This is a genomic window from Gordonia sp. NPDC003424, assembly GCF_053588655.1.
In genome coordinates, this window is sequence record NZ_JBSFQJ010000015.1 from 57,193 (window position 1) to 113,362 (window position 56,170).

Genomic DNA, 56,170 nt, shown 5'->3' on the forward strand with positions numbered 1-56,170 from the left:
GTCCCCGGTGACCAACAGGGTGCGCATCCCCAGTCGCCTCAGCTCGGCGATGGTCGATGCGGCGCTGTCCTTGACCGTGTCGGCCACCGCGATCGCCCCGCACACCTCGTCGTCGACGGCCACGTAGACCACCGTCTGGCCGCGCTCCTCGGCGTCGCGACGGGCCCGCGCCAGATCGGCGGGCACGGCCAGCGACCTGGCGACCCACCGCGGTGACCCGACCCGCACCCGACTTCCGTCGACGATGCCGCGCACGCCGCGCCCGGGTTCAGCGACGAAGTCCTCGACGACGCGGTCACCGATCTCGGCGGCGGCCGCGATGGCCGCGGCGACCGCGTGTTCCGACGCGTGCTCGACCGCGGCGGCGGCGGTCACCACGTCGTCGCGCCGGTGTCCGGCGGTGACGACGACGTCGGTCACCGTCAGCGCCCCGTTGGTGAGGGTGCCGGTCTTGTCGAAGACCACGGTGTCGACATCGCGGGAGGCGTCCAGGGTCTGATAGCCCTTCAGGAAGATGCCGAGTTGCGCGCCCCGGCCGGATGCGACCATCAACGCGGTCGGCGTGGCGAGACCCAGCGCGCACGGGCAGGCGATGACCAGGACCGCCAGACCGGCGGCGATCGCCTTGTCCACGTCGGCACCCGCGAGCAACCAGCCCGCGACGGTCGCCACGGCGATGACGATGACCACCGGCACGAACACCCCGGCAATCCGGTCGGCGAGGCGCTGGACGTTGGCGTTGCCGGTCTGTGCCTCCTCGACGAGCCGCACCATCGCCGCGAACTGGGTGTCGTCGCCGACCTGGGCTGCCTCGACGATCAGTCGCCCGTCGAGACTGACGGTCCCGCCGACCACGCTGTCCCCGGTCTCGACGTCGTTCGGCCGGGACTCGCCGGTCATCGCGCTCATGTCGATGGCGGCCGATCCGCTGACGACCAGTCCGTCGGCGGCGATGGTCTCGCCGGGACGGACGACGAACTGCTGTCCCTCCTTGAGTTCGCCGACCGGGATGCGCATCTCGGCGCCGGATGGGAGCAGGACCGTCACGTCCTTGGCGCCGAGCGCGGCCAGCGCCCGCAGCGCGCCGCCGGCCTCCGACCGGGCACGTGCCTCGAAGTAGCGTCCGGCCAGCACGAACACCGTCACGCCCGCGGCGACCTCGAGGTAGATCGAGTCACTGCCGAGGATCGCCTGCCACACGCCTTCGTCGACCGGCGCCTGCCCCTGAGTGAACATCGAGTAGAGCGACCACACCGTGGCCGATGCCACGCCGAGGCTGATCAGCGTCTCCATCGACAGCGCGCCGACCCGCAGATTGCGGATCGCCACCCGGTAGAACGGCCACGCGCACCACGTCAGGATCGGGGTGGCCCACCCGATCAGCACCCACTGCCAGCCCGGGAAACGAACCTGCGGAATGGTCGCGGTCATGATCGACAGATCGGCGAGCGGGATGAACAGCACCAACGCCACGACGAGCCGCCGGAAGATGCCGGCGGCGTAGCGGCGGTCGGGATCGTCGTCGGGATCGATCGGACCCGAACCCCGCTGTTGCGCCGAGTAGCCCGCCTGATCGACGACGACGCAGAGGTCGTCGGCCATCATCTCCGGTGGCGCGTCGATCGTCGCGATCCGCGTCGCGTAGTTGACCGAGGCGTGCACGCCGTCGACCTTGTTCAGCTTGCGTTCCACCCGCGCGGCGCATGCCCCGCACGTCATGCCCGACACCTCGAGCTCGACGCGTCGGACGGCGTCGGCGTCGGGTAAGGCCGACGTCTTGTCCTGCGGCGTGACGGTGGTCACTACGCCTCCCAGTGCTTGGCTGCCGGTCGGCTGCTCCGGCATATGTCTCCTTGATACAGGTCGTTCCACCGGTGCGAGAAGTTCCCGTGGCGTCCGTTACGGTTGCCGCATGACGGCGCGCCGGGGGGACGACGAGGTGACCGACCTGGCCATCGCCGCCGCCCGTGGTGACGACCGCGCCCTCGAGCAGTTCATCCGGCACACCCGCGACGACGTCTGGCGGCTGGTCGGCTATCTGGGCGACCGGCGCAACGCCGACGACCTCACGCAGGAGACCTACCTGCGGGCGATCCGTGCGCTGCCGCGATTCTCGGGCCGTGCACCCGCCCGGGTCTGGCTGATCTCCATCGCCCGGCGCGTGGTGGTCGATCAGGTGCGGCACGAGATGTCGCGCCCGCGGATGGACCTCTACGAGACGGCGGACACCATTGCCACCATCGCGCCCCGGACCGAACGCCACGACGGGCGCGTCGAGGTGCAGATGCTCATCGACGCGCTGGATCCGGACCGCCGCGAAGCGCTGGTGCTGACCCAGATCCTCGGCGTCAGCTACGCCGACGCGGCAGCCGTCTGCGGCTGTCCGGTCGGCACCATCCGATCGCGGGTGGCACGTGCCCGCGACGATCTCCAGGCCGCGATGCGGGCCGACGGGCGTCGGTCGGGCTGACCTCGGCGCGTTCTCAGGCGTCGACGGCAGGGCCGATGCCCGCCAATGCCGTCGGACAGCACGGTGGAACAGCTCAAGTCGTTCACCACGGAGAACGTCGGGTCCGCGACTCGTCGGAGCGGTTCCGGCAGCAGCGCCGACAGGCCCGGCAGGGCGACGGTGAGGCGCTCGCTACCGTTGAACTCATGCGCGTCGCGACGTGGAACGTCAACTCGGTCAAACAACGCATCCCCCGGCTGCTGCCATGGCTCGACCAGCGTCAGCCCGACGTGGTGTGCCTGCAGGAGACCAAACTCTCCGACGATGCCTTCGAGGCCGAACTCGGTGCGGAACTCACCGAGCGCGGCTACGCGATCGCCCATGTCGGACAAGGACAATGGAACGGCGTCGCCATCCTGTCGAAGGTCGGACTCGACGACGTTCGTCGCGGATTCGACGACGTCCCGGGGTACCCCGAACCCGATTCCCCGGCCGAGGCGCGGGCGGTCTCCGCACTGTGCGGCGGTGTCCGGATCTATTCGCTCTACGTGCCCAACGGCCGCGAACCGGACTCCGACCACTACCGCTACAAGCTGGATTGGCTTGCGCGACTGCGGGACACGGTGGCCGGCGGCAGCGGGCAGGACAGCGCGTCGAACACCATGCTGTGCGGCGACATGAACATCGCGCCCACCGATGCCGATGTCTTCGACCCGGCCGCCTACGTCGGGCACACCCATGTCACCGAACCCGAGCGTGCGGCATTGGGCGCCTTCGAGGTGCTGGGCCTGCACGACGTGGTCCGCGACCGCTGGCCGGACCAGCGTGTGTTCAGCTATTGGGACTACCGTGCCGGAATGTTCCACAAGGACCTCGGCATGCGCATCGACCTGATCCTGGCCGGCGCCGACGTGGCGGGCCGCAGCGCGGCCGCGTGGGTGGACCGCCAGGCGCGCAAGGGGACCAAACCGAGCGACCACGCACCGGTCATCGTCGACCTCGACGACGCGCCGGACGGCGACATCGGACCCGTGGTGCCCCCGCCGTCGAATCCCGCGAAGCGTGGGGCCAAGACGGTGAAGTTGCCGCAGTCGGCGGAGTGAGTGGGCGCGTTCTATCGCGATATCGCGATATCGGAGAGGGGTGCCGGTGGCTGACATAGTGGTCCGTGGTCTGACGGCCACGCGGAGAAACCGGGGCTCACAATCCTCGCGGTCGACAAGGACTTCTCCCTGATCGCCGGCGTGACGGGGCGTTTAGAGCAGTCGACCGTCGGCACCGGACGGTCCGGGTGCTGACCTTCCCCGGTCGGGACGACGACCCTTTCGACGACCTGAATGACGGCTTTGTCGGAGTGCGACGATAGTCTCCCTCCGTCTCATGGCGATGTGCCATGAGGCGTCAGTTTCTACGAGGTTGGGGTCAATGACACATATTCGACGTGTTCTCTTGGCGATCGCGGGGCTCACCGCGTTCGCCCTCGTCCTTCCGTTCGCGAACGCGCAGGCGGCGCCGGGCGCGACGGCCACGCCGTTCGTGACCGCCGGGTTCTCCGGCGATCATCAGAGCGTCGTCGCAAAGCTGCGCGACGGACTGTTCGTGGCCAATGCTGCCGGCACCGAACTGCAGGTTGTCAACAAGAACGGCGCCGTGGTCGACGCGATGCCGTTGGTTGGCACGATGGACGGATTCCGCGTGCCGTTGCGGTTCTCGGTCAGCGCGGATCGCTCGACCGCCACGTTCACGCCCATCGTCAGCCCCGAGTACCGGGCGGTGCTCGACCGGGCGGCGACCGACGCGGCCAAGAAGCAGCAGGCGAAGCCTGCGCCGAAGCGCATCACCAAGGCGCAGCGCTACGACATGATGTGGAACGAACTCAACAAGGGGTGGACCGGAAACACTCCGGTGTCGACACTGATCGGTGGCCTGATCGGGTTCATCGTGTACGGCTGGATCGGTGCCGGAATCGGTGCCGCCATCGGCGCTTACCTCGGCTACCAGACCTCCAACCCGAAGGCTTGGCCGTCGGTCGTCGCCTGGTGGAACACGCCGTAGTCGAACCCCGCAGTCGATAAATGGTTCTTCCCCCGGACATCCGTTGTTCCCACCCTTGCAGGAGGGGAACGAACGAACTTCCGGGGGAAGAACTGTTCCGGGGCCGGTTCACCACCCGTTCATCCTTCGTCGACCTGGCGAATCCGTTTTTTGACCTGTGCAAACTCGGTCGGTAGAGTGGTTCGGCGGTGCCCGGCACAAGTCGGGCCAGTCTGCATGCCCTCGACGAGATTTCACCGGGGTTCTCGCGGACTGACAGGCGATACCGCAGTCGAGTGTATGACACGCCCGACCTCGGGGTAGCAATAAATGTACTGACCAGCGCAAATGCGCTGGTGGGGCGAGTTGCGGAAGCACTGGCAGGCGTCGCGAGACCCTGGGGTGATTGCCCGGAGCACCAACCGCAACGACAACCGAAGACAGTCGTCAGCGTCGAACAGGCGCCGACGACGCTGCCAACAGAAGGAAGTAGCACCTAGTGCCAACCATCAATCAGCTGGTCCGCAAGGGCCGCCAGGACAAGCCCGCGAAGAAGAAGACCGCGGCGCTCAAGGGGAGCCCGCAGCGTCGTGGCGTGTGCACCCGCGTCTACACCACCACCCCCAAGAAGCCGAACTCCGCGCTGCGTAAGGTCGCCCGTGTGCGCCTGACCAGCACCGTCGAGGTCACCGCCTACATCCCCGGTGAAGGTCACAACCTTCAGGAGCACTCGATGGTGCTCGTCCGCGGTGGTCGTGTGAAGGACCTCCCGGGTGTTCGCTACCGCATCGTGCGCGGCTCGCTCGACACCCAGGGTGTCAAGGACCGCAAGCAGGCCCGCAGCCGCTACGGCGCCAAGAAGGGGAACTGATAAGTCATGCCACGTAAAGGACCCGCTCCCAAGCGCCCGCTGATCAACGACCCGGTCTACGGATCGCCGCTCGTGACCCAGCTCGTCAACAAGATCCTGCTCGACGGCAAGAAGTCGACCGCCGAGCGCATCGTCTACGGCGCGCTCGAACAGGCTCGTGAGAAGACCGGCACCGATCCGGTCATCACCCTCAAACGCGCACTCGACAACGTCAAGCCGACCCTCGAGGTGAAGAGCCGCCGCGTCGGTGGCGCCACCTACCAGGTGCCGGTCGAGGTCAAGCCGGGCCGCGCCAACACCCTCGCGCTGCGCTGGCTGGTGACCTTCAGCCGTCAGCGTCGTGAGAAGACCATGGTCGAGCGCCTGGCCAACGAGCTGCTCGACGCCTCCAACGGCCTCGGTGCGTCGGTGAAGCGCCGCGAGGACACCCACAAGATGGCCGAGGCCAACCGGGCGTTCGCGCACTACCGCTGGTGACCCGTCGCCTCGTGCGATCCCTCGTTCGGATCGCACGAGGCAGACAACCCTAAGTCAATAGCTATTCCCGAAGGGAACCCACGTGGCACAGGAAGTGCTCAGCGACCTGAACAAGGTCCGCAACATCGGCATCATGGCCCACATCGATGCCGGTAAGACCACCGCGACCGAGCGAATCCTCTACTACACCGGTGTCAACTACAAGATCGGTGAAACCCACGACGGTGCTTCGACCACCGACTGGATGGAGCAGGAGAAGGAGCGGGGTATCACCATCACCTCCGCTGCGGTCACCTGTTTCTGGAACAAGAACCAGATCAACATCATCGACACTCCGGGCCACGTCGACTTCACCGTCGAGGTGGAGCGCAGCCTGCGCGTGCTCGATGGTGCGGTCGCCGTGTTCGACGGCAAGGAAGGTGTCGAGCCGCAGTCCGAGCAGGTCTGGCGGCAGGCCGAGAAGTACGACGTCCCGCGTATCTGCTTCGTCAACAAGATGGACAAGCTCGGTGCGGACTTCTTCTTCACCGTGCGCACCATCGAGGAGCGCCTCGGCGCCAAGCCGCTGGTGCTGCAGCTGCCGATCGGTGCCGAGGACAACTTCGACGGCGTCGTCGACCTGATCGGCCAGAAGGCCATCACCTGGCGCGGCACCGTCGAGATCGGCGCCGAGCCGACCGTCGAGGAGATCCCCGCCGACCTGGCCGACCAGGCTGCGGAGTACCGCGAGAAGCTGCTCGAGACGGTCGCCGAGACCGACGAGGCGCTGCTCGAGAAGTACTTCGGCGGCGAGGAGCTCACCGAGGACGAGATCAAGGGCGCCATCCGCAAGCTCACGATCGCTCGCGAGTACTACCCGGTGATCTGTGGCTCGGCGTTCAAGAACAAGGGTGTCCAGCCGATGCTGGACGCGGTCATCGACTACCTGCCGTCCCCGCTGGACGTGCCGAGCGTCGAGGGCCACGCGGTCGGCAACGAGGAGGAGATCCTCTCCCGTAAGCCGAGCGCCGACGAGCCGTTCTCGGCTCTCGCGTTCAAGATCGCGGCGCACCCGTTCTTCGGCAAGCTGACCTTCGTGCGCGTGTACTCGGGCCACATCGGTTCGGGCACCCAGGTGCTCAACGCCACCAAGGGCAAGAAGGAACGCATCGGCAAGCTCTTCCAGATGCATGCCAACAAGGAGAACCCCGTCGACGAGGCCTGGGCCGGCCACATCTACGCGATGATCGGCCTGAAGGACACCACCACCGGTGACACCCTGTGCGATCCGAGCGCGCCCATCGTGCTGGAGTCGATGAGCTTCCCGGACCCGGTCATCAACGTCTCGATCGAGCCGAAGACCAAGTCCGACCAGGAGAAGCTCGGCACCGCGATCCAGAAGCTCGCCGAAGAGGATCCGACCTTCTCGGTGAAGCTCGACGAGGAGACCGGCCAGACCGTCATCGGCGGCATGGGCGAGCTGCACCTCGACATCCTGGTCGACCGGATGAAGCGGGAATTCAAGGTCGAGGCCAACGTGGGCAAGCCCCAGGTGGCCTACCGCGAGACCATCCGCCGCCCGGTCGAGAAGCACGAGTACACCCACAAGAAGCAGACCGGTGGCTCCGGCCAGTTCGCGAAGGTCATCATCAAACTCGAGCCCCTGGTGGACGCCGAGGACGGTGCGACCTACGAGTTCGAGAACGCCGTGACCGGTGGTCGTGTCCCGCGTGAGTACATCCCGTCGGTGGATGCCGGTGCGCAGGACGCGATGCAGTACGGTGTGCTCGCCGGTTATCCGCTGGTCAACTTGAAGGTCACCCTGCTCGACGGTCAGTACCACGACGTCGACTCGTCGGAAATGGCCTTCAAGATCGCCGGTTCGCAGGCTCTCAAAGAGGCTGCGAAGATGGCGTCCCCGGTGATCCTGGAGCCGATCATGGCCGTCGAGGTCACGACTCCGGAGGATTACATGGGTGATGTGATCGGCGACCTGAACTCCCGCCGTGGCCAGATCCAGGCCATGGAGGAGCGCAGTGGTGCCCGTGTCGTCAAGGCGCAGGTTCCGCTGTCGGAGATGTTCGGCTACATCGGAGACCTTCGGTCGAAGACCCAGGGCCGGGCAAACTACTCCATGGTGTTCGACTCGTACGCGGAAGTTCCGTCGAACGTGTCGAAGGAGATCATCGCGAAGGCCACCGGCGAGTAGTTCGCTACTCCGCCAAGGGCTTTGGCGACGCGCCGGCCACCCAAGCGGGCGCAACAACGTAAGTAGTTTCAACAAACCCCTGCCGGGATCCACCCGGCAGAGCAACAGTCCAGGAGGACAATCAAGTGGCGAAGGCGAAGTTCGAGCGGACCAAGCCGCACGTGAACATCGGCACCATCGGTCACGTCGACCACGGCAAGACCACGCTGACCGCGGCCATCACCAAGGTGCTGCACGACAAGTACCCGGATCTCAACAAGAGCTTCGCGTTCGATCAGATCGACAAGGCTCCTGAAGAGAAGGCTCGTGGTATCACGATCAACATCTCGCACGTGGAGTACGAGACCGAGAAGCGTCACTACGCACACGTTGACGCCCCCGGTCACGCCGACTACATCAAGAACATGATCACCGGTGCGGCCCAGATGGACGGCGCGATCCTCGTGGTCGCCGCCACCGACGGCCCGATGCCGCAGACCCGCGAGCACGTGCTGCTGGCCCGCCAGGTCGGTGTGCCCTACATCCTGGTCGCCCTGAACAAGGCCGACATGGTCGACGACGAAGAGATCATCGAACTCGTCGAGATGGAGGTCCGCGAACTGCTGGCCGCCCAGGAGTTCGACGAGGAAGCCCCGGTCGTCAAGGTCTCGGCGCTCAAGGCACTCGAGGGTGACCCGGAGTGGACCAAGTCGATCGAGGAGCTCATGGCTGCCGTCGACGAGTCGATCCCGGACCCGGTCCGCGAGACCGACAAGCCGTTCCTGATGCCCGTCGAGGATGTCTTCACCATCACCGGCCGCGGCACCGTGGTCACCGGTCGTGTGGAGCGCGGCGAGGTCAACGTGAACGAGGAAGTCGAGATCGTCGGCATCCGCGAGAAGTCGCAGAAGACCACCGTCACCGGTATCGAGATGTTCCACAAGCTCCTCGATTCGGCGCAGGCGGGCGACAACGCCGGTCTGCTGCTCCGCGGCCTCAAGCGTGAGGACGTCGAGCGCGGTCAGGTCATCGTGAAGCCGGGCACCACCACTCCGCACACGGAGTTCGAGGGCCAGGCCTACATCCTGAGCAAGGACGAGGGCGGGCGTCACACCCCGTTCTTCAACAACTACCGTCCGCAGTTCTACTTCCGTACCACCGACGTGACCGGCGTCGTGACCCTCCCCGAGGGCACCGAGATGGTCATGCCGGGCGACAACACCGAGATGAGCGTCAAGCTCATCCAGCCGGTCGCCATGGACGAGGGCCTGCGCTTCGCCATCCGCGAGGGTGGCCGCACCGTCGGTGCGGGTCGAGTCACCAAGATCGTCAAGTGATTTCACTGACCTTCTGACTCAGGAGAGTTCAGCCGAAGACGCCCAACCACGAAAGTGGTTGGGCGTCTTTGTCATTTCCGTCCCCAGCGCCGCCGCCCCGGTTTCGGGGTGTCGCCGTTGCGCTGGTCGGCGCGCTTGTGGCGCAACACCTTCGCGGCGGCCGCGAGTGCGGCCTCGTCGAAGCCTGGTGGGGGTTCGCCGCCGTCGACGAGCGCGCGGACGAGCTCGGCCTGCCGTCGTGCGAGGTCGTCGCTCATGTCACCCACCACCGGCTGCCCGAGGTGATCCGGTCCATGCATGCCGCGTCGGCGATCGCGTCGAGCTCGACGAGCAGCTCACGGGCGGGGGGATAGTTGCCGTCGCGCTCGAGCATGAAGGCCTGTGCCGCACCGGTTTCGGCGATCTGCGCGACGAGATCGAGGACCTCGGGCGGGACGGGGTCGGTGTGCGTGTCGTGATACCTGCCGCCGATGGTGCGGCCGCCGGCGACGTGGCAGTACGCAATGCGCTCGGTCGGCAGCCGCGCGAGGTCCCGTGCCGGGTCGGTGCCCCTGTTCTGTGCGCAGGCATAGACATTGGCGACGTCGACGAGCAGACGCACGTCGGTCCGCTCGACCAGTTCCGCAAGGAATTCGCCCTCGGTGTAATCGTTGTCGGGCCACTCGAACAGGGCGGCGATATTCTCCACCGCCAGCGGCACCGGCAGGCCGTCCTGCGTGCGACGGATGTTGGCGGTGACGACGTCGAGCGCCTCGCGTGACCTCGGTATCGGCAGCAGGTGCCCGGCCTCGACGCCGCCGGCCCGGACGAAGGCGATGTGCTCGCTCACCAACGGCGCGCCGAGTTGCTCGGCGCAGTAGGCGAGCAACGAGATGCGTTCGGGCGCCACGGGTTCGGCACCGCCCAGCGACAGCCCGATCCCGTGGGGGATGACGGGGACACCCAACGCCTGCAGACGCTCGACCGGATAACCGGGTACCGACTCGGCGATCACCTCGCAGAACCCGAGCCCGGGCAGGTCGGCGACGACCCCGGCGATCTCCGGCCGCCAGCCGATGCCGATCCCGGCCGGCCAGGTGTGTTCGGGAGGGATCGGGTGGTGCGCAGCCGTCGACGCGAACATCAATGACCACCCCCGCAGCCGCCGCCCCCGCAGCCGTGGCCGCAGCCGTGGCCGCCGGAAGAACCGGTCGCGGAACCATAGCCGCCGCCACCCGAGCCGCCGCTGCCCAGATGACCCGTCGCCGCAAAGCCGTTCGCCAGCCCGGGATCGAATTGATGGAGCAGCGCCAACCCGAAGAGGGCGGTACCGACGGCGGCCGCCTGGTTGCCGTAGGTGCGCATCGAGGGGTGCAGCGATGGGTTGAGGTGGCCGTACTCGGTGCGGGCCTGTCGGACCGCACGATCGCCCCGCAGTGTCCGCCGCGGCTGGAAGATGCAGACTCCGGCGAGAACGGTGACCTGCACGACGAGCAGCGTGATCAGCAGACCGATGGGTTCGGCGATCACCGTTCCGGCGTCGGTGCATGCGAAGGTCAGCAGGATGACCAGGCCCATCGGCCAGATCAAGCGCCGGCGTAACGGTGGCAGCAGAAGGCCGCGATCGGTCAGGTTCCGGCGCAGCTTCGCGATGGCACCGCCGTCGTTGTAGATCAGGAGTCGGGGTGCCACCCCCGAGTTCCTCAGCCGGTAGAAAAGCGCGCGGGACAGCGGATCGAGTTCGGCGATCGCGGGAGCGTCGGTCGGGCGATTGCGTGCCCGCCCGCGCGCCGTGATCAGCTCCGCGTTGCGGAGATTCACCATGACGGCCAGCAGCGCGTGACGATCGGAGTGCAGCAGCCCGAGCTCGATGGGCGACAGCTCGTCGAGGGGATCGTCGTTGCGCAGGCGGCGTGCCCGGCGCATCACCAATGCCGTCCAGGCCAGCGCGGCCAACGTCAGACAGCCGAGGGCGACGGGAAGGACCAGTCCGGCAGCAGCCCACAGGTGCGTAGAGTCGTCGTCCACCAAGCCACCCCCATCCTTCGATGCGGTGATCGGGAACCCGCCCCGCGGGTTGCCGGGTGAGATAAGTATCTGCCCAGATCAGCACGTGTCAACCGCTTTGCACGGGTGCGGGCGTTCGTTGTCGGCGACGTCATCTCGCCGACCTATGTTCATGTCGGAAATGTCTGATCTAGTCTCGGTCCATGACGCCTGACGACGTACCCGATCTCTCCTGGATGCCCTGGGTGACGGCCGGGATCGCGGTCGTCTTCGTGGTGATCGCCCTTGTCATCACCGTGGTCGTGCTGCGGTTTGTGCGGTCGAGCATGCGGTCGACGGTGAATCCGTTGGTGAACTCGGCGATGAGTTCGATGGCGGGCACGGCTTTCCCGGGGCAGCAGCCCTCCGGACTGCGGTCCACCGGGCGGATGGCGCTGGCCGACATCCTGTCACTGACCCAAACCGGGACCATGGTCAATTACCACCCGATGATGGTCATCGGTCTGCACGTCCACGGTGCCGGGATGACGCCCTTCGACGTCGAACACAGGACAGCGGTGCCGGTGTCGCGGCAACCACTCCTGCATCATCGGCGGGTGGCGGTCGTCGCCGATCCCGGCTCGCATGAGGTGGACATCGACTGGCAGGCGACCGCCGCGATCGTCGGGTCGGTCCCGATGCGGATCTCGTCGCAGACCGGCGAGACCTACGACCTCACCGGACAGGCCGAGCCCATCCTGGAGATCTTCGAGATCCTGCGGCGCAACGGCATATCCACGCAGGGTGCCATCGACCTCCGGTCCGAACCCCGGGTGCGGGACGAGGTGGCGGCGGTTGCGCGGAGGTTCGCACAACAGCAGTAACGTGAGACACTCTGATCACTTCTGTCCCATTGGTAACAGCGCGGTCTCAAGCTCGGTGAGGTGTGGTCACATCTGTAGCACCGCGCATCGGAGTCGAATTACCGTTCGACAGTGCAGCTGTCCGTGAAGTGGCGCCCGTCGGTGATGCGCCGTCGTCGTCGTGTGCTCGCCCTGTTCCTTGCCGTCGTCGCGGTCGCCTGTCTGGGCACGGTCAGCTCGGGGACCGCGAACGCGGCCAGTTTCGGACGCTTCTACGTCGGCGGTTGCGGCATGCCGGCGACGCCGGTGGACATGTGGACGCGTTGGGGCAATTACAAGACGGTGATCGCGCTCGACGGCCTGCGCGCGACGAGCGACATGAGCGGGTGGCGCCATGAGACGCGCATTCAGGCGCTCGCCAACCGCGGCATCAACATCGTCGAGCCGGCCGGGGGACTGGCCAGCTTCTACACCGACTGGAACGCGGCGAGTCCGGGCAACAAGATCAAGTACCGGTATCGCTGGACCTGCCGGCTCACCAGCATCATCCGGGCGCTCGACGCACGCGGCCTCGCCGTCGGGCGGACCGGCAAGTACGCGTTGATGGGGGTGTCGATGAGCGGCAGCTCCGCCCTCATCTACGGCGCCTACCACCGCAAACGCATCTCGCACGTCTTCTCCATGTCCGGGTTCCTCACCCTGTCGGCGCCCGGGATGCGCGAGGCCGTCCGAGTGGCGCTGCTCGACGCCGGACTCGAGGCCGGCGTAGGGCCGTTCAATGCCGATGCGATGTGGGGGCCACCGTGGGACGTCCGGTGGATCAACAACGATCCGGTGCTGCAGATCCCGCGGATGCGGGGGATGCACATCCGGGTCGCGGCGGCGTCGGGGTTGTGGGGCAGGTACAACACCGACGCGGTCGGATCGGCCAAGGGCTCGCCACTCGAGGTGACGACGCTCGCCCAGACCAGGGCATTCGAACTGGCCGCCGACCTCCAGGGCGTGCGCATCTCGACCGACTACCCGCCGCTCGGCACCCACCAGTGGGGCTACTGGCAGGACATGGTCTGGCGTGCCACCACCTCCGGGTGGTTCCGGGACCGGTGACCGGTCGCGACTACCGTGGTGCCCATGCGTGTGCTGCAGCGACCGACCGAATCCGGTGACCTGCGTCTGGCCGTCCGGATCTCCGGCGAGGTCGGCGACGGTGTGCGGGTCGTGCCGGTCGTGCTTGTCCACGGGATGGCTGGCGACCACAGCACGTGGCGGTCCTTCGCCGGTGAACTCCGGCGCACGGGTCGCCCGGTGATCTCCGTCGACCTGCGGGGGCACGGCCGGAGCGCGCACGCACCGAGTTACCTGCTCGACGAGTTCCGCGACGACCTGCGGTTCGTCCTCGACCACCTCGAGGTGGCCCGCGCCGACGTCGTCGCGCATTCGCTCGGCGCGCAGTCGGCGCTGCGACTGGCGATGGCCCATCCGGACCGTGTGCGCCGCCTCGTCCTCGAGGAGATCCCGCCGATGCCGCGCGACCAGGCCGATGTCGACGAGGGCATCGCGGTCGGCGCGACGCTGGGGGAGCGCCTGCGGGGTCTGGGATCGGTGCTGGTCAATCCGGCGCCGGTGCTGCGGTTCGACCGCGCCGTCGCGACGCAGGTGAGTCCTCAGTTCGCGGTGGCCGAACCACGGTGGTGGACCGACCTCGGCGCGGTCGCCGCACCGACCCTCGTCATCTCCGGCGGACCTCGCAGTTTCCTTCCGCCGCATCACCTTCAGACGCTCAGCGAGACGCTTGCCGACGGCCGGTTCTCGGTGATCGACGCCGGGCACAGCGTGCACCGGGATCGTCGCGGGGAGTTCAACCGTGTGGCGGGTGGATTCGTCGGCTCCGCATGACCGAGAACCGACGATCTCCTCGGCGGATCGTCGATCAGGCCGGTTTGTTGTGCAGCGGACGGGGGTCGATGCCGATCTCGCGCCAGGCGTCGTAGGCCCACGGGACGTAGAGCCAGCGCAGCGGCAGTCGGTTGAACACCGGGTTCAGCGCCCGCATGGTCTTTGCGAACCGTTGGAAGCGCTTCTCGCGCTTGGCATCCCATTCCAGATCGCAGACCTCACGCATCTGCTGCGGCAGCGTTCCGACGATGACGGTGCGGATGAAGGCGTTCAGCGGCGCGGACACCGCCGCCCACACCGGCGCCGGAACCCGTTGCGGGCGAGGCAATCCCTGGCGGATGTAGCCGGTCGCGTAGACGATCGTCTTGTGCGGCACGAACCGGTCGAGCATGTCGTCCCAGTAGGCGACGAACTCCTCGTAGGTCTGCGGCTGTCGGCGGTCGCTGACCCCGTAGAGGCTGTACCAGATCTTGCTCTCCTCGAAGATCTGCACCTTCTCCGCATGGCTGAGGCGCCGGATGAACGTGTCGGTGATGTAGAGGACCTGATCCACGAATGTGGCATGCGCCCAATAGAAGAGCTCGGGATTGAGCGCGTGGTAACGCGAGCCGTCGCTGATCGTGCCCTTGATGTCACGGTGGAAATCGCGGACCGTGCGGCCCCATTTCTGCGGCTCGGTGCTGTACACGGTCTTCATCACCGGCGGTCCGGTGCGCCGGGCGCGGCCGAGGAAGTCGTCGAAGATGATCGAGTGGTCGAGCACGGCCTGGCCGAGCTGCTCGATGCAGTTCTCGGTGCCGGCGAGCCGCTGAAAACCCAGGACGCCGCGGGAGTCGCCGTAGAACTTCCAGATCAGCGAGTCGGCGCCGAGCCGTGGCGACGCCCCCGACACATCGTCGACGATCATCGGTTCGGCCTCGCGGATGCTCGCCTCGAAGTCCTGGTTGACTGACATACGACGCAGCGTAACCGACATTGGAACGGATGTGAAGGTTTGTTCCAACGCGCCGCGAGGAAGAGGGTGATCAGATGGCGCCACCGTCCGCGGCGGACCTGCTGGCCGAGTGCCGCATCGTGCGTCTGCCGATGCGCACCCGATTCCGCGGGATCACCGCCCGCGAGACGATGATCTTCCGGGGCCCGGCCGGGTGGGGCGAGTTCGGGCCCTTCGTGGAATACGGCGACGCCGAGGCGTCCGCGTGGCTGGCCGCCGGGATCGAGGCGGCCTACCTGGGACCTCCGGCACCGCAACGGGATTCGATAGAGGTCAATGCCACCGTGCCCGCCGTCCCGGCCGCCGAGGTGGCCGGCATTCTCGCCCGCTACCCGGGTGTCACGACCGCCAAGGTGAAGGTCGCCGAACCCGGTCAGACCCTCGACGACGACGTCGCGCGGGTGGCCGCCGTGCGCGAGGCCGTCGAGAAGGTGCGCATCGACGCGAACACCAATTGGTCGGTGCCCGAGGCGATCACCGCGATCCGGGCGATCGGCGACGTCGAGTACGCCGAACAGCCATGTGCGACAGTCGACGAACTCGCCGAGGTGCGTCGTGCCGTGGACGTGCCGATCGCCGCCGACGAATCCATCCGCAAGGCGTCCGATCCGATTCGGGTGGTCGCCGCCGATGCGGCCGACATCGCGATCGTCAAGGTTGCGCCGCTCGGTGGCATGCGCACCCTGCTGGCGCTGTCCGAGGAGATCGGCCTGCCGGTGGTGGTGTCGTCGGCGTTGGACTCGGCGGTCGGGATGGCGGCCGGCGTCGCGGCCGCCGCGGCGCTTCCCCGCCTGGAGCACGCATGCGGGCTGGGGACCGGCTCGCTGTTCGTCGACGATGTCGCCGAACCATTCGTGCCCGACAGGGGACGGGTCGCCGCCCGTTGGTTCGGTCCGGATGCGGCGGTCGACCCGCCGCCGCACGTCGTGGTCGACGGTCCCCGCGCCGACTGGTGGCGCGAGCGGCTGCGCCGATGTCACGACATGCTGACCTCACCCGAACCCGGTACTAGAAACATTCTGTGGAATCTGTTCCAATAGATTCCGGCAGCGACGTCGGTCACACCGTCGCCCGCCGGGAGAACCGATGGTTGTGGTGAGGAGTAGTCCATGAGTTCCGTGCTCGCCGAGGCCCCTGCCGGCAGCGGACTGATCGCAGTGCCCTGCGTCGAACGCAACGGCATCCTCGAGATGATGGCGATGCGCCGCGACCCCTACCTGTACGGGGAGGAACGTCGGAACCGCTACGGCGATGTCTCGTCGATGAACGCCTTCGGCACACAGTTCGTCACCTTCGCGGGGGCCGCGGCCGCCGACGAGATCCTGATGAACCGCGACAAGGCCTTCGCCAACGGACCCGCCTGGAGCTACCTGATCGGACCGTTCTTCAACCGCGGCATCATGCTCCTCGACTTCGACGAGCACCGTCATCACCGGCACATCATGCAGCAGGCGTTCACGCCGTCGGCGCTCAAGGGCTACATGCAGGAGATGCAGCCGATCATCGCCGAGCGCATGCAGCACTTTCCCACGGGCCACGTCAAGCTCTTCGAGGAGTTCAAGGCGCTCACCCTCGACGTGGCCCTCGAGGTGTTCCTCGGCGTCGAACTCCCGCACGACGAGGCGGACAAGCTCAACGAGGCGTTCATCGAGACCGTGCGCGCCGGTGTCGCCTACGTGCGCAAACCCGTGCCCGGTGGCCGGTGGTGGAAAGGCCTGCGCTCCCGGAAGGTGCTCGAGGAGTTCTTCTACGCCAACATCGCCGCCAAGCGGGCGGCCGAAACCCCGGACCTCTTTTCGGTGCTCTGTCATGCCGAGAGCGACGAGGGCCACCGATTCACCGACGCCGACGTCGTCAACCACATGATCTTCGTGCTGATGGCCGCCCACGACACGTCGACCATCACGATGACCCAGATGGCCTACCGGATGGCGAAATCGCCGGAGTGGCAACAGAAGGCCCGCGACGAGGCGATGGAACTCAACGCCGAACTCGGCTACGACGACCTCGCGAGATGCACCGTTCTCGACCTCGTGATGAAGGAGTCGCTGCGGATGTGCCCGCCGGTGCCGGGGCAGCCGCGGGTCGCCGTCAAGGACACCTCGGTGCAGGGGTACTACGTGCCCGAGGGCACGTTCGTGACGATTCCGCAGCTCACCAACCATCGCGACCCGAAGTACTGGACCAACCCCGACATCTTCGATCCGGAACGGTTCTCGCCGGAACGGGCGGAGGACAAGGGACATCGACTGGCCTGGATGCCGTTCGGCGGCGGGGTGCACAAGTGCATCGGGTTGTACTTTGGCCAGATGGAGATCAAGACGATCATGCATCACCTCCTGCGAGGTTACGAGTGGTCGGTGCCCGCGGGCTACGAGATCCCGATGGACTACAGCGCGTTGCCGGTACCCAAGGACAAACTGCCCGTCACGGTGACCCGGCGATGACACCCGCATCGTCGACCAGGCCACGCCGCAAGACCCGCAACACCGCGAGCCCCGAGGACCAGGAACAGGCGATCCTCGCCGCGGCTGCAGCCGAGTTCACCGCCGTCGGGGTGCGCCGCGCGAACGTCGACGAGGTGGCCGCCCGCGCGGGGGTCAGTCGCAGCACGCTCTACCGTCGCTTCCCCAACAAGGAGGCGCTGCTCCTCGCCGTCGCCAACGACCTGTACGAAAAGGGCATGCGTCGGCTGGAAGAGGCGGTGGTCGGGCTCGGGCCGCGCGAGGCCGTCATCGAGGCGTTCGCCGCCGGTGCCACCATGATCACCGACGACCCGTTGATGCATCGACTCGTGCTCACCGACGCGGAGATGAAGGACATCACGTCGGCGGTGACCTCGTTGTTCATCGACATGGTCACCGACCGGGTGGCGGCCACCCTGCGCGCGGCCGGCGCCGAGATGCCCGACGTCGAACTGACCCATGCGGTGGAACTGCATGTGCGGCTGGTCATCTCGTTCCTCGAGTTCCCGGCGTCGGAGCCCGAACGGCAAACCGCCGAGGCCGTCCGCGATCTGGCCGCCACCTACCTGGCCCCGATGATCTGGTGACGACCCGTATCCCACCGTCCGAATCGATCACCCGTCTCACCCTGTCGTACAAGGAGTTTCGTCATGTCCATGCTGAGCCGTCCGAGCCGTCCGAGCCGTCCGAGCCGTCTGAGTCGCCGACCCGATCGTGACGAGGTCCGCGCCGCCCTGGCAGGCAAGGTCGTCGCCATCACCGGCGGTGCCCGCGGCATCGGATTCCAGACGGCGACAGATCTTTTCGATGCCGGCGCACAGGTAGCGCTCGGCGACGTCGACGGTGAGGCGGTGGGCAAGGCGGCCGCCGACCTCGGAGTGGACGGCTTCACCGTCGACGTCACCGACCGCCGGTCCTTCGAGGAGTTCCTCGACGCGGTGGAGGCCACCGTCGGACCGATCGACGTGCTCATCAACAACGCCGGCATCATGCCGGTCGGTGACTTCCTCGACTTCGATCCCGGAATGATCCGCCGCACCCTCGACATCGACCTCTACGGCGTGATGATCGGCAGCCAGCTCGCCGCCCGCCGCATGGTGACGCGCGGGGCCGGCCAGATCGTCAACATCGCATCGATCGCGGGCCGACTGCCCACCCCCGGGATGGCGGTCTACAACGGCGCCAAGGCGGGGGTCATCGAGTTCTCCGAGGCGCTCGACGCGGAGCTGTACGGCAGCGGCGTGCGCGTGAGCACCGTCCTGCCCACCTTCACCCGCACCGCGCTCATCGACGGTCTGAAGACCAACTCGCTGGTGCGGGCGATCGGACCCGACGAGGTGTCGGCCGAGGTGCTGGGGATCATCGCCCGCCCGCGCGTCCGGGTCACCGCGCCCCGGTCGATGGGGTGGGTGCACGCCAACGCGCTGTTCGGTCAGCGGATGAAGCGGGCGTCGCGGCGAATGACGAAGCTGGACACCATGTTCCTCGACGTCGACACCGACCGTCGCGCGGCGTACAGCAAACGCATCGGCAGCTGAGCCTCAGCGGGGCAGCACGACCACCGGTACCGCGGAGTGCCGGATGATCTTCGCCGCGCGCGAGCCGATGAACACCTGCGCGAGACGGCCCTCGCGGGCGCTGCCGATGAACAGCACCTCACCGTCGAGCCAGTCGACGGCGTCCACGGCCTGTCGCCAGCCGCGCCCCGCCGCCACCACGCATTCGGTCCCGGCGGCCAGCACACCCGATTCGATCAGATGCCGCTGCGCCTCGGCGGCCTGGTCGCACCACTGATCGAGCACCTGGTCCTCGGTGCGCAGCCCGACGAGTGGTGGGTACATGGCACCGCCGCGCACCGCGAAGGTGACCGCCCGGATCGGTGCGTCCATCCGGTCGGCCAGCGCGCGGGCGCGCGCGATCACCGCCCGGTCCACCTCGTCGTCGCCGGCGCTGGCCACGCTGATGCGGGTGAGCTGGCCGTGCTTGGGCGACCGGTAGCCGCGTGGGCTGAGTGCCACCGGCACGGTCGACCGATGGAGCAGCGAGTTGCCGGTCGAACCGAGCACGATCTGGCCGACCTGGCCGTCACCGGTGGAGCTGATCACCAGCCCTTCGGCGTCGATCTCGCCGGCGTACTCGAGCAATGCCGACGACGCGGTGCGGTGGTCGAGACGGTGGAAGCGCCATTTCAGTTCCGGCGGGTAGATGTTCATGTACTCGGCGACCTCGGCCTGCGCCGTCTCGACCACCTGATCGGTCCAGGCCGCGAATTCGGCGTCGACCTTGCCCATCGAGGGGGTCGTCCAGGGCTTCGGGACGACCGTGGCGACGACGAGATCGGTGTGCAGGGATTCGGCGAACATGGCGCCGAGTTGGACGCCCCCGGTTCCGCCTTCCCCCTGGACGTAACCGACGAGGACGGTCACTGCGCGCCGCCGGCCGGCGTCCGGGGTGATTCGGTCATGCTCTGGTTGAGCTTGCTGTGCCGTCGGCCCCAGAGGAGGTAGAACACGAGGGCGACCGCCACCCACAGTCCGAAGAACAGGAAGGTGATCGGGGCGAGTCCGCTCAGAATCCACACGCAGGCGGCCACCGACAACACGGGGGTCACCGGATAGCCCGGCACCTTGAAGGGCCGCGGCAGCCCGGGCATGGTCCGGCGCAGGATGATCACGCCGATGGACACCACGATGAAGGCGGCCAGCGTGCCCACGGAGACCAGGTCCCACAGCTTGTCGATGGGGACGAAACCACCGAGGAGCGCGATCACGGCGCACACCACGACGGTGTTGTTCACCGGCACCATCGTCTTCTGACTGACCTTGGAGAAGGCCGAGGGCAGAAGTCCGTCCCGTCCCATTGCGAACAGGATGCGGGTCTGGCCGTAGATGACCACCAGGGTCACCGAGAAGATGGAGATCACCGCGCCGAGCGCGATGATGTTGCCCACCCATGTCGATCCGGTGACGCTGTTGGCGAGCTTCGACAGACTCGCCTCGTCGTCGGGATTGAACTCGGTCCACGCCTGCGCGCCGATGGAGGCGACCGCGGTGATCAGGTAGATGCTGGTCACGACGATCAGCGCACCGATGATCGCGCGCGGCATGGCGCGCTGCGGATTCTTGACCTCGTCGCCGGCGGTGGACACCGCGTCGAGGCCGATGAAGGTGAAGAAGATGACCGCGGCGGCCGACGTGACCCCGGACATGCCCTCGGGCATGAACGGGGAGAAGTGGCTCGACGTGAACGCGGTGAGGCAGACGGCCGCGAACAGCAGCAGCACCCCGAGCTTGATCAGCACCATGACGGTGTTGACCAGCGCCGATTCGCTGGCACCACGGACGAGGAGCAGCCCGCACAGGATGACCAGGATGACAGACGGCAGGTTGATGATGCCGGGATCCTCGACTCCCCAGGGCGCCGCGGTGAGTGCATGCGGGATCGTCCAGCCGAACACGTTGTTGAGCAGCTCGTTGAGGTACTGGCCCCAGCCGATCGAGGTGGCGGCGGCCGAGACCCCGTACTCGAGCATGAGGCAGGCGCCGATGCCCACCGCGACGATCTCACCCAGCGTCGCGTACGCGTACGAATAGCTCGACCCGGACACGGGGACCGCGGACGCCATCTCCGCGTAGCAGATCGCCGCCAGACCGGCCGCCACGCCGGCGATGACGAACGAGAGCAGCACGGCCGGCCCGGCCTTGCTGATCGCCTCGGGAACGACGATGAAGATACCGGTACCGACCGTGGCGCCGACCCCGAACAGCGTCAGCTGGAAGGTGCCGATGCTGCGTTTCAGGTGAGGCTCGCCGGCCACCTCGCGCTGCTCGATCGGTTTGCGCCGCAAAAGCGTGCCGGCCAGGGACGATTGCTGCGTCATGGGCGCCTCCTCATCGCGTGTAAAGATTGTGCGCCGTCGATGATCGATGCGCAGGACAACTGCGCATCTCGGACATCGGGACGAGGCGCCGGGTCGGCTCGTGAGCGGCGCCACACGAGTCCGTAGGGTGGAGATCCGGGTGGGGGAGTGAATCCGGAGGGGCGATGGGCGCTGATCGTCGGTTGGACGACGAGCGGGCCGCGCGTGCCGCAGTGGTCTCGGCGCGCGACGACCTGGAGGCTGCGGAGATCGACGCCGGTCTGCGCGCGGCGCCACGTGCCTGGCTGCCGATGACCGTGCCGGCGATCGTCGCGGTGGCAGCCGCGGTCACGACGACCGTCCTCTGGGCGCGGGCCGAGCCCCAATACACCGACGCCGACTATCAGCGGGCCGCGTCGCAGCGGGTGACATTGCTGCTCAGCCCGGACTTCCGGCGACCCGATCAGGCCCGTCGCATCCTCGACGGGGCGACCGGCGAGTTCGCCGACCAGTTCGCGCAGTCGGCCGACAGCTACACCGGCTACGTCACGAAGCAGGGCGCGATCGCCCGGGGGGTGGTGGACGGCACCGGCGTGTCGGCACGGTCGGGTGACGACGCCGTCGTGCTGGTGGCCGCGACCGCCGAGTTCGCCACGCCGCCGGCGGTCCGGCGGTTCCGGCTGCGGGTGCTGGTCAGCCCCGACGACGGGACCCTCAAACTCTCGGCGGTGCAGTACCTTCCATGAGATCTCGCATTCTGTCGGTGCGGTCGGGCACCCTTCTGGTGTGCTCCGGGCTTGTCGCGGTGGTGCTGCTGGCGGGCGCGCTCGTCTGGTTGCTGCGCGCGAATGCCGCCGCCGCCGACGATGCGCGGGCCCGCCACGAGCTGCGGGAGTCGGCCGGCACTGTTGTCGCCCACGTGTTCTCGGTCGGCCAGGACACCTGGCAGGCCGACCGCGCCCGCGCCCGGGGGCTGGTCGGCGGGCGGTTCGCCGAGAACCATGCGACCGAACTGACCCGGCCGCCGGCGGACGGGGTGCGCAGGGTGCTCTGGCGGCCCGATGTCGTCGGGGTGATCGACGCCGACGCCGCTCACGGTGACGTCGTCATCCGGGCCACCGTCACCACGACCCCGGCGTCCGGGCCGGACGTCGTCGAAAAGCGTTCGGTCACTGCGCAATTCGAGCGTGTCGGGGAGCGCTGGGTACTCGGTGACCTGGAGGTGCTGCAGTGAGCGGCGTCGAGTCCACCGACGCCGCGGAGCGGGTGGAGCGGGCACGGGATCGGGTGGACGATGCCACGCGGCGCCTGCGCACCGCCCGGATCGCGGCCGCCGAACCGCTGCGTGCCCGGGCGCGGCGGCGCTCGACGATCGTCCGTGTGGTGTCGGCTGTGCTGGCAGGCGTCGCGGTGGTGCTGACGGGGTTCGTCGTCGTCGCCGCACTGCGCCACCACACGGCCGGCGTCCGGGCCGACGCCCGCGCCGACGTGCTGGCCGCTGCCGACACGGCGGTGACCACACTGCTGACCGCCGATCCGCACAATCCGGAGAACTATGTGCGCCGCGCGATGGCGGTCACCACCGGCGCACAGCAGCATCGGCTGTCGGCGTCGTGGTTGCCGATCGCCGACGCCATCCGGGAACAGGAAACACCATCGACGGGACAGGTGCTGGCCGCCGGGCTCGTCACCGACCCGCCGTCCGACGACGTCGGCGCGATCTCGAAGGTCCTGCTGGTCGCCGATGCCACCAACCCGGAGTTGCTCGGCGGCGGCGCCGACGCCGGCCGGATCACCGTCGAGGTCACGATGACCCGCACGGACCAGGGATGGCGCATGTCGCAGGCGGGACTCGCATGACCGGCAACCCGGCTCGGCGCCGGTCGCGAACCCTCACCCCCCGGACACGTCGTCGGTGGACGGCCGCGGCGGCCGCGGTCACGCTGGTGGCGGTGCTCGTCACGGTGGTGGCGGTGCTGGGTATCCGCCGGGCCCAACCGATTCCCGACGATGCCGAGCGCCGTGCGGTGCTGACCGCGACGAGTGACGCGGTGACCGCGCTGATGACCTTCTCGCCCGGCGACGACGCCGCAGCGCGCACGGCGGTGGCCGCGCATCTCACCGGTCCGCTACTGCTGCGGTACCGCACCGAGGGCCCCGATGTCGTCCTGCCGGCCGCTGTCGAGACCGGTGCGAGCATGACGGTGCAGATGCAGGGCGTCGGGGTCCACGCCTTCGGCGGCGATCGGGCCGAGGTGCTGGTTTTCGCCGATCAGAACATCAGCATCCCGGGGGTGGCGGGGACCGGTTCCGGTGGAGCCAACCGCACACCTATCGCGCGATGGGCACGCATGCGTAATGTCGATGGGAATTGGCGTCTGGCCGCACTCGGTGCCGTCGGCGACGTCACGCGATAGGGGACGAGCGAAGGAGTGGGGATGGGTGGATCAGGCGCGGGCGTGGTCATCGTGGGTGCCGGCCTCGGTGGCATCCGGGTGGCCGAGTCGTTGCGAGCCAACGACTTCACCGGACCGATCACGCTGATCGGCGCGGAAACGCATCCGCCGTACGACCGTCCACCGCTGTCGAAGTCGGTGCTGCTCGGGGAGAACGACCGGGTCGACCTCAAACCGGCCGACTACTTCACCGAGGCGTCCGTCGAACTGCGCACCGGTGAACGGGTCAGTGCCGTATCCCCCGACGATCACACGGTCACCATCGAACGGATCGACGATCCGGCGCACAGCGAAACCCTGCGCTACGACACCCTCATCCTGGCCACCGGCCTGCTCCCGCGTTCACTGCCGGAGACCGACGGCATTGCCGGGGTGCACGTGCTGCGCACCGTCGACGACGCTCTCGCGCTGCGTGCCGACGCGGAGAGGGCGTCGAGCGCCGTGGTCGTCGGGGCCGGGTTCATCGGCTGTGAGGTGGCCGCATCGCTGACCACCCGCGGTCTGGCGGTGACCATCGTCGAGCCCGCACCGACGCCGCTCGCGGTGGCGCTCGGCGAGCAGATCGGCGCGCTGGTCGCCCGGATGCACAAGGAGCGGGGCGTCGACGTCCGCACCGGCGTCGGCGTCGACGAGGTGCTCACCGAGGGTTCGCGGGTCCGCGGCGTGCGGCTGTCCGACGGCAACGAGGTCGCCGCCGACCTCGTGGTGGTCGGCATCGGCTCGATCCCGGTGACCGACTACCTCGACGGCTCCGGAATCGAGTTCGCCCCACGCGAATCCGGCGGCGGCATCGCCTGCGACGAGCGGGGCGCGACCTCGGCCCCCGACGTCTACGCGCTCGGCGACGTGTCCAACTGGCGCAACGAAGACGGCTCGTACCGCCGCGTCGAGCACTGGACCCACACCGTCGAGCAGGCGACCGTGCTCGGCCACCGCATCGCCGGCAGCGACAACATGATCCCGGCCACCGCACCGTACGTCTGGAGCGACCAGTACGGCCTCAAGATCCAGGTGCTCGGGAGTCCGCGGGGAAGCGACGATGTCCATCTCGTCGACGACGACGGCACCAAGTTCCTCGCCTACTTCAGCCGCGACGGCATCCTCACCGGCGTCGTCGGCGCCGGCAAGGTGGGCGCCGTGATGAAGACCCGCGCCAAACTGCTCACGCCCACACCGATTTCCGAGGTTCTGGGCTGATCGGTGGGCACGACGGCGGCCGAGGAGATCGTCGCGGCACTCGCCGAGGTGGCCGACCCCGACCGTGCTGTGGGCTCGGCCCGGTTCTTCAAGACCGGCCCCGGTGAGTACGGCGAAGGTGACGAGTTCATCGGGGTGACGGTGCCCGCGCAACGGAAGGTGGCCAAGCGGTTTCGCGGGGTCGACGCGGAGACGATCGACTCCTTGCTCGCCTCGCCCGTGCACGAGCACCGGCCCACCGCGTTGTTGCTGTTACGCGGGGAGTTCGAGCGGGCCGGACCGGCGCGGCGAGCGGACTGGGTCGAACGGTATCTGGCCGCCGTCCGCGCCGGGCGGGTCAACAACTGGGATCTGGTGGACACCTCGGCCGGTGCGATTCTGGGCGAATGGCTCTGGGGCGGTGGCGATCACGGGATGCTGCTGGAGTTGGCCCGGGAGCCCGACCTCTGGCGGCGCCGGGTGGGCATCATCGGCACGTTCGCCTTCCTCGGTCACGGCGATGCGGACCCGACGCTTGAAGTGGTGCCGCTGGTTCTCGACGACCGCCGCGACCTCATACAGAAGGCGAGCGGCTGGATGTTGCGGGAGATGGGCAAGCGGGTGGATCGGGAGCTGCTGCTGGGGTTTCTCGAGGAACACGCGGCCGAGATGGGGCGCACGGCGCTGTCGTACGCCGTCGAGCACCTCGATGCCGAGCAGCGCGCGCACTTTCGGGCGTTGCGGTGAGGGTCGAGAGTTCTTCCCCCCGAAATGTGTTCCTCCCCCACAAGCACGTGGGGGAGGAACAGAGTTCGGGGGGAAGAACGCACCGGACGGTCGTTGGGTGGCCGGTTGCCGGTCAGGGCTGTGCGCGGGCCACTTTCAGGGCCGCCCAGATCATCGGGAACTGGAACGGCAGGCGGCCTATCGCGACGACGCGGGCGGCGGTGCCCTTGCCCCACCACAGCCGCACCATGTTGATGTTCGCCGGATAGACCGCGACGAACAGCGCCGCGGCGAGAGCCCCCGACGCGCGACGCGTCCTCGGCGCGAGCAGACCGGCACCGATCGCGAGTTCGGCCGCCCCGGACGCATAGGTCAGCGTGCGAGGATCGGCCGGGATCTCCTCCGGGATGATCTCGTCGAACGGCTTGGGTGCGACGAAATGCAGTGTGCCGATGGACAACAGCATCACCGCGAGGCCGCGGGCGAGTTTCTGGGGTGCGAATCGGTCTGAACTCATGGTTCTCCTTGTCGACGGTTCCCGGCGCTGCGCCCGATCGCTCAGAACTCGATCTTGAGCACATCCGACGTCGGATGCGCCTGGCAGCCGAGGATGTAGCCGTCGGCGATGTCCTCGGGATCGAGCGCGCCGGTGTTATCCATCTCGACCGTACCCTCGGTGAGGGTGCATGCGCAGGAACCGCATTCGCCTTCCTGGCACGAATAGGGGGCGTCGAGGCCGGCCGCGAGCATCACGTCGATCAACGACCGCGAACGCGGCCACCGCAGCGTGTGGGTCTCGCCGTCGAGATCCACGTCGACGCTGGCGGCGCCGGCGTCCTCCTCGGCGCTGACCTCGGCGAGCGCCACATCGGCGAACGGATCGCCGGACAGCGAGTTGTACACCTCGGTGTGCACCTTGTGATGCGGGAAGTTCGCTCCCGCAAGACCTTTGTGGACGGCATCCATGAACGGTCCGGGACCGCACAGGTAGGCGGTGTGATCGGCGAACGCCCGGAACGTGGTGGCCAGCACCTGGTCGTTCGGCAATCCCTGCAAGGACTCCAGCCAGTGGATCAGGGTGAGCCGATCGGCGTGCGCCGCTTGGAGTTCGGCGAGCTCGGCGGCGAAGATCACGTCGTCGACGTCGCGGTTGGCGTAGAAGAAGGTGATCGGTGCGCTCCCGGTGTGCAGGGCCGCCTTGAGGATCGACATCACCGGCGTGACACCCGAACCGGCCGCGATCAGCAGCAGCGGGGTGTCGAGGTCTTTGGGCGTGAACACCCCGGACGGCGGCAGCACCTCGATCTGCGCGCCCGCGACGAGGTTGTCGCACACCCAGTTCGATCCGTATCCGTCGACGGTGCGCTTCACGGTGACCTTGGGCTGCGCGTCGGTGCGCGCCGACGACGCAAGCGAATAGCAGCGAGCCACCGATCCGGTGCGGTCGCTGGGGATGCGCAGGGTGAGGAACTGGCCGGGCTTGTAGTCGGTAAAGTGTTCGCGCTGGGTGTCGGGAATCTCGAACACCACCGACCGCGCGTCGCGGGTCTCGTCGATGACCTCCGCGACCGTCAGGATCACACTGCGCGAGCCGTGCGGCGTCAACTCGGCCATCTGCCCACCTCTCCCGTCAGGAAAACTAGAACACGTTCTAGTCGAGGGTATCGCATCGGCGCGCGATCACGACAGCGCGTCGACTCCGTGGGCCAGGGTACGGCTCCCGGCGTCGATGAGGGCCTCGAGGTCGGCGGACGGATCGGCCAGCCACTGCTCGTAGGCTGCCAGCGCGGTGCCCAGGCACAGCCAGGCGATGGTCTGTGGGATGTGGTCATGCCTGCCGAGGCCGAGACGGTGCGCGCAGAACTCGGCGATGACCTCGCGCCAGTCGGCGTACATCAGCATCGAGTGTGCTTGCAGCGCAGGGACTCCCAGCAGCAACGACATCCGTCTGCGGTGACCGGCCAACTCGTCGGAGGGCACGTCGTTGAACGACACCAGGGCTTGGCGCAGCGCCTCCGACATCGGCAGGTCGTCGGGGATGCCGGCGAGCAGGGCCCGCATGTCGTCGAGGTGCTCGTCGAAGTCGCCCCACGCGATCGCGTTCTTCGACGGGTAGTAGCGGAACAGTGTGCGCCGCGCGATCCCGACCGCGTCGGCCACGTCGTCGACGCTGGTCTCGTCGAAGCCGCGCGAGGTGAACAGATCGATCGCGACGGTGCTGATCCGGGCGCGCGACGTGAGCGGGCGGCGACCCGGCTGTGCGGCGCGGCCACGCTGCCGAGCCTGTTCCGACGACCTCATCTCACCTGTCCGTCCGGCTAGTTTTGGTTCTGGGGTGTTTTTCTGCACCGGGTGCCATTATAGTATTCGGTGATCCACATCACTACAGAAATTGGAGGTTGGATCATGGCCGATCAGACTGCCGCGTCCATGCAGGAGAACGAGCTCGTGGGCGAGTCTCTTGTCGAAGAGGTGTCGATCGACGGGATGTGCGGGGTCTACTGATGTCGACCCCGACGTCGAGTCCGGTGTCCGGCGGCCGCGTGGACGCGGCCGCCGGACCCCGGCGATCAACCGGATCTGATGCGACCGCCGCCTTTGACACCAGCGCCGCATGGACACTGAATCCCAAAGTGGCGCTGCGCCCGGAGCCGTTCGGAGCGCTGCTGTACCACTTCGGCACGCGGAAGCTGTCGTTCCTCAAGAACTTGACCGTCGTCGGGATCGTGCAGTCGCTGGGCGATCACGACACCGCCGACGACGCGTTGTCCGCGGTCGGGATCGGGACCGCGGATCGTCCGCTCTATCTGCAGGCGCTTGCCGCACTTGCCGATTCGGGAATGATCATCCGCCGCGACGCCGCCTGAGCCGGCGGCGCACCTTCTTTCCGCCCGCATGCCTCTTTCCCGACTCGACCAGCCCCGAGGAGTCATAGATGACCACGCTTGAAAAGCCCCCCGCCGCACCGATTCTGGCCACCAGTGCGCCCGCAGCGGCGGCGCCGCCGAAGGTGGGTCGGCTGGTCGACCAGTTCGAGAAGGGTCTCGACGCCCCGATCTGCCTGACCTGGGAGCTGACCTACGCCTGCAATCTGGCGTGTGTGCACTGTCTTTCGTCGTCGGGCAAGCGCGACCCGCGTGAGCTGTCCACCGAGCAGTGCAAGGCGATCATCGACGAACTGCAGCGCATGCAGGTGTTCTACGTGAACATCGGTGGCGGCGAACCCACGGTCCGGCCCGACTTCTGGGAGCTGGTCGACTACGCGACGAGTCATCAGGTGGGAGTCAAGTTCTCCACCAACGGATTACGGATCGACAAGAAGGTCGCCGCGCGGTTGGCCGCCTCCGACTACGTCGACGTGCAGATCTCCCTCGACGGCGCGACCGCGGAGGTGAACGACGCGGTGCGCGGTCCCGGTTCGTTCGACATGGCCGTACGCGCACTGGAGAACCTGCACGAGGCGGGCTTCTCCGATGCCAAGATCAGCGTGGTGATGACCCGGCAGAACGTCGCGCAGCTCGACGAGTTCAAGGCTCTCGCCGACCGCTACAACGCCACCCTGCGGATCACCCGCCTCCGTCCGTCGGGCCGCGGCGCCGACGTCTGGGACGACCTGCATCCGCTGCCCGAGCAACAGCGCGACCTGTACAACTGGCTTGTCGCACACGGTGATCGGGTGCTGACCGGCGACTCGTTCTTCCACCTGTCGGCCTTCGGGGGCTCCGGTGGCGCCGGCGCCCTGCCCGGACTGAACCTGTGCGGCGCCGGGCGCGTGGTCTGCCTGATCGACCCGGTGGGCGACGTCTACGCCTGTCCGTTCGCCATCCACGAGAACTTCCTCGCCGGAAACATCCTCTCCGACGGTGGCTTTCAGCAGATCTGGCAGCGCTCGGACCTGTTCACCGAGCTGCGCGAGCCGCAGAACGCCGGGGCCTGCACCCGCTGTGCCCACTTCGACGCGTGCCGTGGCGGCTGCATGGCCGCGAAGTTCTTCACCGGTCTGCCGCTGGCCGGACCCGACCCGGAGTGCGTACAGGGCTATGGCGAACAACTGCTCGCCGGTGAACGGACCAAACCGACTGCGAACAAGGATCATTCGCGTGGCACCCCGCTGACCCTGATGACCCGACGCCCCGATGGCGACGACCTCCTGCCCGTGGGAGCGCCACCGTCCAAGAGCTGCGACGAGAACCCGCTCGCCGGGTTCACGCCGTGAACCGATAACCCGCGAGGAAATGCTCGGCCCGGGCACGCGTTCGGCCACCGAAGGTGGCCGGACGGGCCCGTGCTGTGCAATGCCTGAAATGAAATAGATAGGTGAAGAACAATGGAGAACCCCTGGGCCCGTAACCCCTGGTTCGAGACCGTCGCCGAGGCGCAGCGCCGCGCCAAGAAGCGGTTGCCGAAATCGGTGTACTCGTCGCTGGTCGCCGGTACGCAGGGCGGAATCACCGTGCACGACAACACCGATGCGTTCGGCGAGATCGGCTGGACACCCCATGTGGTCGGTGCGCAGGCCGAACGCGAACTCGCCACCACGGTCATGGGGCAGGACATCTCGTTCCCGGTGATGATCTCGCCGACCGGTGTGCAGGCGGTCGACCCCGACGGTGAGGTCGCCGTCGCGCGGGCCGCCGCCGCCCGCGGGACGGCGATGGGGCTCTCGAGCTTCGCCTCGCACCCGATCGAAGAGGTCACCGAGGTCAACGACAAGATCTTCTTCCAGATCTATTGGCTCGGCAGTCGCGACGACATCGCCGCCCGCGTCGAGCGCGCGCGTGCGGCCGGTGCCAAGGGCCTCATCGTCACCACCGACTGGGTGTTCAACATCGGGCGCGACTGGGGCAGCCCGGAGATCCCGGAGAAGGTGAACTTCAAGGCGCTGCTGCGACTCGCGCCCGAGATCGCGGTGAAACCGCGGTACGCGATGGACTGGGTCAAGGGCGGCAAGGTCGTCATCCCCGACCTCACCGCGCCGAACCTGCCGGCGGACAAGAACCAGGAGGGGCCGACGTTCTTCGGCGCCTACTACGAGTGGATGAACACCCCGCCGCCCACGTGGGACGACCTCAAGTGGCTGCGTGAGCTGTGGGGCGGACCGTTCATGGTCAAGGGCATCACCCGCCTCGACGACGCCAAGCGTGCCGTCGACATCGGTGCCACCGCGCTGTCGGTGTCCAACCACGGCGGCAACAACCTCGACGGCACGCCCGCCACCATCCGCCTCCTGCCGGGCATCGCCGACGCCGTCGGCGACCAGATCGAGGTGCTGCTCGACGGCGGAATCCGCCGCGGCAGCGACGTCGCCAAGGCGGTCGCGCTCGGTGCCCGCGCCGTGATGATCGGCCGCGCCTACCTGTGGGGCCTGGCCGCCAATGGGCAGACCGGCGTCGAGAACGTCCTCGACCTGCTGCGCATGGGTCTCGACGGTGTCGTGATGGGCCTGGGCCACAAGAGTGTTCACGAACTCTCGCGCGACGACCTGATCATCCCGGAAGGTTTCGAGCGCTCCTTCGGCGCGATCTGAACCGCAACGCCATCACTACGAACGTCGAGTGGGCGTCGGTTTTCGTTGAGTGGGCGCGTGCCTGACGCACGTGTGCCCACCCAACGTAAACCGGCGCCCACTCAACGCAAACCGGCGCCCACTCGACACGAAACGCCCCCGTCACGGGACGGGCGCGCCATGACGCTTGGGCGGGTGGCGTTTGGGGGACCTTTGCGGAAGTAGAACGTGTTACAGTTTCGGCATGGGAACGTTCGACGGCTCGGTCGTCTACATCACGGGGCTCGCGCGTGGGCAGGGGCGCAACCATGCGCTGCGATTCGCGGGCGAGGGTGCATCGATCATCGGCCTCGACATCGCCGGGCCGGTGGCCGAGCACACCACCTATCCGGCCGCGACCGCCGACGACCTCGCCGAGACGGTGCGGCTCGTCGAGGAGGCGGGTGGCAAGATCCTTGCCCGCCAAGGTGATACGCGAGACCTGGCGTTCCAGGAGCAGTTGGTCGCCGACGGTGTCGAGCAGTTCGGTGGGCTCGACCACGTCGTCGCCAATGCCGGCATCCTCACCTGGGGCACCACCTGGGAGCTCACCGAGGAGCAGTTCACCGACGTCATCGACACCAATCTCGTCGGCACCTGGAAGACGTTGCGCGCCACCATCCCGACGATGATCGAGGCCGGCAACGGCGGCTCGATCACCGTAATCAGCTCCGTCGCCGGGCTGAAGGCGATGCCGCTGCAGGCGTCGTACTCGGCGTCGAAGTTCGGGTTGCGCGGGCTGACCCAGACCGCGGCAAAAGAGCTGGGGCACTATCGGATTCGGGTCAACAGCGTGCATCCGTACGCGGTCGACACCCCGATGGGTGTCGCCGACACCGAGGCACACCGCATCTTCGATATGCCCTGGGTGAGACCGCATCTCACGTCGATCCTCAACTATCACCCGGTGGCCGGGCTCGACGAGATCTCCGACGTCGTCCTCTATCTGGCCTCCGACGGCGCGAAGGCCGTCACCGCCGCCGAGTTCCCGATCGACATGGGCAATTCCAAGGTCTGACCGATCGCCCGGCCGGCGAGGCTCAGTCCTGCCAGACCTCGGCGGCGGGGGTTGCGGTGCGCGTCGGGCCGGTGGGCGTTTCGGGGTTGGTCCGTGAAAACCGTGGCGCCACTTGGGCCTGCGTCACGCCGTCGATCTCGACGAGGTTGGCGCGGGCAGCCATGTGCGGATCCGACGGCGCCTCGGCGAAGGTGAGCACCGGGGAGGTGCACGCGTCGGTGCCGTCGAAGATCTTGGTCCATTCGTCGCGGGTGCGCGACGCGAAGGTCTCGGTGAAGATCTGCTTCAGTTTCGGCCAGTTCGCGAAGTCGTTCTGCGCCGGCAGATCCGCGTCGGCCAGCCCGAGCCCGGTCAGGAGCTCGGCGTAGAACTGCGGTTCGATGGCACCCACGGCCATGTACTTGCCGTCGGAGGTCTCGTACACCTCGTAGTACGGGGCGCCGGTGTCGAGCATGTTGACGCCGCGTTCGTCGCTCCACAGCCCGGTGCCCCGGAACGCCCACATCATCTGTCCGAGAACCGAAGCGCCGTCCACCATGGCCGCGTCGACGACCTGTCCGCGGCCGGACGTCTGCCGTTCCAGCAGTGCGGCGAGCACACCCATCACCAGGAACATCGACCCGCCGCCGAAATCACCGGCCAGGTTCAGCGGTGGTACCGGGCGATCGTCCTTGCGGCCGATCGCATGCAGCATGCCGGTCAGGGAGATGTAGTTGATGTCGTGGCCGGCGCGGTCGGCGCGCGGCCCCTCCTGCCCCCACCCGGTCATCCGCCCGTAGACCAGCCCGGCGTTCACGGCGGCGAGGTCGTCGGGACCGAGGCCCAGACGCTCCATCACGCCCGGCCGGAATCCCTCGAGGACGACGTCGGCCTTGCCGACCAGCCGCAGGATCTCCTCGCGGTCCGCCGGGTCTTTCAGGTTGGCCTCGACGACGCGCCGGCCGCGCAACAGGGCGTCGGCGTTGCGTCCCTCCGCCGGTAGGGATCCGGCGCGCTGGACCCGGATGACGTCCGCACCGAGATCGGCGAGCATCATCGCGGCATGCGGCCCGGGTCCGATCCCGGCGAACTCGATCACGCGGATTGCACTGAGCGGACCGTTCTTTCCGCTGCTCTGACTCGTCATGGAGATCCTCCCGATGCGTCGCCGCCCGTGTGTCGGGCATCACGTGTGTGCGACCAGCATTACACAACCGATCGATCGCTCGGACAGGCGGGCGGCGCGTCGGTCGGTCGAGGGTCCGATCCGGTCGACGAAAACCTCGTGAGCGGTTAACAGGCATCGGATGCATCGCTAGAGTTGACCGAATGACACGTCGGGCGGTGCTGGGACAACTGTGTTGGCCGGAAGTGTCGGATCTTTCGGTCACCCTCCTCGTCCCGCTGGGCGCCACCGAGCAGCACGGCCCCCATCTACCCCTCGACACCGACAGTCGGATCGCGACGATCGTGGCAACGCGCGCCGCGCAACTCTGGGCCGATGACGTGGGGGGGTCGGCGCCACGAGGTGCCGCCGCCGACGACGTCGCCGTGCTGAGCGCGCCGGGCCTGAACTACGGCGCCAGTGGTGAACACGAGGGATTCGCCGGCACGATCTCCCTCGGTCATGACGCCTTGCACCTGATGCTGCTGGAGTACGGGCGCAGCGCCTGCCGCTGGGCCGACCGCCTGGTGTTTGTCAACGGTCACGGCGGCAACGGCTCCACGCTGGTCTCCGCGGTGCGGCGACTCCGCTACGAAGGGCGTGAAGCCGCCTGGTTCCCGTGCGCCGTGCCGGGTGCCGACGCCCACGCCGGCACTACCGAAACATCTGTCCTGCTGCACTTTTCGCCCGACGATGTGCGGCACACGGAGGTCGAGGTGGGCAATGTCGCGCCGATCGCCACGCTGTTGGGCCAGATGCGCGACGGCGGAGTGGCCGCGGTGAGCGCCAACGGTGTGCTCGGCGACCCCACGGCGGCCACCGCGGATCACGGTGCCGCCGTCGTCGACGATCTGGTGACGGGTCTGCGCGACGCCGTGTCGGCGTGGGCCGTCGACGAGACGGGCCGGCTGCGATGACCGCCCTCGACGCGGAGCCCGACGAGACCGCAGAGGTCGACACCCACCTGCCGGATGGTTTCCAGGTGCAGATCGACCTGCGCTGCGCGCGGCACCGCGACCTCCGCTACCTTGTCGGCGGCTCGCCCACCCGAATGCTGCGACTCTCCGACGCGGCACTCGGCATGACCTCCAGCGACGGTCGAATCGAGGTGTGCGACACCGCGACCCGGGCCTTGGCCCGTCGGCTGCTGGATTCGGGTATCGCCCACCCGCGACCCATGTTCGGCCCCAGACCCGACGAGGTGACCATCGTGGTACCGGTCCGCGGCAACCAGGCAGGCGTCGACCGGCTGCTCGCCGCCGTCGCCGGCACCTCCCCGGTCATCGTCGTCGACGACGCGTCGGTGCAACCGATCACCGCCGCCGGCGACGGGGTTCGGGTGATCCGGTTCGACGAGAACCGCGGGCCGTCGGCGGCACGCAACGCCGGTGCGGCGGCCGCGACCACCGAGTTCGTCGCGTTCCTCGACTCCGACGTCGTCCCGCCCGCCGACTGGCTCACCATGCTCCTCGCCCACTTCTCGGACCCGTCGGTGGCGATCGTCGCGCCACGGATCGTCGGGCGCAGCCGAGGCGGTCGCGGTGTCGGGATGGCCGAGCGGTACGAGAACGGATACTCCTCGCTGGACATGGGACCCACCGAGTGTGCGGTGGTGCCCGGCACCCCGACCCCGTACGTGCCGAGCGCGGCGATGGTGGTGCGGCGCAGTTCGTTCAGCGGGTTCGACGAGTCGCTGCGGGTCGCCGAGGATGTGGACCTGTGCTGGCGCACCCACAATGCGGGGTGGCGGATCCGCTACGACCCGGTCGCCGAGGTCGCCCACGATCACCGCACGGATCTGTGGTCCGTGCTCGATCGGCGCCGCTACTACGGCACCGGCGCCGCCTATCTGGCCGATCGGCACGGTGGATTCGCCGCTCCCGTCGTGATGTCGATCCCGATGGCGGCTGCGGTGATCGCGTTGCTCACCCGCACCCGGATCGGGCTGGCGATCGCGATGATCATCGTGCTGCAGATCTCGCTGCGGTTGCGCGGACGACTCGGCGAACTGCCGGGGGCGCCGATGGTGGCGACGGCGATGTCGACCCGCGCGGTCGGGTTCGGGATGCTGCAGGCGGCAGGGGCCATCTGCCGACACTACTGGCCGGTCGCGGTCATCCTCGCCGTCGTGTCCGGCCGATTCCGAAATCTCGCGATCCAGGTGGCGGTGGCCGAGGGCGTCGTCGCGTGGGTGCGTCACGTGCTGGCCGAACCGTCGGTCGCCCCCGCGCTCGGGCCGTTCGCCTTCACCCTGTTCCGACGACTCGACGACCTCGCCTACGGCGCCGGCCTCTGGCAGGGCGCGATCGAGCATCGCGACTTCGGCGCCCTGCGCCCGGTGCTGACCAGGTAGCCATGACGCGCCGTGCGGTACCGGCGTCGGCCGACGTGGTGATCGTCGGGGCGGGCAGTGCGGGGTGCGTGCTCGCCGAACGCCTGTCCCGCGATCCCGACCGCTCGGTGCTGCTGTGCGAACCCGGGCCGGCGGAGTGGCCGTCGGACCGCGTTCGGGACCTGCGCCGCCTGCCGATCGCCGACGGATCCGACCACGCGGTGCGGCATCCGGAGGCGTCGGGTCTCGCGGTGATCCGCGGGCGGGGTCTCGGGGGATCGTCGGTGGTCAACGGCGGATACTTCCTGCGGTGGCACGCCGACGATTTCGCCGGATGGCCGACCGGCTGGGAGCTCGCCGACATCGCCGCACGCTACGACGAACTCGACGCCACCATGGAGGTCTCGGTGTTCGCCGACGACGAGCTGACCGAGCGGTGCCGTCGGTTCGAATCCTGGTGGACCGGACGCCTCGGAGCCCGTCCCCTCGACGAGCCCTGGCCGACCGTCGGGGTGAACCGGGTGCGCGCCAACCGGATCGGCAGCCTGCGCAGGACGGCCGGGGAGGCCTATCTGCGTCCGGCGTCGACGCGCGACAACCTGACCGTGTGCGCCGACACCGATGTCGACGTGGTGGTTTCCCGGGGCCGGGACGTGTCCGGGGTGCGGGCGGGGGACGACGTCGTCGCGGCCGGCGAGGTGATCCTGTGTGCGGGCACGCTCGGCACCGCGGCGATCCTGCTGCGCTCCGGCCTCGCCGTCGCCCCCGAGGGAGAGCTCACGCTGCACGAGCATCGCGAGGTCCTCGTGCACCATGGGGGTCTCGGTCCGCCGCAGCCGTCGGTGCCGCTGCTACAGACCGTGGTGCACACCCCCGACGAGCTCGAGATCCGCTGCTACAGCTCGGACATGGCTGACTACATCGACGGCGTACCACCCGTGGGGCCGGCGATCGGGGTGGCGGCGATGCGGCCGGGTGCGCCGGGGACCGTGCGTCTCGCCGGCCGCGACGCGGCCGTGGATCTCGGGCCGGGGGACCCGGGCGAGGCGCAGCGGGTGGCCGCGGGTATCGACGATGTGGTGACGATGCTGCGCTCGCCGGACTTCGCCGGGCTCGTCGACGCCGGCACGATCGCCGTCGACCCGGTCCTGCGCAACGCCCAACACGCCTGGGGGACCATGCCGATGGGGGAGCGGACCGACTGGCTCGGCGGCGTGCACGGTATCCGTGGCCTGCGCATCGTCGACGGCTCGATCCTCCCCACCGCCGGACGCAGCGGGCCGCACGCCACGATCATGATGGTCGCGTGCCGGATCGGGGACGCGCTCATCGCGTGACGGCAGCCGCGCTCGAACGTCGGTCAGGGGAGAGAACCGTGGCATCGTGAAGCCATGACAGCATCACTGAACGACCCGGCGATCCGCGAGTTCCTCGGCAGCGGCACCAAGACCGGCCATCTCGGCTACCTCGCCGCCGACGGCCGACCGCTGGCGGTGCCGATCTGGTTCGTGCTCGACGGCGATCGCGTCGCCTTCAACACCGGCGCCGACACCGCCAAGGCCCGTGCCATGGTCCGCGACCCCCGGGTGGTGCTGTCGGTCGACCTACCCGAACCGCCGTATGCGTTCGTGCAGATCCAGGGCCGCGCGGTGACGAGTGACGAGCCGGACGAGGTCAGGCGGATCGCCACGCTGTGCGGTGGCCGCTACATGGGTGCCGATCGGGCCGAGGAGTTCGGGGCCCGCAACGGCGTGCCGGGGGAGCTCGCGGTGTGGATCGAGCCGACCAAGGTCGTCGCCGCGCTGGACATGACGGCGTAGGCGGTCAGATCAGCGTCGACCAGTAATCCCAGAACTGCACGCCGATCGCGACGATCACCACGGCGTACCAGACCGGCAGCAGCACCCACAGCCACGAGCGGATCTCCCGGCCGCGATCGGTGCCGCGGATGACGCGGTTGATGGACAGGATGAGGATCGGTGCGGTGACCACCCACACCACCATGCAGTAGGGGCACAGGGCGTGGATGCGGTACACCGACTGGAATGCCAGCCAGTTGACCATCACGAAACCGGCTGCGGTGCACAGGGCCTGCCCGAGCCAATACCACCGGGGCAAGTAGATGCCGGCGGTGGCCAGTACCCCGGTGACGACGATGACCGAGAACGCCGCGATGCCGATCAGCGGATTCGGGAACCCGAAGATCGCCGCCTGCTTGGTGACCATGACCGACCCGCACGAGATGATCGGGTTGATGCTGCAGCTGGGTTTGTAGCCCGGCTCGGTCAGCAGATGGAAGCGTTCGACGGTGAGGGTGGCCGAGGCGAGCAGGCCGATGGCGCCCAGCAGCAGCACCGCGAAACCGGTGGCACGTGACACCGTGACCAGGGAGAACAGGCTCCCGGTGTCGCTGTTGTCGTCGTCGCCGGACGTGTCGATCTCGTTCGGGTCGGCGGCGGTGGCCGGTAGTCGGCGGTCGTCGGTGGCCTCCGTGGCCGGGGCGGGCGCCACGACGTCGTCGGTGGTCGGTGTGTCGGTCATGCTCGAGTCCTACTTGTTGGCTGCGGCGTTGACGGCGGCGACGAAGGCGTCGGGTGTCGTCAGCTCGTACTTCTCGCCGTTGATCTTCACGGTCGGCGTGGAATCGACACCGGAACCCAGGGCCTGCTGGGTGGTCTGCTTGACCCAACCGCCGAACTGGTCGTCGGTGATGCACTTCGAGAGATTCGGGGCGCCCGACTGCTGGGCGATGGAGTTGAGCTGGTCGTCGGTGAGGCCCGCGCTGCCCTCGGCGGGCTGCTGGGCGTAGAGGTTGTTGTGAAACTTCAGCCAGGTGTCGAAATTGCCGTCGCCGGCGGTGGCCTGGGCGACGCATGCCGAGGCGTTCGCCGAGCGCGACGAGTAGTTGGTGGTGGACATCTTGTCGAGGAAGGCGATCGGCTGGTAGTCGACGGCGACCTTCGGGTTCGCCCGTACCTCTGCGATGGCGTCGGCGAACTGCGACTCGAAGGCGCGGCAGGCCGGGCACTGGAAGTCCTCGACGAGCGTGACGACCACCGGCGGAGTCGTGCCCTTCGGTGCGGTCGTGATCCGGAAGGCGTTATCGGTGGCAACCGTGACCGTGTCGCCCGACACGTCGGTGGACTTGTTGGAGGAGACCAGCCACACGCCGAGGCCGGCGATGAGCAGGACCAACACCACCGCGGCACCGATCTTCATCCAGAATGACCGGCGCTTTTCGGCCTGACGTGGGTCGACTACGGGCGTACGGCGCTTCTCGGCCACTGGTCCCTCACAATTCTCGACGCCGCTCTCGCGGCTTGCTGTTACGGCGGTGCTCGCCGACGCACTACAGGGTACTGGTAGCGGCTGAAGTAATCGTAAACATGGGATGTTAGGCTCTTTGCGTGTCTGACGTCATCGCACCGCCGCCGCGGACCAGTGAACTCGTGGTCGATCGCATGCAGGGCCACATCCGCCGTGGTGAGTGGCCGGTCGGCTCCCGGATTCCGGCCGAACCCGAACTGGTCAGGCAATTCGGTGTGGGCCGCAACACAATTCGGGAAGCGGTTCGGGCCCTCGAGCACGCCGGCATGCTGGCACCCCGTCGCGGCGACGGCACGTATGTCCGCAGCCGGAGTCTGCTGGCCGCGGCCATGGTGCGATCGGCGCCGCGATCCGACCGCCAGGACCTCCTCGAGGTGCGTCGCGGCCTGGAGACCGAGGCCGTCGCGGCCGCCGTCGTGCGCGCCACCGCCGACGAGGTCGGAGAACTTCGACGACTTCTGGGCGAGGCCGAGACGGCTCTGTCCGCGGGTGACCTCGAGGCGTATGCGACCGCCGACATCGCGTTCCACACGGCGCTGGTCGCCGCGTCGGGAAACCAGTTGCTCATCGAGCTGTACGGCAGCGTGGTCGAGGTGATGCAGAGGTCGTTTGCGGAGATCCTCGAGCCGGTACTCGCCGAAGGAGCCCATCCCGGTGGCCACGCCGCAGTGGTCGAGGCCATCGCGGCCGGCGACGTGGCCGGCGCACGTACCGCCGTCGCGTCCTATCTCGAGCACGTGCCGGGCGGGTTGTCATGAGCCCACGGCGCACGAGCACCCCGACCGCCTCGGCCACCGGCGTGTCCGCGCGGCCCGATTCCGGCACCCCGCACGGTCTGGCCGCGGTGATCGCGGCGATCGGCATCATGTTGGTCGCCGCGAATCTGCGTCCACCGGTGGTGTCGGTCGCGCCGCTCATCGACGACATCACCGCCGACCTCGGATTCAGCAGTGCGGTGGCCGGTCTGCTCACGACGCTGCCGGTGCTGTGTTTCGGTCTGAGTGCACCGTTCGCTCCGCGGTTGGCCGCCCGATTCGGCATCGAACGCACCGTGTTCGTCTCGATGGTCGTGTTGATCGCCGCGATGGTGCTGCGGTTCGTGCCCGGGGACGGTGCGCTGTTCGCGGGTTCGGCGCTGGTGGGTGCGTCGATCGGGGTGTGCAACGTGGTGTTGCCGTCGCTGATCAAGCGGGACTTCGCGCATCGCTCGGGTCTGATGACCGGCCTGTACTCGATGACGCTGTCCGGGGGTGCGGCGATCGCCGCCGGGCTCACGGTGCCGATCGACCGGGCGCTCGGCGGGAACTGGCGGCTCACCCTGCTGAGCTGGTCGCTGCTGGCTCTCGTGGCTCTGCTGGTGTGGGTGCCGCAACTGCGCCGGGTCCACCGCGTTGCCGTCGCACACGTGGCACCGTCGCTGCGGCGCAACCGGATCGCCTGGGCGATCACCGTCTTCATGGGTACCCAGTCGTTGATCTTCTACACCTTCAGCGCCTGGCTGCCGACGTACCTGGTCGAGGAGGGGCGGACCGACGCGCAGGCCGGTGCGGTGCTCGCGATCGGTCAGGTCTGTGCTCTCACCGCGTCGTTGGTGATCCCCATCATCGCCGTCCGGTTTGCCGACCAGCGACTCCTCACCCTGGTCGTGCTCGCCATCTGCGCCGGTGGGTTCGTCGGACTCGTCTGCACCGACAGCCTGGTCACGCTGTGGACGATCATGATCATGGTCGGGCCGGGTGCCTCGATCAGCCTGGCGCTGCTCTTCATGGTGTTGCGCAGCCCGTCGACGACGGTGACCAGTCAGGTGTCGGGGATGGCCCAGTCGATCGGCTATGTCGTTGCGGCACTGGGCCCGATCGTCATCGGCGCGCTGCACGACGCCACCGGCTCGTGGACGGTCGCGATGGGTGTGCTGGGCCTGGCGGTGATTCCGCAGGCGGCCTCGACCTTGGTCGCGGCGCGAGACGTCACCATGCGCGTGTAGCGACTCCGGGCTCACAACCCTTTGGCCACGGCGACGACTGCGCGGAGCGGATTCGGCCGCCGAATTGGACGTCGGTGCCGTCGACCTGGACGTCGATAGAGGCATGCCGGTTACCACCGCCCTCCACGACCGCAGCCCACCCGGACTTGTCGGCGTCCGGTGATACACCAATGTCAGCCGGACAGGGTCAGTCAATGAGCAGCGTCGGTCAATGAGCAGGCTCGGTCAATGACGATGTCAGCCAACGACGGTGTCAGCCAACGAAGCCTGCGTAACCCTCTGACGCGCAGCACATTCCAACACAGCACATTTCGCGCACCCGACCCCGTCGGGACCGTGCACGTACCTTGAGAACTCCATAGTGAAACGGCAATCGGGCTCCGCTCGACCACGGGGTGGGTCGGGCGGAGCGCCGCGGCCCGGCGTCAGCTGCCGAAGTCGCGCAAGAGTCCGGTGTAGGACTTGGGCGGCGGGGTTGCGAACTCGCCGGACGTGGTGCCGGTGTGCAGTCCCATGGCGGCCATGGCGGTGAGCATGCCGACACCGGCGGCCACGCCGTCGATCACCGGAGCGCCGATGGCGGCGCTCATCCGCGCGGGCAGATCGGCCATGCCGGCGCAGCCCAGGACGACGGCATCCGATCCGTCGGTGAGAAGGGCTTCACGGCAGGCCTTTTCGAGGATGTCGGCGGTGGCCGGGTTGGTCTCGAGTTCGAGTACGGGGATGTCGCAGGCATGCAGGCCGCGGCACTGTCGGCCGAAGCCGTAGTGGTCGACGAGGTCGGCGGCACGTCCGATGGTGCGGTGGAGGGTGGTGACGACGGAGAAGCCACGACCGAGTGATGCGGCGACATGCATGGAGGCCTCGGCGATCCCGAGTACGGGTGCCTCGGCGATCTCGCGTGCCGCGTCGAGGCCCGGATCGCCGAAGCAGGCGATCAGGTAGCCGTCGCAGCCGGGATTGTCGGCGATGGCCCGCAGCAGGCCGGGCACGGCGAGCGCTTCGTCGTAGTGACTCTCGATCGACGCGGGCCCCATCGGTGAGGTGACCGCGACGATCTCGGCGTCGGGACGGGCGACCGCCCGCGCCGCGACGGCGATGACGTCGGTCATCGCCGTCGCGGTGTTGGGGTTGATGACGCAGATCCGCATGGTCGGCTCGGGCGCTTACAGCGCCGTCTCCTCCAGGGTGCCGTCCTTCGCGGTCGGCAGCGACGGCGGGACCACGCCGGTGGCGTAGATGAGGCTCTTCGGCGCGAAGGTCATGCCGAGCCAGTAGACCAGGGCGCCGGCCGCCGCGCCCATGAACCAGGTGAAGCTGGCCTGGTAGGCGCTGCCCCACAGCACGAAGCTGATCGGCAGGACCGACGCGACGATGACCGAGACGATCGCGACCGGATTCCAGCCGTTGCGATACGAGTAGGTCTTGCCTTCATCCATGCTGAACAGGTCGTCGACCTCGATCTTCTGCTTCTTGATGACGTAGAAGTCGATGATCAGGATGCCGAACAGTGGTCCGATCACCGCACCCAGCGTGTCCATCGTGTAGTGGATCGCGGTCGGGTTGTTGAACAGGTTCCACGGGGTGATCAGGACCGAGCCGACGGCCGCGATCATGCCGCCGGTCCGCCAGGAGATCTTGGTCGGCGCGACGTTGGAGAAGTCGAAGGCGGGCGAGACGAAGTTCGCGACGATGTTGATGCCGATGGTCGCGACGGCGAAGGTCAGCACGCCGAGCACCGCTGCGGTGGTGTTGTCGATCTTGTCGACGATGTGCACCGGATCGGTGATGATCTTGCCGTCCTCGTCGTGGCCGATGACCGTCGCGCCGGCGGAGACCGTGCACACCACGAGCAACGAGAAGAACAGGAAGTTCACCGGCAGACCCCAGAAGTTGCCGCGCTTGACCTCATGGAAACTCTTGCCGTAGCGCGAGAAGTCGCCGAAGTTGAGCATCGGACCCGAGAAGTAGGAGACGACCAGGGCGAAGGCGCTGATCATCTGGGTGATCGCCGACCACCCGGAGAGACCCGGTCCTTCGGACAGATCGAAGTGCACGTTGCTCCACCCCGCTTTGGCAATCAGGTAGGCGGCCAGCGCGATCATCACGACATACACTGCGGGACCACAGAAGTCGATGAACTTGCGGATGGTGTCCATGCCGTTCCAGAACACGAACGCCTGCAGGATCCACATCAGGATGAAGCCGGCCCAACCGAGCAGACTCAGGCCGAGGAATCCGTGCTGGTCGACGTCGGCCCACGGTTCGAGACTGGGCCAGAACTTCAACGCCAACAGCACGAAAGCGACCGAGGCCAGGTAGGTCTGGATCCCGTACCAGACCACCGCGATGCAGCCGCGGATGATGGCCGGGATGTTTGCGCCCTTGACGCCGAAGGCAACTCGGGTGGTGACCGGGTAGGGGACGCCCGCGAGCTGCGAGGGCTTGGCGACCAGATTGCACAGGATGTTGACGGCGACGATGCCCACCAGCAGGGCGACCAGCACCTGCCAGGCCGCGATGCCGAGGGCGAACAGGCTGCCGGCGAAGACATATCCGCCGACGCTGTGGATGTCGGACATCCAGAAGGCGAAGATGTTGTACCAGGTCCACTTCTGCTCTTTGAGTGGCGCGAGGTCGGAGTTGGTGAGCCGCTGGTGGTATCCCAGCTTGATGACGCTTTCTCCGGCGGCGCTGTGATGCGTTTCGACGGCCGCGTCGGGCGATGCGGACATGTGGGTTCTCCCGGTCAGGTCGTGGGTGACAGGTCGTGGGTGATGTTGTGTCGCAGGGTCAGCGCGCGCATCATCGGGAACGCTGATGGGACAAACGTAGAAACGGTTTGTTACCGGATGATGAACTGGCAGATATATTTCTCCGGGAACCGGAGAGCTTGTCGGACCGCTCGGCTCAGTCGTGCCGCACGTCGAGATCCGCGGCGGATTCGATGATGGCGCTCTCGAGTCGCTGGTGGTGGACTCGCGCCACATCGAGGACGGCGGCGGTGTCGCGGGCGGCGAAGCCGTCGAGAAGGGCGGCGTGATCGTCGTTGAGGGCCTGCTGTACCTCGACGCTGACCCCGCGCATCACCTGGAACGGTTCGGTGAGGTTCCAGGTGGAGGAGAACATGTGCAGCAGGCGGGGCATCGCACACGGTGTGGTGAGCTCGGTGTGGAACCGTCGCGAGGTGTCGTGAAAGGCCTTGCGGTCGTTGAACTTGACGGCGGTGAGCAGCTCGTCGTGATGTTCGCGGGCACGGCCCAGGGCGGCGTCGTCGATCAGGTCGACCGCGCGTGCCAGCGCGGCCTGTTCGAGGGTGCCACGCACGAAGTAGATCTCGCGCAGTTCCTCGGTCGACAGTTGGCTCACCCGGTATCCGGCATTCCGCTGATGCACCACGAGACCCTCGCCGACAAGGGTTTTCAGTGCCTCACGGACGGGGATCGGACTGACCCGGAAGGCGTCGGCGACCTCGCCGGGCGGTATCTGTGCGCCGGGCGGTGCGCCGCCGGACAGGATGAGACGCCGCAATTCCTCGAGGACGTTGGCGTGGGTGCTCTCCGAGCGCGTCTGGGCCAGCTGGGCGATCAGCCGGTCGGTCATCCGTGAATTCATCGGGGAGCCACCGGTTTCGACGGGTGCGAGCGGATCCAGCCGGCCACCGCCTCGGTGAGACGTTGCTGATTGTGGCGCTTGACGATCTCATGGCCCTCGTCGCCGAACATCAACAACTCGGCGGTGGCGCCGAGGGCGCGTAACTCGTCGACCATCTGCTGCGATTCGCTCACCGGCACATTGGTGTCGTGGGCGCCGTGCACGACGAGCAGCGGTGCGCGCACCTCGCTGATCCGGTGGATGGGCGAAAGATCTGCCAGCAGTTCGCGATCCGACTCCGGATGCCCGTACTTGGTGTAGGCGGCCACCGCGATCCACGGCTCGGTGTTGCGGAAGAACGATTCCAGATCGCTCATGCCGCAGATGGCGATCCCGGCGGCGAACAGGTCCGGGTGGAACGTCAGGCAGGCCAGGGTGAGGTAGCCACCGTACGAGCGGCCGGACACATACAGGGCATCGGGGTCGGCGATGCCGTTGGAGCACAGGTAGTCGGCGCAATCGGCGGCGTCGTCGATGCCGGCGTAGCGGCCGTAACGGTCGTCGGCGTGGGAGAACAGCCGACCGTAGCCCGACGAACCGCGGACGTTGGGGGCGAACACCGTGATCCCGGCGTCCACGAGCGGCCCGAACAAGAACTGGTAGTCGGGCCGGGTTTGTGCCTCGGGGCCGCCGTGGAAGTACAGCAGTGCCGGTCCGGGCGGGGTGCCGCGTTCACGCGACGCACGGAACAGCCAGCCGGACAACGGCATCCCGTCGCGCGCGGAGAACTCGACGAGTTCCGGGCGCAGTCCGCTCGACGGTCCCTCGCCGGCGACGACGTCGTCGGACACCGCGGTGACCTCGCCGGTCGTGGTGTTCACCAGGTGCACGAGCGGCGAGTGCTGCGGGCTCGACACCGTCAGTGCGACGAGCGTGCCGGCGGCGCTGATCGACAGATCCGACACCACATTTCCGGGCAGCGGGATCGGGTCGTGCAGCGTTTGATCGGGCAGGGTGAGGATCTGTAATTCGCTGTGGCCGTCCACATTCCAGAGCATCGCGACGGTGGACTGGTTGTGGCTGACGGCGAACGTGTCGAGACCGGCCCCCGCGCGCTGGGCCAGCACGCGGAATCGCACGCCGTGGCGGCCCACCTCGACACCGAGCATCCGAGGGTACTTGGCGTCGAAGTCGCTGACCACGATGGCCTGCACGCTGTCCAGATCGCGCTCGGAATCCTGTGGGGGAGCAAGGAATACCTGGGACGGGTGGTCGAAGCCCTGGTCGAGGATGTAGCCCTGGTCGGTGACCGCGCCGGGATCGTTGGGCAACAGTGGGGTCATCTCGACGTCGTCGGACGGGTCGTCGAGCCGGCGGCGCAGCAACAGCATGTCGCGGTAGCCGCGCGGTCCGACGCGCACCAGGGTGGCACCCTTCCACGAGTCGATCAGCGCGCCACCCACCCGCACGTCCAGCGTGATGGTGGTGCCGGTGCCCGGGTGGACCCGCAGGGCGTGTGCGGTGCCGTCGATGTCGGTGGCGATGATCAGCACCCAGTCGGTGTCCCACCCGACGAGGGAGACGGTGGAGAAGGAACGTCCGTCGGGGCGGGTGGCGGCGATCCGGTGCATGGTGTCGTCGTCGGGATCGGTGGTGACCACCCACACCTGGTGGTGTTCGCCGCCGCTCGGCGCGATCTCCACGGCCAGCCATCTGCCGTCGGTGGAATGGACCACCCGGCGCACCGGGCCGGTCGACCGCAGCCGCACCCAGCGCAACTCGCCCACACCGTCGCGCGACAGCGACCGTTGCGCCGCACGGGGATAGCCCGTGCCGTCGTCGATGATGTAGGCGAACGCGGAGCCGTCGGGTGATACGGACGGGCCGTAGGTGTGCCAGCCGCGGTCGTCGAACCGCACGGTGTGCGTCGGCGCCGGCGCGGCCGCCGTGGCGGCATCTGCCCCGGCGTTGACGGCACGGCTGACGCTCATCGTGCGGTGTGCGCTTCCATGCTCTGCAACCACATCTCGAGCAGCGCGACCTGCCAGAGTTCGTTGGAACCCAGGGTGGTGCGGGTGCCGTTGGGGTCGGCGAACAATCGGTCGAGGGCGTCGGGGCGGTACAGTCCGCGATCGACCGCGGACTGCGAGCGCAGCGCGTCGTTGACGAGATCGAGGACCCCGCCCTCGAGGTGCCGGATGCCGGGCACCGGGAAGTAGCCCTTCGTCCGGTCGATCACCGCGGCGGGCAGCAGCGACCGGCTCGCCTCCTTGAGGACCCCCTTGCCGCCGTGGGCGAGTTTGAGGTCGGGCGGGCAGGTGGCGGCGAGTTCGACGAACTCGTGGTCGAGGAACGGCACGCGTGCCTCGAGGCCCCAGGCCATCGTCATGGTGTCGACACGTTTGACCGGGTCGTCGACAAGCATGATCGTGGTGTCGAGGCGCAGCGCGGCGTCCACGGCGGTGTGTGCACCGGGCGCCGACTGGTGGGCGGCGGCGAACTCCCAGCTGGGATCGTAGTCGTCGTCGAGATGATAAGCGGGGGAAAGTAATTCGCCGATCGCGGAGTGTGGGCGGTCGAAGAAGACCGCGGCGTACGCCTTGGTGGTGTCGGCGCGCGGCGTGTGTTGCAGCGGCGGATACCAGCTGTAGCCGCCGAGGATCTCGTCGGCGCCCTGGCCGGACTGCACGACCTTGATGGACTTGCTGACCTCCTCCGACAGCAGGTAGAAGGCCACGCAGTCGTGGCTGACCATTGGTTCGCCCATGGCGGCGATGGCGTCGGGGACGGCGGGCAGCAATCGGTCGGTGCCGATGTGGATCTTGTGGTGGTCGGTCGCGAAGGTGTCGGCGATCAGGTCCGAGTAGGCGTACTCGTCACCGGATTCTCCTCCGGCGGAATCGAATCCGATGCTGAAGGTGGCGAGGTCGGTCTGTCCCTGTTCGGCCAGCAGGGCGACGACGAGCGACGAGTCGATGCCGCCCGAGAGCAGGACGCCGACGGGGACGTCGGCGACCATGCGCCGACGCACCGATGTGCGCAGCGAATCGACCAGCTCGTGCTGCCAGCGCTTCTCGTCCCAGTCCGCGCGATCCGGATGTGGCTCGAATGCCGGTGTCCAATAGCGTTTCTCGGTGCGGCGACCGTCCGGGGTGATGGTCGCGACGGTGGCCGGCGGCAGTTTGCGGATGCCGTTGTAGATGGTGTGTGGGGCCGGCACGACGGCGTGAAAACTGAAGTAGTGGTGCAGTGCGATGCGGTCGATGCTGGTGTCGATGTCACCGGCGCGCAGCAGTGCCTGCGGCGACGACGCGAAACGGAGCCGGCCGGGGGTCTCGGCGAGGTAGAGCGGTTTGATGCCGAGTCGGTCGCGCGCGAGGGTGACGGTGCCGGTGTCGGTGTCGGTGATCGCGAAGGCGAACATGCCGTAGAAGTGGTTGACGCAGTCGACGCCCCAGTGGTGGAAGGCCTTGAGGATGACCTCGCTGTCCGCGTGGGAGAAGAACCGGTAGCCCGACGCCTGCAGCTCGGCGCGCAGTTCGTGATGGTTGTAGATGCAGCCGTTGAAGACGAGCGCCAGACCGAGGTCGGGGTCGATCATCGGCTGCGCGCCCCGTTCGGACAGGTCGATGATCTTCAGGCGCCGATGGCCCAGCGCCACCGCACCTTTGGCGAACACGCCGGAGCCGTCGGGGCCGCGCCGGGTCATCTCGCAGGTCATCGCGTCGACGGCGCCGACGTCGGGTGCCGTTCCGTCGAAACGGATTTCGCCACAGATTCCACACATGTCAGTTCATGCCCTCCGCGCCCTGGATCCCGCCGATCGGCGAAGCCGGGTCGGCGCCTTGAATCCACGTGTCCTTTCCGCCACCCCCGCGCGACGAATTGACGATGAGACTACCGGCCGGCGCCACCCGGGTGAGAGCGGCCGGCGCGACGTGGGCCTCGATCTCACCGTCGATGTCGCGCAGATGGACGAACGCACGCAGGTCGACGTGGTGGGCGTAGAAACCGTTGCCGTCGAACGTGGGATGGGTGGACAGCGCGACGACCTCCTGGGCGATGTAGCGTTCGGGCTGGGTGAGCAGATCCTGACGACGCTGCTCGAGTTGTTCCTCGGTGCACTCCGGGCCGATCGTAATGCCCGAACCACCCAGTCCGTCAATGGGTTTGACCACCAGGTGCGCGAGGTTGGCCAGGACGTGATCGCGTTGGTGGCGTTCGGCACACAGCCAGGTGGGGACCTGGTCGAGCAGCGGCTCCTGCCCGAGGTAGTAGCGGATCATCTCCGGGACGTAGTAGTAGATCGCCTTGTCGTCGCCGACACCGTTGCCCAGCGCGTTGGCGATCGAGAAGCGGCCGCGGGCCAGCCCGGCCCGGATGCCGGCGCGCAGCGAGACGTCGTCGATGCCGGTCGAGGAGAGCAGCATGTCCTCGTCCATCCGCACATAGGCGGTGTTGACCGGGATGCGCTCGTTTCCGTGGTGGAACCAGACGCGGCCGGTGTCGGCACCCTCGGTGGTGGTCGACAGATTCTCGGGGGTGGCCAGCCGCAGGCCCGCCCCGTCGGCCAGGAGCTTGTGCTCGAACCACGCGGAGTCCTGCCAGCCGGAACTGAGCATGATGTCGATCCCGTCGGGATGGGCATCCGGCGGGGTGGCGGCGGCGATGGTGGCCCGGATCATCGCCGGCACACCGTCGACCGGGAGGGTTTCGGGTGGCATCGGGATCTCGGGCAGGAGCTGGGTCATCAGCGAGCGGTTGGACATCGCGTAGGCGACGCCGGAGGGTACCCGCAGATTGTCCTCGAGCACCATGAAGCGTCCGGGTTCGGCGGACACCAGATCGGTGCCGCTGATGTGCGCGCGGACGCGCTGCCACGACGGGAGCCGCCCGGTCTCGCGGTAGCCTGGCGCGCGGTCGAGGGCCTCGATGGGGATGATGCCGTCGCGGATCGCCTCCTGCGGGCCGTAGACGTCGACCAGGAAGGCGTTGAGGGCGTGCGCCCGCTGGCACAGTCCCGCGCTGACGTCGAGCCAGTCGCGCGCGCCGATGAAGCGCGGCAGGACATCGAGCGGAAACAGCTGGGCGCGCGTCTGACCCGTCACCTTGAAGGTGACGCCGTCGATGCTCTGTTCCCGTTCGATCCGGTACTGCCGCTTACGCAGTTCCATCGCCCCGAGTTCGGCTGCGGCAGCGAGTATCTTCGCGTAGCCGGGGCGCGGCTCGCGGCCAGGGTCGACGGCCTCGTCGAACGCGCCGTCGTCGGGTGACGACACCGCGGCCGGCACGGTGACGGCGTGATACCCGTAGAGCATCGACCCGCCGGGATCGGGCGGTAGCGGTTCGAGGGCGAGGGTGCCGGCGGTCTCGGCCAGTAGCCGGTCGACGACGGCGGTCAGTCGGCCGCGCCGTCGGAGGTCACGTCGCTGACGCGCCGAGGAACTTCCCGCGGCCAGCGCGTCGGCGGTCAGTTCGGTGACGGTGTCCCAGTCGCCGGCGGCCTCGAGTTCCGGTCGCAGCAACGTGGCGAGGTCGGTGACGATGTCGGCGGCCGGGCGTGGGCCGGCGTTGGTGATGTCGATGAGGTCGCCCTCGAGACCGGAGCGGGCCGCCTGCCAGATGGCGGCGCGGTACAGCGTCGGGGACGTGGGGGTTGCGGGATCGGCCAGCCGGGCCGCCTCGCGCATCACGATGGCGCGGAAGAGCCCCGCGATCAGGGTGATGGTGTCCACCGACGGGCAGCTGTCGCAGACTCGGAGTTCGAGGGTGGACACCCGAGCCGACGGGCGGACATCGAAGTAGACCATGCCGGGGTCGGTGATCACTCCACTGCTGATCAGGCGGTCGATCTCGGCGTCGTACTCGGCGGCGGAGTGGACGTCGGGGAACGGGCCGGTCGTCGGCCACCGCTGCCAGACCAGCGTGCGGGCGCTCGCGTAGCCGGTGTCGGAGCCGTCGGCCCAGAACGGTGAACTCGCCGACAGCGCGAGCAGGGTCGGGATGTAGGGGGCGAGGCGGGCGGCGATGGCGACGGCCTCGTCGCGGCTGGTGGCGTCGACGTGCACCTGGGTGCCGCAGATCAGCTGCTCACGGGCCAGCAGCTGATAGTCGGCGAGCATCCGCCGATATCGCGGTGTCTCGGTGACCTGCATCTCGGTGGGCACCGCCAACGGCACCGAGCCGGCGGCGACGACGCCGATCCCCAACTGCCGGGCGGCGTCCACCAGGACGGTGCGATTCGCCCGCAGATCGGATCGCAGGTCGTCGAGCCGGTCGAACACGCCGCTGTTGGACTCGATGACGCACCGCTGGAGTTCCTCGACGTAGGCGCCGTCCGACGGCAGGAGTTCCAGCAGCTCCGGAGCGCGGGTGGTCAGGCGCGAGGTCTGCAGGTCGACGAGGTGGAACTCTTCTTCCACACCGACCCGACGAACCGGTCCGCCGTGGTCGTCAGGGTCGGTGGACTCGATCCCGGACGTCATCGCTTCAGCCTAGGTTGATCCGTGACCGATGGCAGGCCGAGCACACCGCGGCCGAATCGGGCTGCGAGCCAATGCCACCGAGCCAATGCCACCGAAGCGGTGCCGGAGCACCCGTGCGCGCATACGATACGCACGTCGTCGGAGGAGGGAATATGGGCATGATTTCCGGACGTCTTTTCCGGATCCTGGTCGGATTGATCGTCGGGGTGGTCGTCGCGGGGGTGCTGACCGCGCCCGCGCAGGCCGCGCCGCAGGGATACGCGCCGGCCCCGGCCTGCGCGTGGCAGATGCGCACCCATCAGGGCGATCTGAACCTGGGCTTCCCCGAGACCAACGCGACCTACTGGGTGCAGCCGTACAACCTGGCATCCGGGGACTGGATCGAGCTCGACGGCACCTATCCGGCCGCGAGGTATTTCTCCATCAACAGTTACGGCTTCGACTTCACCGCGACGCATTGGCTGCACGACACCCAGATCCACCCGGATCGGGGCAGCCGCAATCCGTACTCGGGGGAGGGCTCGGGTCCGGGACGTCGCTGGACCATGCGGGTGATCCGCGACGACCGGCGGGCCAACCCGGCGCGCAACGAGATCGCCGCACCCGCTCAGGGTCTGCTCATCCAGCGGGTATACGTGCCGAACAATCCCGGTTCACCCAACGGGGGCGCGCCACTGCCGACGGTCACCTTCCACGTCGGCGGCGGCTCGACCACCCTGGCGCCGTGCGCCAACTCCTGGGCGAGCTCCGGCGTACTCGGCGGTCTGGTGACCGCAGGCGTGACGGTGCCGCTGATCGGCGCCGCGAGTGCCGCCTTCCCCGCGACCACGCCCGAGGCCCGGTTCATCAACCCGGCCAGCACCGACGGGCTCCTCGCCAACGGGGAGGGCCGCTATCTCGGTGCGATCGTGTCGTACCGGCCGGGCCGCGTCGTGGTGATCCGCGGCAAGGCGCCGAGCTACGGGATGGGCAAAGACGTCCGGTACTGGTCGATGTGCACCAACGACCGGGTCCCGCCCTACCCGGTGACCCACTGCACGGCGGACTTCCGCACGCGCCTGGACAAGGACGGCTACTACACGTATGTGGTCGCGGCGCCGTCCGAGGCGGGCGCGGCGAGCGTGCCGGGCGCGACGATCATTCCGTGGGGCAGCACCGTGGTGCCGCAGCACGTGCTGGTGTACCGGGAGATGCTGCCGTCCGGCGCGTACTACCCGAGCAGCGTGATGGCCTCGCAGGCCCGCGGCACCAATCCGGCCGTCACGATGGGTGCGCATTACCCGCGCGCGACGTACTGCGACGTCAACGTGCTGCGAACGCGGGGCTGGCGGGCCTGCTACGGCTGATCGGTCGGCGTGACGGGGTCGGCGGGGGTCACCCAGGTGGTGATGTCGCAGTGGACGACCTCGTTGCCGCGGGTGTCCAGGACGCTGACGGCCACCACGACGTCATGCCCGTCGACGATGGCCGCGAAGTCGACGGGTTCGGCGAGCCGGGCCTGCGCGGTCAGCCGCGTCGTCGCCTTCGCGAGGTAGCGGGTGTTCATCGCCTTCGGGATCCAGCGATGCGTGCCCGGGGTGGTGGCCTCCATGAGCATGCCCATCGCCGCCTCGGCGAGGTTGCACGCCGCGATGGCGTGGAACGTGCCGAGATGATTGTGCACGCCGAACCAGTTGGGGGCGCTGACCCGGCAGAATCCCGGACGCATCTCCTGCACGATCGGTAGCACCGTCCCGAAGTACGGCACCCGGGCGACCATGCCCAGCGAGAACACGGCGTGGCCGAAGAAGTTGTCGGGGAGCCGGCGCCGCAGCGCGTAGGTGGGACTGTCGTCGCTCATGGCCACACCTTACTACTCGGTAAGGTCCGGCGTCGCCGGTGAAACCCATGGCAACGGCCGCGTGACGATTCGCCGAACACTGCGCCGATCGGTGTGTCAGGAGTGGATCATGTGGCGCATGACCACGACGAGGCGCGGCTTGTTCAGCCCCATCTGGTACAAGGCGGCGATCCCGATCGTGGTCGGTGTGATCGTCTATTTCCTTCCGGCGCCCGACGGGGTACAGCCGGACGGGATGCACATGCTCGGCATCTTCGTGGCGACGATTCTCGGGCTGATCCTGCAGCCGCTGCCGACCGGGTCGGTGGCACTCGTCGGGATCGCGCTCGCGATGATCACCAAGACGATGCCGATGGACAAGGCCCTCGCCGGGTTCTCGAACAAGACCGTGTGGCTGATCGTGGCGTCGTTCTTCATCGCCCAGGGCTTCATCGTCACCGGGCTAGGGCGGCGGATCGCCCTGGTGTTCGTGCGGGCCATCGGACGCTCGAGCCTGGGCCTGTCCTACGGCATGGCCGTCACCGATCTGATCCTGGCGCCGGCGACACCGTCGAACACGGCGCGTGCGGGTGGCGTGGTCTACCCGATCATCCGGTCCCTGTCCGAGCTCGAGGATTCCCGCCCCGACACCGACGAGTCTCGCAAGAAACTGGGCGCGTACCTGTTGCTGACCGCGTTGCAGGTGAACGTGGTGACCTCGGCGATGTTCGTCACCGCCATGGCCGGCAACCCGCTCGCCCAGGATGCGGCCGCCAAACAGGGGATCGACATCAGCTGGGGCAAGTGGGCGCTCGCCGCGCTGGTGCCCGGCCTGGTCAGCCTTGTGGTGGTGCCGTGGGTGATGCAGAAGCTGTATCCGCCGACGACGACGAAGACCCCGGAGGCGCCGGCGCTGGCCCGCGACCAGCTCCGCGAGGCGGGGAAGATGTCGGTGCACGAATGGATCATGGCGGGCACCTTCGTGCTGTTGCTGCTCCTGTGGTGCCTGTCGGATCAGCTCGACGTGGACGCCACCGCCACCGCCTTCCTCGGCATCGCGATCCTGTTGGTGACCGGGGTCCTCACCTGGTCCAACCTGGTCGGCGACAAGGGTGCGTGGCAGACGCTGGTCTTCTTCGGTGTGCTGGTCGCGATGGCCGATCAACTCAAGGCGCTCGGTGTCATCGACTGGATCGGCGACAAGGTCGCGAGCAGTGTGGACAGCCTGCCCTGGATCGCCGCGTTCGCGATCCTCACGCTCGTCTACTTCTATGTGCACTACCTGTTCGCGTCGAACACCGCGCAGATCGTCGCGATGTATGCGGTCTTCCTCGGCGCCGCGGTGTCCACCGGGGCACCGGGCCTGTTCGCCGCCCTGGTCTTCGGTTTCATCGGCAGCCTGTTCGGTGGCCTCGCGCACTATTCGTCGGGACCGGCCGCGGTGATGTACGGGTCGGGCTACATCAAGACGTCGGAGTGGTTCCGCATCGGGTTCGTCATGTCCGTGGTGCTCATCGTGATCTGGACCGTCGTGGGCGGCGCGTGGATGAAGCTGATCGGTGTGTGGTGACCGCGGCCGTCAGATGATCCCGCTCAGATCATGTTGTTGCGGGTCAGCCATCGCATCACCGGCCAGCCGATGAGCACCGGCAGCCAGCAGGTCAGGATGCGGTAGAGCAGCACCGACGGCACCGCGATGGCCGAGGGGACGCCGAACGCGGCCAGGCCGCCGATCAGCGCGGCCTCCACCGCGCCGACCCCGCCCGGTGTGGGCGCCGCGGACGCGAGTGTTCCGCCCACCATCGTCACCACCGTCACGCTGATGAACGAGGTCTCCCCGCCGAAGGCGTTGACGCTCGCCCACAGCGCAAGTGCGGCCCCCAGGGTGGTGGAGGTGCACCCCAGGATGATGATCGCGAGCCGTTTGGGTTCGCGCGCGACGTCGAGCAGATCGACCATCACCTCGGCCAGTTTCGGGCGGACCGCGGTCGCGAGCCAGTGCCGCAGTGTCGGCACGAACAGGACGATGCCGACGACACCGAGGAGAATGCCCCCGACGAGATAGAGGACGGTCGCCGGCGGGACATAGTGCGACAGATCCGCCGATGCCCCGGCCAAGGTGGTGAAGATGATCAGCAGCACCACGTGCACGATCACCTGGACGCTCTGCTGCAGGGCCACGGCGGTCGTCGCCCGCACCCCGCCGAGGCCGGCCTTCTGCAGGAAGCGGGTGCTCAGCGCGAGACCGCCGACACCGGCCGGGGTGGTGGTGGCGGCGAAGGTGTTCGCGAACTGCATGATCGTGAGGTTGAGGAAACCGGCCAGGCCGTTGGCGCAGGCCCACAGGGCGGCCGCGGCACCGAGGTAGGTGAGTCCCGAGACCGCGAGACCGAGCGCCGCCCACGCCCAGTCCAGGGTGGCCAGCTCACTGAAGAAGGCGGGCACGGTGCTGATGAACGGATAGGCGACATAGACCAGGGCGACCAGCAGGACGAGCTGGATGATCTGGCCGCGGGAGTATCGGGTGACCGTCGCGATGGGGATCGCGTCGGTTCCGGTGCGGGACCGGATCTCGTCGCGCGCCGCGTTCATCACCGCCTTGTCGTCGGCGAACGAGTCGCGGATGCGTCGGGGGAGCGCCGAGGTGGTGAGACGCCGCGAGGCGGACAGAACCGTGTCCTCGTCGAACACGCCGATGGCGGCGCCGACCGCCATCGGCGCGCCGAACAGGTTCGTCGTCGTCGCGAGCAACTGCGCGACGTCGGCCTCCTGGGAGACGTCGGTGGCGCCGAACTCCGCATAGCTGAAGCCGCCGAAGCGGACGGTGTCGTCGTCGAGCGTCATCTCCGAGGCCCGCAGGTCGCCGTGGCTGATGCCGCCGGCGTGCAGGGCTCCGAGGGACTCCCAGGCGTGGCGGGCGCCGTCGGTCGCGCCGGGATCGTCGATCGGGGTGCCCCGGGTCCACGTGCGGGCGTACATGGACCAGTCGCGCTGCAGTGACGCGACCGCGATCGTCGTGGCGTTGGCCAGCCCCAGCTCGCCGATCGCGATCGCCATCAGGCCGCGGTGTTCCACCGATCGGTGCACCGAGAGTTGCATCGGCGGGGTCTCCTCCGGGCGCAGGCGCACCTTTCGCCAGAACACCACCAGCGCGTTACCGCTGCGCTGATACGGCCCGTACAGGTCG

At 68.1% G+C, this 56,170-nt stretch carries 54 protein-coding genes (2 of these 54 running past the window's edge); 33 read left to right on the top strand and 21 right to left on the bottom strand.

The features are described from left to right. Window positions 1-1,845, bottom strand: partial view of a heavy metal translocating P-type ATPase gene (locus ACWDTI_RS19855; protein ID WP_449739836.1) — the 5' portion only. The gene continues 480 nt to the left of window position 1, outside the view; 1,845 of the gene's 2,325 nt are visible here — the first part of the coding sequence; it begins with the start codon at window positions 1,843-1,845; its stop codon lies beyond the left edge, outside the window. Window positions 1,846-1,912: 67 nt separating this feature from the next. Between ACWDTI_RS19855 and ACWDTI_RS19860 the strand changes: the two genes are divergently transcribed. The 7 genes from ACWDTI_RS19860 (at window position 1,913) to tuf (ending at window position 9,335) form a co-directional block, all read left to right on the top strand. Further along, window positions 1,913-2,470 carry a sigma-70 family RNA polymerase sigma factor gene (locus tag ACWDTI_RS19860; RefSeq protein ID WP_449739837.1) on the top strand — a complete coding sequence of 186 codons (558 nt, stop codon included), beginning with the start codon at window positions 1,913-1,915 and terminating at the stop codon, window positions 2,468-2,470. Between the two features lie 185 nt (window positions 2,471-2,655). After that, window positions 2,656-3,552 (top strand): exodeoxyribonuclease III, encoded by an 897-nt coding sequence (locus ACWDTI_RS19865; RefSeq protein ID WP_449739838.1) that lies wholly within the window; start codon window positions 2,656-2,658, stop codon window positions 3,550-3,552. Window positions 3,553-3,874: 322 nt separating this feature from the next. Next, window positions 3,875-4,504 (top strand): hypothetical protein, encoded by a 630-nt coding sequence (locus tag ACWDTI_RS19870; protein ID WP_449739839.1) that lies wholly within the window; start codon window positions 3,875-3,877, stop codon window positions 4,502-4,504. Window positions 4,505-4,982: 478 nt separating this feature from the next. Further along, on the top strand, window positions 4,983-5,354 hold the full coding sequence (rpsL, locus tag ACWDTI_RS19875; RefSeq protein ID WP_449739840.1) for a 30S ribosomal protein S12: 372 nt from the start codon (window positions 4,983-4,985) through the stop codon (window positions 5,352-5,354). Between the two features lie 6 nt (window positions 5,355-5,360). Beyond that, window positions 5,361-5,831, top strand: a complete 471-nt coding sequence (rpsG, locus tag ACWDTI_RS19880) for a 30S ribosomal protein S7 (RefSeq protein ID WP_449739841.1) — start codon at window positions 5,361-5,363, stop codon at window positions 5,829-5,831. An 82-nt stretch (window positions 5,832-5,913) separates the two neighbouring features. Then, a complete protein-coding gene (gene fusA / locus ACWDTI_RS19885) occupies window positions 5,914-8,019 on the top strand; it encodes an elongation factor G (RefSeq protein ID WP_449739842.1) in 2,106 nt (701 codons plus the stop codon). A gap of 125 nt (window positions 8,020-8,144) precedes the next feature. Next, on the top strand, window positions 8,145-9,335 hold the full coding sequence (gene tuf / locus ACWDTI_RS19890) for an elongation factor Tu (RefSeq protein WP_449739843.1): 1,191 nt from the start codon (window positions 8,145-8,147) through the stop codon (window positions 9,333-9,335). 71 nt (window positions 9,336-9,406) lie between these two features. Here tuf and ACWDTI_RS19895 read toward each other — a convergent pair whose 3' ends face one another. Genes ACWDTI_RS19895 through ACWDTI_RS19905 form a run of 3 tightly spaced genes read right to left on the bottom strand, consistent with a single transcriptional unit; the run spans window position 9,407 to window position 11,342 of the window. Beyond that, window positions 9,407-9,592 (bottom strand): hypothetical protein, encoded by a 186-nt coding sequence (locus tag ACWDTI_RS19895; protein ID WP_449739844.1) that lies wholly within the window; start codon window positions 9,590-9,592, stop codon window positions 9,407-9,409. Further along, the gene (locus ACWDTI_RS19900; protein ID WP_449739845.1) at window positions 9,589-10,458 is read right to left on the bottom strand and encodes a DUF692 domain-containing protein; all 870 of its coding nucleotides are present in this window, start codon (window positions 10,456-10,458) and stop codon (window positions 9,589-9,591) included. The genes ACWDTI_RS19895 and ACWDTI_RS19900 overlap by 4 nt, the downstream gene beginning before the upstream one ends. After that, window positions 10,458-11,342 carry a TIGR04222 domain-containing membrane protein gene (locus ACWDTI_RS19905; protein WP_449739846.1) on the bottom strand — a complete coding sequence of 295 codons (885 nt, stop codon included), beginning with the start codon at window positions 11,340-11,342 and terminating at the stop codon, window positions 10,458-10,460. The genes ACWDTI_RS19900 and ACWDTI_RS19905 overlap by 1 nt, the downstream gene beginning before the upstream one ends. Window positions 11,343-11,524: 182 nt before the next feature. Between ACWDTI_RS19905 and ACWDTI_RS19910 the strand changes: the two genes are divergently transcribed. The 3 genes from ACWDTI_RS19910 to ACWDTI_RS19920 all read left to right on the top strand — a co-directional run bounded on the left by ACWDTI_RS19910 (window position 11,525) and on the right by ACWDTI_RS19920 (window position 14,059). Continuing rightward, window positions 11,525-12,184: a hypothetical protein gene (locus ACWDTI_RS19910; RefSeq protein ID WP_449739847.1), complete on the top strand. Its 660-nt coding sequence runs from the start codon at window positions 11,525-11,527 to the stop codon at window positions 12,182-12,184. A 144-nt stretch (window positions 12,185-12,328) separates the two neighbouring features. Beyond that, entirely contained in the window at window positions 12,329-13,270 is a 942-nt protein-coding gene (locus tag ACWDTI_RS19915; protein WP_449739908.1) for an alpha/beta hydrolase, read from the top strand. Between the two features lie 24 nt (window positions 13,271-13,294). Beyond that, window positions 13,295-14,059, top strand: coding sequence for an alpha/beta fold hydrolase (locus ACWDTI_RS19920; protein ID WP_449739848.1), 765 nt, complete (start codon window positions 13,295-13,297; stop codon window positions 14,057-14,059). Between the two features lie 34 nt (window positions 14,060-14,093). Here the strand turns inward: ACWDTI_RS19920 and ACWDTI_RS19925 are convergent, their stop codons facing one another. Next, window positions 14,094-15,014: an oxygenase MpaB family protein gene (locus ACWDTI_RS19925; RefSeq protein WP_449739849.1), complete on the bottom strand. Its 921-nt coding sequence runs from the start codon at window positions 15,012-15,014 to the stop codon at window positions 14,094-14,096. Between the two features lie 74 nt (window positions 15,015-15,088). Between ACWDTI_RS19925 and ACWDTI_RS19930 the strand changes: the two genes are divergently transcribed. From ACWDTI_RS19930 to ACWDTI_RS19945, 4 genes are all read left to right on the top strand, one after another. After that, entirely contained in the window at window positions 15,089-16,093 is a 1,005-nt protein-coding gene (locus ACWDTI_RS19930) for an o-succinylbenzoate synthase (protein ID WP_449739850.1), read from the top strand. Between the two features lie 69 nt (window positions 16,094-16,162). After that, on the top strand, window positions 16,163-17,500 hold the full coding sequence (locus tag ACWDTI_RS19935; protein WP_449739851.1) for a cytochrome P450: 1,338 nt from the start codon (window positions 16,163-16,165) through the stop codon (window positions 17,498-17,500). Then, the gene (locus tag ACWDTI_RS19940; protein WP_449739852.1) at window positions 17,497-18,105 is read left to right on the top strand and encodes a TetR/AcrR family transcriptional regulator; all 609 of its coding nucleotides are present in this window, start codon (window positions 17,497-17,499) and stop codon (window positions 18,103-18,105) included. Before ACWDTI_RS19935 ends, ACWDTI_RS19940 begins: the two co-directional genes overlap by 4 nt. A 63-nt stretch (window positions 18,106-18,168) precedes the next feature. Continuing rightward, entirely contained in the window at window positions 18,169-19,056 is an 888-nt protein-coding gene (locus ACWDTI_RS19945; RefSeq protein WP_449739853.1) for an SDR family oxidoreductase, read from the top strand. Window positions 19,057-19,059: 3 nt separating this feature from the next. Here the strand turns inward: ACWDTI_RS19945 and ACWDTI_RS19950 are convergent, their stop codons facing one another. Then, window positions 19,060-19,944: a universal stress protein gene (locus tag ACWDTI_RS19950; protein WP_449739854.1), complete on the bottom strand. Its 885-nt coding sequence runs from the start codon at window positions 19,942-19,944 to the stop codon at window positions 19,060-19,062. Then, entirely contained in the window at window positions 19,941-21,398 is a 1,458-nt protein-coding gene (locus ACWDTI_RS19955; protein WP_449739855.1) for an amino acid permease, read from the bottom strand. The genes ACWDTI_RS19950 and ACWDTI_RS19955 overlap by 4 nt, the downstream gene beginning before the upstream one ends. Before the next feature lie 164 nt (window positions 21,399-21,562). Here ACWDTI_RS19955 and ACWDTI_RS19960 point away from each other — a divergent pair, with 164 nt between their 5' ends. The 6 genes from ACWDTI_RS19960 to ACWDTI_RS19985 are packed head-to-tail and all read left to right on the top strand — an operon-like array spanning window position 21,563 to window position 25,756. Next, complete coding sequence (locus ACWDTI_RS19960) at window positions 21,563-22,123, top strand: hypothetical protein (protein WP_449739856.1); 561 nt, start codon at window positions 21,563-21,565, stop codon at window positions 22,121-22,123. Beyond that, window positions 22,120-22,611, top strand: coding sequence for a hypothetical protein (locus tag ACWDTI_RS19965; RefSeq protein WP_449739857.1), 492 nt, complete (start codon window positions 22,120-22,122; stop codon window positions 22,609-22,611). Before ACWDTI_RS19960 ends, ACWDTI_RS19965 begins: the two co-directional genes overlap by 4 nt. Continuing rightward, the gene (locus tag ACWDTI_RS19970; protein WP_449739858.1) at window positions 22,608-23,237 is read left to right on the top strand and encodes a hypothetical protein; all 630 of its coding nucleotides are present in this window, start codon (window positions 22,608-22,610) and stop codon (window positions 23,235-23,237) included. Before ACWDTI_RS19965 ends, ACWDTI_RS19970 begins: the two co-directional genes overlap by 4 nt. Next, on the top strand, window positions 23,234-23,794 hold the full coding sequence (locus tag ACWDTI_RS19975; protein WP_449739859.1) for a hypothetical protein: 561 nt from the start codon (window positions 23,234-23,236) through the stop codon (window positions 23,792-23,794). Before ACWDTI_RS19970 ends, ACWDTI_RS19975 begins: the two co-directional genes overlap by 4 nt. A gap of 21 nt (window positions 23,795-23,815) precedes the next feature. Next, window positions 23,816-25,030 carry an NAD(P)/FAD-dependent oxidoreductase gene (locus ACWDTI_RS19980; protein ID WP_449739860.1) on the top strand — a complete coding sequence of 405 codons (1,215 nt, stop codon included), beginning with the start codon at window positions 23,816-23,818 and terminating at the stop codon, window positions 25,028-25,030. 27 nt (window positions 25,031-25,057) lie between these two features. After that, complete coding sequence (locus ACWDTI_RS19985; RefSeq protein WP_449739909.1) at window positions 25,058-25,756, top strand: DNA alkylation repair protein; 699 nt, start codon at window positions 25,058-25,060, stop codon at window positions 25,754-25,756. A 112-nt stretch (window positions 25,757-25,868) separates the two neighbouring features. Here ACWDTI_RS19985 and ACWDTI_RS19990 read toward each other — a convergent pair whose 3' ends face one another. The 3 genes from ACWDTI_RS19990 to mftR form a co-directional block, all read right to left on the bottom strand. Then, window positions 25,869-26,252 carry a DoxX family protein gene (locus ACWDTI_RS19990; RefSeq protein WP_449739861.1) on the bottom strand — a complete coding sequence of 128 codons (384 nt, stop codon included), beginning with the start codon at window positions 26,250-26,252 and terminating at the stop codon, window positions 25,869-25,871. Between the two features lie 41 nt (window positions 26,253-26,293). Further along, window positions 26,294-27,349 carry a 2Fe-2S iron-sulfur cluster-binding protein gene (locus ACWDTI_RS19995; protein WP_449739862.1) on the bottom strand — a complete coding sequence of 352 codons (1,056 nt, stop codon included), beginning with the start codon at window positions 27,347-27,349 and terminating at the stop codon, window positions 26,294-26,296. A gap of 66 nt (window positions 27,350-27,415) precedes the next feature. Continuing rightward, the gene (gene mftR / locus ACWDTI_RS20000) at window positions 27,416-28,036 is read right to left on the bottom strand and encodes a mycofactocin system transcriptional regulator (protein WP_449739863.1); all 621 of its coding nucleotides are present in this window, start codon (window positions 28,034-28,036) and stop codon (window positions 27,416-27,418) included. A 105-nt stretch (window positions 28,037-28,141) separates the two neighbouring features. Here mftR and mftA point away from each other — a divergent pair, with 105 nt between their 5' ends. The 5 genes from mftA (at window position 28,142) to ACWDTI_RS20025 (ending at window position 32,298) form a co-directional block, all read left to right on the top strand. Continuing rightward, window positions 28,142-28,240: a mycofactocin precursor MftA gene (gene mftA / locus ACWDTI_RS20005; protein ID WP_449739864.1), complete on the top strand. Its 99-nt coding sequence runs from the start codon at window positions 28,142-28,144 to the stop codon at window positions 28,238-28,240. Then, on the top strand, window positions 28,240-28,602 hold the full coding sequence (mftB, locus tag ACWDTI_RS20010; protein WP_449739865.1) for a mycofactocin biosynthesis chaperone MftB: 363 nt from the start codon (window positions 28,240-28,242) through the stop codon (window positions 28,600-28,602). The genes mftA and mftB overlap by 1 nt, the downstream gene beginning before the upstream one ends. Before the next feature lie 68 nt (window positions 28,603-28,670). After that, window positions 28,671-29,951 carry a mycofactocin radical SAM maturase gene (gene mftC / locus ACWDTI_RS20015; RefSeq protein ID WP_449739866.1) on the top strand — a complete coding sequence of 427 codons (1,281 nt, stop codon included), beginning with the start codon at window positions 28,671-28,673 and terminating at the stop codon, window positions 29,949-29,951. A gap of 111 nt (window positions 29,952-30,062) precedes the next feature. Continuing rightward, entirely contained in the window at window positions 30,063-31,262 is a 1,200-nt protein-coding gene (mftD, locus tag ACWDTI_RS20020) for a pre-mycofactocin synthase MftD (RefSeq protein ID WP_449739867.1), read from the top strand. A 223-nt stretch (window positions 31,263-31,485) separates the two neighbouring features. After that, on the top strand, window positions 31,486-32,298 hold the full coding sequence (locus ACWDTI_RS20025; protein WP_449739868.1) for a mycofactocin-coupled SDR family oxidoreductase: 813 nt from the start codon (window positions 31,486-31,488) through the stop codon (window positions 32,296-32,298). A 22-nt stretch (window positions 32,299-32,320) separates the two neighbouring features. Here ACWDTI_RS20025 and ACWDTI_RS20030 read toward each other — a convergent pair whose 3' ends face one another. Further along, window positions 32,321-33,424 (bottom strand): CaiB/BaiF CoA transferase family protein, encoded by a 1,104-nt coding sequence (locus ACWDTI_RS20030; RefSeq protein WP_449739869.1) that lies wholly within the window; start codon window positions 33,422-33,424, stop codon window positions 32,321-32,323. Window positions 33,425-33,606: 182 nt separating this feature from the next. Here ACWDTI_RS20030 and mftE point away from each other — a divergent pair, with 182 nt between their 5' ends. From mftE to ACWDTI_RS20050, 4 genes are read left to right on the top strand one after another with little or no spacing between them, the layout of a single operon-like run. After that, a complete protein-coding gene (mftE, locus tag ACWDTI_RS20035; protein WP_449739870.1) occupies window positions 33,607-34,359 on the top strand; it encodes a mycofactocin biosynthesis peptidyl-dipeptidase MftE in 753 nt (250 codons plus the stop codon). Beyond that, a complete protein-coding gene (gene mftF, locus ACWDTI_RS20040) occupies window positions 34,356-35,795 on the top strand; it encodes a mycofactocin biosynthesis glycosyltransferase MftF (protein WP_449739871.1) in 1,440 nt (479 codons plus the stop codon). Before mftE ends, mftF begins: the two co-directional genes overlap by 4 nt. Window positions 35,796-35,797: 2 nt before the next feature. Next, window positions 35,798-37,111, top strand: a complete 1,314-nt coding sequence (gene mftG / locus ACWDTI_RS20045) for a mycofactocin system GMC family oxidoreductase MftG (protein ID WP_449739872.1) — start codon at window positions 35,798-35,800, stop codon at window positions 37,109-37,111. A gap of 54 nt (window positions 37,112-37,165) precedes the next feature. Next, window positions 37,166-37,594 (top strand): PPOX class F420-dependent oxidoreductase, encoded by a 429-nt coding sequence (locus tag ACWDTI_RS20050; protein ID WP_449739873.1) that lies wholly within the window; start codon window positions 37,166-37,168, stop codon window positions 37,592-37,594. Between the two features lie 4 nt (window positions 37,595-37,598). On the opposite strand, the gene ACWDTI_RS20055 is transcribed toward ACWDTI_RS20050, so the two are convergent. Both ACWDTI_RS20055 and ACWDTI_RS20060 read right to left on the bottom strand, forming a co-directional pair. Continuing rightward, window positions 37,599-38,315 carry a vitamin K epoxide reductase family protein gene (locus tag ACWDTI_RS20055; RefSeq protein WP_449739874.1) on the bottom strand — a complete coding sequence of 239 codons (717 nt, stop codon included), beginning with the start codon at window positions 38,313-38,315 and terminating at the stop codon, window positions 37,599-37,601. A 9-nt stretch (window positions 38,316-38,324) separates the two neighbouring features. Then, the gene (locus ACWDTI_RS20060) at window positions 38,325-39,059 is read right to left on the bottom strand and encodes a thioredoxin domain-containing protein (protein ID WP_449739875.1); all 735 of its coding nucleotides are present in this window, start codon (window positions 39,057-39,059) and stop codon (window positions 38,325-38,327) included. A 122-nt stretch (window positions 39,060-39,181) separates the two neighbouring features. On the opposite strand from ACWDTI_RS20060, the gene ACWDTI_RS20065 reads away from it, so the two are divergent. Beyond that, entirely contained in the window at window positions 39,182-39,859 is a 678-nt protein-coding gene (locus ACWDTI_RS20065) for a FadR/GntR family transcriptional regulator (RefSeq protein WP_449739876.1), read from the top strand. Next, the gene (locus ACWDTI_RS20070) at window positions 39,856-41,085 is read left to right on the top strand and encodes a CynX/NimT family MFS transporter (protein WP_449739877.1); all 1,230 of its coding nucleotides are present in this window, start codon (window positions 39,856-39,858) and stop codon (window positions 41,083-41,085) included. The genes ACWDTI_RS20065 and ACWDTI_RS20070 overlap by 4 nt, the downstream gene beginning before the upstream one ends. 425 nt (window positions 41,086-41,510) lie before the next feature. Here ACWDTI_RS20070 and ACWDTI_RS20075 read toward each other — a convergent pair whose 3' ends face one another. The 6 genes from ACWDTI_RS20075 to ACWDTI_RS20100 all read right to left on the bottom strand — a co-directional run bounded on the left by ACWDTI_RS20075 (window position 41,511) and on the right by ACWDTI_RS20100 (window position 51,164). Beyond that, window positions 41,511-42,236, bottom strand: a complete 726-nt coding sequence (locus tag ACWDTI_RS20075) for an aspartate/glutamate racemase family protein (RefSeq protein ID WP_449739878.1) — start codon at window positions 42,234-42,236, stop codon at window positions 41,511-41,513. 15 nt (window positions 42,237-42,251) lie between these two features. Next, window positions 42,252-43,820, bottom strand: coding sequence for an NCS1 family nucleobase:cation symporter-1 (locus ACWDTI_RS20080; protein WP_449739879.1), 1,569 nt, complete (start codon window positions 43,818-43,820; stop codon window positions 42,252-42,254). 175 nt (window positions 43,821-43,995) lie between these two features. Beyond that, window positions 43,996-44,688, bottom strand: a complete 693-nt coding sequence (locus tag ACWDTI_RS20085) for a GntR family transcriptional regulator (RefSeq protein ID WP_449739880.1) — start codon at window positions 44,686-44,688, stop codon at window positions 43,996-43,998. A gap of 8 nt (window positions 44,689-44,696) precedes the next feature. Then, window positions 44,697-46,670 (bottom strand): prolyl oligopeptidase family serine peptidase, encoded by a 1,974-nt coding sequence (locus ACWDTI_RS20090; protein WP_449739881.1) that lies wholly within the window; start codon window positions 46,668-46,670, stop codon window positions 44,697-44,699. After that, window positions 46,667-48,466 carry an N-acetylglutaminylglutamine amidotransferase gene (locus ACWDTI_RS20095; RefSeq protein ID WP_449739882.1) on the bottom strand — a complete coding sequence of 600 codons (1,800 nt, stop codon included), beginning with the start codon at window positions 48,464-48,466 and terminating at the stop codon, window positions 46,667-46,669. Before ACWDTI_RS20095 ends, ACWDTI_RS20090 begins: the two co-directional genes overlap by 4 nt. Window position 48,467: 1 nt before the next feature. After that, the gene (locus ACWDTI_RS20100; RefSeq protein ID WP_449739883.1) at window positions 48,468-51,164 is read right to left on the bottom strand and encodes a glutamate--cysteine ligase; all 2,697 of its coding nucleotides are present in this window, start codon (window positions 51,162-51,164) and stop codon (window positions 48,468-48,470) included. 152 nt (window positions 51,165-51,316) lie between these two features. On the opposite strand from ACWDTI_RS20100, the gene ACWDTI_RS20105 reads away from it, so the two are divergent. Further along, on the top strand, window positions 51,317-52,510 hold the full coding sequence (locus tag ACWDTI_RS20105; protein ID WP_449739884.1) for a hypothetical protein: 1,194 nt from the start codon (window positions 51,317-51,319) through the stop codon (window positions 52,508-52,510). On the opposite strand, the gene ACWDTI_RS20110 is transcribed toward ACWDTI_RS20105, so the two are convergent. Further along, window positions 52,501-53,004: a hotdog fold domain-containing protein gene (locus ACWDTI_RS20110; RefSeq protein ID WP_449739885.1), complete on the bottom strand. Its 504-nt coding sequence runs from the start codon at window positions 53,002-53,004 to the stop codon at window positions 52,501-52,503. The two genes, ACWDTI_RS20105 and ACWDTI_RS20110, sit on opposite strands and share 10 nt — an antisense overlap. A 118-nt stretch (window positions 53,005-53,122) precedes the next feature. Between ACWDTI_RS20110 and ACWDTI_RS20115 the strand changes: the two genes are divergently transcribed. Further along, window positions 53,123-54,553, top strand: coding sequence for an anion permease (locus ACWDTI_RS20115; RefSeq protein ID WP_449739886.1), 1,431 nt, complete (start codon window positions 53,123-53,125; stop codon window positions 54,551-54,553). A gap of 23 nt (window positions 54,554-54,576) precedes the next feature. On the opposite strand, the gene ACWDTI_RS20120 is transcribed toward ACWDTI_RS20115, so the two are convergent. Then, window positions 54,577-56,170, bottom strand: the 3' portion of a protein-coding gene (locus ACWDTI_RS20120) for a lysylphosphatidylglycerol synthase domain-containing protein (protein ID WP_449739887.1). Its footprint extends 818 nt past the window's final position; 1,594 of the gene's 2,412 nt are visible here — the last part of the coding sequence; its start codon lies beyond the right edge, outside the window — the gene reads right to left on this strand; the stop codon is at window positions 54,577-54,579.

Bases quoted from the DNA above. Each gene is read 5' to 3' on its own strand.
- ACWDTI_RS19860 (WP_449739837.1), top strand. From the start codon at position 1,913: ATGACGGCGCGCCGGGGGGACGACGAGGTGACCGACCTGGCCATCGCC.
- ACWDTI_RS19865 (WP_449739838.1), top strand. From the start codon at position 2,656: ATGCGCGTCGCGACGTGGAACGTCAACTCGGTCAAACAACGCATCCCC.
- ACWDTI_RS19870 (WP_449739839.1), top strand. From the start codon at position 3,875: ATGACACATATTCGACGTGTTCTCTTGGCGATCGCGGGGCTCACCGCG.
- rpsG (WP_449739841.1), top strand. From the start codon at position 5,361: ATGCCACGTAAAGGACCCGCTCCCAAGCGCCCGCTGATCAACGACCCG.
- ACWDTI_RS19895 (WP_449739844.1), bottom strand. From the start codon at position 9,592: ATGAGCGACGACCTCGCACGACGGCAGGCCGAGCTCGTCCGCGCGCTC.
- ACWDTI_RS19900 (WP_449739845.1), bottom strand. From the start codon at position 10,458: ATGTTCGCGTCGACGGCTGCGCACCACCCGATCCCTCCCGAACACACC.
- ACWDTI_RS19910 (WP_449739847.1), top strand. From the start codon at position 11,525: ATGACGCCTGACGACGTACCCGATCTCTCCTGGATGCCCTGGGTGACG.
- ACWDTI_RS19915 (WP_449739908.1), top strand. From the start codon at position 12,329: ATGCGCCGTCGTCGTCGTGTGCTCGCCCTGTTCCTTGCCGTCGTCGCG.
- ACWDTI_RS19920 (WP_449739848.1), top strand. From the start codon at position 13,295: ATGCGTGTGCTGCAGCGACCGACCGAATCCGGTGACCTGCGTCTGGCC.
- ACWDTI_RS19925 (WP_449739849.1), bottom strand. From the start codon at position 15,014: ATGTCAGTCAACCAGGACTTCGAGGCGAGCATCCGCGAGGCCGAACCG.
- ACWDTI_RS19930 (WP_449739850.1), top strand. From the start codon at position 15,089: ATGGCGCCACCGTCCGCGGCGGACCTGCTGGCCGAGTGCCGCATCGTG.
- ACWDTI_RS19935 (WP_449739851.1), top strand. From the start codon at position 16,163: ATGAGTTCCGTGCTCGCCGAGGCCCCTGCCGGCAGCGGACTGATCGCA.
- ACWDTI_RS19940 (WP_449739852.1), top strand. From the start codon at position 17,497: ATGACACCCGCATCGTCGACCAGGCCACGCCGCAAGACCCGCAACACC.
- ACWDTI_RS19945 (WP_449739853.1), top strand. From the start codon at position 18,169: ATGTCCATGCTGAGCCGTCCGAGCCGTCCGAGCCGTCCGAGCCGTCTG.
- ACWDTI_RS19955 (WP_449739855.1), bottom strand. From the start codon at position 21,398: ATGACGCAGCAATCGTCCCTGGCCGGCACGCTTTTGCGGCGCAAACCG.
- ACWDTI_RS19960 (WP_449739856.1), top strand. From the start codon at position 21,563: ATGGGCGCTGATCGTCGGTTGGACGACGAGCGGGCCGCGCGTGCCGCA.
- ACWDTI_RS19965 (WP_449739857.1), top strand. From the start codon at position 22,120: ATGAGATCTCGCATTCTGTCGGTGCGGTCGGGCACCCTTCTGGTGTGC.
- ACWDTI_RS19975 (WP_449739859.1), top strand. From the start codon at position 23,234: ATGACCGGCAACCCGGCTCGGCGCCGGTCGCGAACCCTCACCCCCCGG.
- ACWDTI_RS19980 (WP_449739860.1), top strand. From the start codon at position 23,816: ATGGGTGGATCAGGCGCGGGCGTGGTCATCGTGGGTGCCGGCCTCGGT.
- ACWDTI_RS19990 (WP_449739861.1), bottom strand. From the start codon at position 26,252: ATGAGTTCAGACCGATTCGCACCCCAGAAACTCGCCCGCGGCCTCGCG.
- ACWDTI_RS19995 (WP_449739862.1), bottom strand. From the start codon at position 27,349: ATGGCCGAGTTGACGCCGCACGGCTCGCGCAGTGTGATCCTGACGGTC.
- mftR (WP_449739863.1), bottom strand. From the start codon at position 28,036: ATGAGGTCGTCGGAACAGGCTCGGCAGCGTGGCCGCGCCGCACAGCCG.
- mftA (WP_449739864.1), top strand. From the start codon at position 28,142: ATGGCCGATCAGACTGCCGCGTCCATGCAGGAGAACGAGCTCGTGGGC.
- mftB (WP_449739865.1), top strand. From the start codon at position 28,240: ATGTCGACCCCGACGTCGAGTCCGGTGTCCGGCGGCCGCGTGGACGCG.
- mftC (WP_449739866.1), top strand. From the start codon at position 28,671: ATGACCACGCTTGAAAAGCCCCCCGCCGCACCGATTCTGGCCACCAGT.
- mftD (WP_449739867.1), top strand. From the start codon at position 30,063: ATGGAGAACCCCTGGGCCCGTAACCCCTGGTTCGAGACCGTCGCCGAG.
- ACWDTI_RS20025 (WP_449739868.1), top strand. From the start codon at position 31,486: ATGGGAACGTTCGACGGCTCGGTCGTCTACATCACGGGGCTCGCGCGT.
- ACWDTI_RS20030 (WP_449739869.1), bottom strand. From the start codon at position 33,424: ATGACGAGTCAGAGCAGCGGAAAGAACGGTCCGCTCAGTGCAATCCGC.
- mftE (WP_449739870.1), top strand. From the start codon at position 33,607: ATGACACGTCGGGCGGTGCTGGGACAACTGTGTTGGCCGGAAGTGTCG.
- mftF (WP_449739871.1), top strand. From the start codon at position 34,356: ATGACCGCCCTCGACGCGGAGCCCGACGAGACCGCAGAGGTCGACACC.
- mftG (WP_449739872.1), top strand. From the start codon at position 35,798: ATGACGCGCCGTGCGGTACCGGCGTCGGCCGACGTGGTGATCGTCGGG.
- ACWDTI_RS20050 (WP_449739873.1), top strand. From the start codon at position 37,166: ATGACAGCATCACTGAACGACCCGGCGATCCGCGAGTTCCTCGGCAGC.
- ACWDTI_RS20055 (WP_449739874.1), bottom strand. From the start codon at position 38,315: ATGACCGACACACCGACCACCGACGACGTCGTGGCGCCCGCCCCGGCC.
- ACWDTI_RS20070 (WP_449739877.1), top strand. From the start codon at position 39,856: ATGAGCCCACGGCGCACGAGCACCCCGACCGCCTCGGCCACCGGCGTG.
- ACWDTI_RS20075 (WP_449739878.1), bottom strand. From the start codon at position 42,236: ATGCGGATCTGCGTCATCAACCCCAACACCGCGACGGCGATGACCGAC.
- ACWDTI_RS20080 (WP_449739879.1), bottom strand. From the start codon at position 43,820: ATGTCCGCATCGCCCGACGCGGCCGTCGAAACGCATCACAGCGCCGCC.
- ACWDTI_RS20085 (WP_449739880.1), bottom strand. From the start codon at position 44,688: ATGACCGACCGGCTGATCGCCCAGCTGGCCCAGACGCGCTCGGAGAGC.
- ACWDTI_RS20090 (WP_449739881.1), bottom strand. From the start codon at position 46,670: ATGAGCGTCAGCCGTGCCGTCAACGCCGGGGCAGATGCCGCCACGGCG.
- ACWDTI_RS20095 (WP_449739882.1), bottom strand. From the start codon at position 48,466: ATGTGTGGAATCTGTGGCGAAATCCGTTTCGACGGAACGGCACCCGAC.
- ACWDTI_RS20100 (WP_449739883.1), bottom strand. From the start codon at position 51,164: ATGACGTCCGGGATCGAGTCCACCGACCCTGACGACCACGGCGGACCG.
- ACWDTI_RS20105 (WP_449739884.1), top strand. From the start codon at position 51,317: ATGGGCATGATTTCCGGACGTCTTTTCCGGATCCTGGTCGGATTGATC.
- ACWDTI_RS20110 (WP_449739885.1), bottom strand. From the start codon at position 53,004: ATGAGCGACGACAGTCCCACCTACGCGCTGCGGCGCCGGCTCCCCGAC.
- ACWDTI_RS20115 (WP_449739886.1), top strand. From the start codon at position 53,123: ATGACCACGACGAGGCGCGGCTTGTTCAGCCCCATCTGGTACAAGGCG.